Here is a 55,325-nt window from a genome sequence, read left to right as displayed (position 1 = left end):
CTAAAAGCCATTGTTATTGACTGCCCCAAAACCTTCGACGCGCCGGTTGCCGATCCCGAGCGGTTTAAAGCCGCAGCTAAAAAATTCGCCAAAATATTGCTGGACCACCCCGTTTGCGGACAGGGGCTGCCTGCTTACGGCACCAACGTACTGATGAACATCATCAACGAAGCCGGCACCATACCCACCCGCAACTTTAGATTCGGCCGTTTCGATAAAGCCGCCGAAGTCAGCGGCGAAAAGCTGGCCGAAGTGGCCACCGCCCGGGGCGGCAAAGCCACCCACGCCTGTCATCCCGGTTGCGTGATGCGCTGCTCCAACGTCTATCCCATGCCGAACGGCAAAGTTTGCGCTCCCATCGAGTACGAAACCGCCTGGTGCTTCGGTCCCAACCTGGAGATCGGCGACCTGGACACAGTGGCCATGCTGAACTATATCTGCAACGACGTTGGTCTCGACACCATTGATGTGGGCTGCACCCTGGGCGTTTTAATGGAAGCCGGGGTAATGCCCTTTGGCGACAGTCAGGCTGCCATTGCCGCGCTGGAAGAAGTGGCCCAAGGCACTCCGCTGGGCCGGGTTATCGGCGGCGGTCCCACCAACGCCGGCAAGCTGTACGGGGTTACCCGCGTGCCCGCCGTTAAGGGTCAGGGCATCCCGGCCTATGACCCCCGCTCCTGCAAGGGTAACGGCGTAACCTACGCCACCACCCCCATGGGCGCTGATCATACCGCCGGCTACGCTGTTACAGCCAATATTCTAAACGTGGGCGGCACTGTCGATCCCACTAAGAAAGAGGGCCAGGTGGAGCTTTCCCGCAACCTGCAGGTGGCTACCGCTGCCGTGGATTCAACCGGCTTGTGCCTGTTCGTCGCCTTCGCCGTGCTGGACAACCCGGAAGGACTGCCCACCGTCGTGGAAATGCTAAACGCCCAGTACGGTATTAATTTGACGGTGGACGACGTCATAGCCCTGGGCCAGAATATATTGAAGGTGGAAAGGGAATTCAACAAGGCCGCCGGCTTTACCAAAGCAGACGACCGGCTGCCCGAGTTCTTCCAAATCGAGGACCTGCCGCCTCACCATACTAAGTTCGATATTACCGATGATGAACTGGACGAGGTTTTCAATTTCTAAAAAAAAACACCCCCAACCGGGGGTGTTTTTTAATTCTTTAAATTCCGTTGGAGCAGCGAAAGACTTTTCCTTCCCAGGTCCTAATCATGGCGTAATCTTTTCCCATCGAGATTAAATACTGCGGAAGCAGCGGCGTCTTACCGGCACCCCCCGGTGCATTGATAATGTATTGCGGTATCGCCAATCCCGAGGTATACCCCCTGAGGTTCTCCATAATTTCCAGGCCTTCTTGAATAGTGGTAACAAAATGAGTTGTCCCCTTAACCGGCTTGGCATGAAATATATAGTACGGGCGGACATGTATTTTTAACAGCTCATGATTTAATTTTTTCATTACATGAGGGTTATTGTTGATTCCTTTTAATAAAACCGCCTGGTTACCTAGTGGTATACCCGCCTTGGCCAGCATCCTGGTTGCCTTCATCGCCTCAGCAGTTACTTCCTTGGGATGGTTGAAATGAGTATTCAGGTATAATGGATGGTGCCTTTCCAACATGTCACATAGTTCCTGCGTTATGCGCTGCGGCATAGTTACCGGTGTCCTGGTGCCAATCCGCTTAATTTCCACGTGCGGTATGGCATCCAATTCCGACAAAATCCAATCCAGCCAGCCATCAGAAAGGGTTAACGGATCACCGCCGGTTATAAGCACATCCCTGATTTCCGGGTTTTTACGAATATACTCAATGGCCGCTTTAATCTCCTCCAGCGGCGCCGGCCTGTCTACTTCGCCTATATTACGCCTGCGCTGGCAGTGCCGGCAAAACATGGCACACTGATTGGTCACATTAATAATTAGCCTGTCCGCATAACGGCGTGTAATCCTGGGTGCCGGAGATGTAAATTCCTCAGCCATCGGGTCGTCCTTACCCCAGATATCCTGCAGCTCCTGAATACTCGGGATACCCTGCATCCTGACTGGACACATTAAGTTGTCTGTTTCCATGAGGCTAAGGTAATATGGTGATACAGACCAGCGAAACTTTTTACTTACCATTTCTATTTGACCGGCATCTTCACCCGTAAGGTGTAATAATTTCTTTAATACCTCCACATCGCTAATTCTGTTGCGAAGCTGCCATTGCCAGCTATTCCAATCATCTTCCGCTGCGCCAAAATAATTTAATATCTGCCGTTTTCTTTCATGAAAAGTCTGTTCCAACATTAAACCCGTGGGAATGTTTTTGGACTCCTGCAAATAGTCTTTGATCTGACTTTTAAGCTCATCCGCCCTGTCCAGAGCCACTTGCCGCTTATCACTTTCGGGATATTTTCTTACAACATTTTGAATGCTATGCTCCAAACGAGTTCACCTCCTGTTTTAAAATACTAGCATCTTGTCGTTATTTGCAAAGTTGCCTGTTAATTAAAACTTATTCTACTAATTATTATATCAATTTCTAGAGTTACTGGAAAGAATAATTTTATGGAAAAAACTAAATTAGTTCTCCCCCAGGTGGTATTTACTGATTTTCCGGTAAATGGTCGCCCTGCTAATGCCTAAAGCCGCCGCGGCCTTGGTTTTTCCTTCTTCCGTCCAGCCGTATAGTTCCAGGGCATTACTGATTGCTTCCTTCTCCACCTGCTCAAGCGGCCTAATCTCCAACGGGCTCTTAGGCAGCTGCAGTTTCTTATCTTTATCGTTTTTTATGCGGGGAGGAAGGCTCTCAGGCATGATATATGCCCCTTCTTCCAGGTTAATGGCATATTCCACGGCATTAATCAATTCCCGGATGTTTCCCGGCCAGTTGTACTCCAGGCAAAGGCGCATTGCTTCTTCGCTGAAACCTTCTGTAATTTTGTCTAATAATTTGGAAAAACGGCGTCTGTAGTGGTCAAGCAGCAGGGTAATATCCTCTCTTCTCTCCCGCAGCGGGGGGATTACCAGAGGTATTACACTAAGGCGGTAATAAAGGTCTTCCCGAAACCGGCCCCTTTGCACCATTTCCTGCAAATCATTATTGGTGGCAGCTATAACCCTGATATCTACGGGAATGACTTGTGTTCCACCTACCCGTTCAACTTGCCTTTCTTGTAAAATACGCAGCAGCTTAGCCTGCAGGTAAAGGGACATATTACCAATTTCATCAAGAAAAAGGGTCCCACCGTTAGCCAATTCAAACTTGCCTGGTTTTCCACCCCGCCTGGCTCCGGTAAATGCACCTTCCTCGTAGCCAAATAATTCACTTTCCAGGAGATTTTCAGGTATGGCCCCGCAGTTTATTGGCACAAAAGGCTTATGGCTGTGCGTGCTTCCAGCGTGGATAGCTCTGGCAAACACTTCCTTGCCGGTGCCGCTTTCACCCAAGATAAGTACCGTTGAGTTGCTTCCGGCAATTTTAGCGGCCTTGGCCTTAACTTCCTTAATAACTTTACTGTTGCCAATGATGTCATCAAAGCCCAGTGTTTCCTGGGTGGTAATAATCTGATAAGCCAGTTTCTGGGCTTCCTTGAAATCTCTGAATGTAGCCACGACTCCTGCGGCCACTTTTTCATCGGATCGAATTGATTTTGCAGTTACAAGTAAATGCAGTTTTTTATCATTGGTAGAAATAAAATAGTCTTTTGAGGTAAACCCTCTTCCCTCTTTGAGCACATTCAGCAAGGGCATATTCTCAAAAATTTCATCAATATGCCGACCCACAACATTCTTTCTTTTCAGCCTAAATAATCTCTCTGCTGAACTGTTAAAGTGAGTAATCACTCCATTGTCGTCTATAGCCAGCACTCCTTCGTAAACTGAATCAACCACGGCTTCCAGCTTGCCGGCCATAACGAACTTTTCCTTAACCATTTCCCGTTCCACTACTTTACTGGCAATTAGCTCCGCCATCCGTCCGACAAAATCAAGCAGAGTTTCCGTATTAGCAGTTAACGTTTTCTTTTGCTCATCATCAAAGGCCACCAAACTGATGGTGCCGATAATTTTATTGTCAGCTTTAATGGGATAAACAAGATAAGCGCGATAGAAGCATGTTCCTGAAAGGGGGCAGGACAGGCATATGGAATGAAAGCCAGGTTCATTAATAAAAACCGGTTCGCCGGTTTTCAACACATGCTTATTAACCAGACCACGCAGCAGCCGGTTTCCCACACCGGAACTCACCTTGCCCGTACCGGCAACCCGCACCAGATCGGCGTCTATTATTTCCACCTCTACCTTTAAAACCGCTGCGATGGCCGCAGATATCCGCTGTTCGGTTTCTTTGGCTTGCATCAAGCTTAACATTGACTTATCCAATCCCCCATAAATTATCTATCCTGAAAAAAGTTTTCTATTTTTCATCCTCTGATGGTGCCACGTTAGCGCATTGTATAAAAAATGGAGGCAAACAGCCTCCATCACCCTTTATATGATAAACCAAATCTATTGATCAAGGCAATATTTTATTTTAACTGAATGGACTTTAATGCAAAACATTTTCTGCCAGCGTCCAGCCGGCTTCCAAAGCTTTCCGGTTTAATTCCTCGGTTCCTTTGGGAATGCGGGCCAACAGCGCATCCGTCAAGGCCTCCCGGGACACAACACCGGTTATTCTGGCTATGGCGCCAAGGGCCACCACATTGGCAACCATTTCCCTGCCGATTTCCTCCTTGGCTGTCATACTTATTGGTATTTGATATACAATAGCACCGTTAACTTCCGGAAGAGTATGTACGTAAGTAGAGTCTACGATCATCACGCCGCCTTGTTCAAGGTCGGTCGCAAACTTGTCACAAGCTTCCTGGCTCATTACCAAAAGCACGTCGGGTTTATTTACCTTCGGGTAATCAATGTCCTCATCCCCGATGATAACCTCGGACCGGCTGGCTCCGCCACGGGCTTCCGGCCCGTATGATTGAGACTGGATAGAGTTTTTGCCGTCTCTGATGGCGGCATCCGCCATGATGATTCCGGCCAGAATCAATCCCTGCCCGCCGGTACCGCTTAAACGAAGTTCATTTCTCTCACCCACTGGTCTTCCCCCCCTTACCTGTAATCGACGTAACAGTCGCGGAGCTTTGGCCCATGGCCTCACGAATCACCTCATCATAAACTTCGGTGTATTCCAGTGCTTCCTTGCAATAAAGCCGGCCGATCACGATTTTACCTGCCAATTCATCGGGGGACATCTGTTCAGCTTTATTTAAATGAACGGCGTTATCTTTTTGCCAGATTAACATATCGGTGGCACTTTTCATTTTATTCCGCCTGCCGTACGCGGTGGGACAGGCCGTAATTGCCTCAATCAGGCTGAAGCCCTTGTGCTGAATACCTTCCGCGATCAGACCGGTCAACATGTTACTGTGGTAGGTGGTGCTTCTGGCTACAAAGGTGGCCCCGGAGGCCCGGGCTAAATCCGCAACGTCAAAATTCGGTTCAATTGTGCCATAGGGTGCGGTGGTAGCCATTTTTTTCACAGGTGTCAGTGGTGAATACTGGCCGCCGGTCATTCCGTAAATGCTGTTGTTAAACAGCAGCACGGTCAGGTCGATGTTCCTGCGCGCCGCATGGATAAAGTGATTACCGCCAATCGACGTACAGTCGCCGTCGCCCGTAATAACAATAACCTTTAAATCCGGCCGCGCCAGTTTGATCCCTGTGGCAAAAGCCAACGCCCTGCCGTGAGTGGTATGCAGGGTATTAAAGTCCAGATAGCCGGCAGCCCGTGCGGAGCAGCCGATCCCCCCTACAATTACGGTTTGATTCTGGTCCAGTTCCAGCTTTTCCACCGCCCGCAGCAAGGAACCCAAGACAATGCCGTTGCCACAACCGGGACACCACATATGTGGAAACATGTTAACCCGCAGGTACTTTTCAAGATCTTGCATCATGCTTATGCACCTCCCGCAGGGCAGCCAGTATCTCTTCAGGTGTAATTTGCTTATGCACCTTCCGCAGGGCAGTCAGTATCTCTTCAGGTGTAATTAATTCACCGTGTACCCTGTTAACGCCAACGACTCTGGTTTGCCCGCCGGCAACCCGCTCAACTTCCAGCCTATACTGGCCCAGATTCATTTCCGGTACTATTATGGCTTTTGCACTTTCAGCCAGCGCGCCAACCTTTTGCTGAGGGAAGGGCCAGAGCACTGCAGGCCGGTACAAGCCCGCTTTAATCCCTTCCTTACGGGCATTTTTAACAGCCTGCGAAGCCGACCGAGCCGTAGCTCCATAAGCCAACACCACGATTTCCGCGTCTTCCAGGTTTCTGGCCGTATCAATCATAATATCATCTATGTTAAGGTTAATTTTATTTTGCAATCGATTAAGAAGCTTCTCAGCCACTGCAGGGTTATTTGTCGGCAAGCCGTTTTGATCATGAACCAGACCGGTGACATGGTAGCGGTAGCCGTTGCCAAAATTGGCCATTGGCGGCACCCCTTGATCACCGGCCCCGTAAGGCACATATTTTTCAGGCTCGACACCGGGTGTGGCACGGTTGGCCACCTCCAGTTCACCCGGAGACGGCAAAACAACCTTTTCCCTCAGGTGTCCGATAACTTCATCCATCAGCAAAACCACAGGTACCCTGTATTTCTCTGAAAGATTCACTGACTTGACGGCCAGGTCATAAGCTTCCCTGACCGAGGAAGGACTAAGTACAATAACCGGGTGATCCCCGTGGGTGCCCCAACGTGACTGCATCACATCCCCCTGGGCCGGCGCAGTGGGCATTCCCGTACTGGGGCCGCTCCGCTGCACATTAACAATTACGACAGGCACTTCTGCCATTGCTGCAAAGCCAAGGTTTTCCTGCATCAGGGAAAACCCCGGACCGCTGGTAGCGGTAATAGCTTTTACTCCAGCCAGCGAAGCTCCGATAATGGCAGCTATACTGGCTATTTCGTCTTCCATTTGAATGAACTTGCCGCCAAGACAGGGCAGGCGCTCAGCCATGATCTCCGCGATTTCAGTGGACGGAGTTATGGGATACCCCGCGAAAAAACGGACACCAGCCGCCAGCGCCCCTTCAGCAACGGCTTCATTACCCTGCATCAGACGGGCCATTTCAATTACCCGGTTCATTTTTACCAAAACCCCCTCACCGTGCGTACATTATCTATTATGCCCGCGCGCTTTCACCATGACCCGGGGATTGCTTTGCCGCCTGACAGGCATAAACAGGAATCTTATTATTCTTGTTCGGCTGGTCAACAGAGATGGCCAGATCGGGACAATGTGTCTCACAGCGGCCGCACCCGGTGCAGGCATTCGGATTGACTACAACCGCTTTGCCCCGGTTATCTATCAAAAGAACCCTGTTCTCGCAAAGGGTGGTACAAATACCGCAGCCCTTACACCATTGGCGTTTTACATGTATTCTATTATCATCAAAATTTGAAGCCGGCTTTGCCATTATGCATCACTCCATTCTGGAATTATATAAATTGAAATAAGTCCTTTTGCCGCTTTCATTTAATTTTTTATTTGCTTTTAATCATAAGCAACGATCATGCCACCGCATATAAATAATTTAATTTATATACCCTTATTACTAAAGCCTACAGCGACAGCTAACACAGGCACTTAGCCAAAGCCGGCGGCTTAGCGATAGAGCGATTAGTGGGCTGCCAGTCTCATCTCACAATGATACAAAAAACCTGCACACTAAGAATTAATGCGCAGGCTCTCAATTTGATACATGTATCAGAATGATATGCACAATTGGTCCAAAATCCACTTACATTACTATACTTTGAAAAAATCTTTATATGTTTGCCTTAAATCCCTTTTAAGGATTTTTCCACTGGGGGTTTTAGGCAATTGCTCAATAACTATTACCCCCTTGGGCACTTTGAAAGCAGCCAGGTGCTCCTTGCATAAGTTGATAATTTCGCCTTGACTAATCGATTGTCCTTCTTTAGGTACCACAACAGCAGTAACACCTTCAACCCACTTTTCGTGCGGTAAACCGATAACCGCTACCTCCGAAACCCTGGAGTCCTTATAAATAACCTCTTCCACTTCCCTGCTGGCCACATTTTCCCCGCCAGTTTTTACCATATCCTTTTTGCGGTCTGCCACTGTAACAAAATTATCTTCATCCAAAATGCCGATATCACCGCTGTGGAACCAGCCGTGGGCCAGAGTAGCTTCTGTTTTTTCCGGCTCTTTAAAGTACAAAAGCATGGCGTGCGGCCCGCGGCCGCATATTTCACCGGGTATACCCGGGGCTGTGACGGGTTGGTGATCATTATCTTCGATGGCTGTTTCCATATTAATACCGCCTTTGCCGGCCGAACCCGCTTTGGCAATCTGGTATTCCGGTTTTAGTATCGTATGATAGGGGCTCAGCTCTGTCTGGCCGTAATAATTATAAAATCTCCGGCAGTTTGGCATCCTGCTTTGAAGTTCTTTGAGTACTTCAACCGGCATAATTGACGCCCCGTAATACCCTTTGGAGATAGAACTCAGATCATATTTGGCAAAGTCCGGATGCCGGAGCAGCCCGATCCACACTGTGGGCGGGGCAAAAAACATGGTTGCGCTGTACTTTTCCACACACTTCATAATTTGCAAGGGGTCGGCCTGCAACAACAGCACGTTGGTGGCCCCGAGCATCAGACACGGATTCAGGAACACATCACGCTGAGCGCAATGAAAGATGGGCAGCGCGTTTATGTTAATATCCTCATTGGTATACTGGCCGTCGATGATAGCGCCCGTGTATTCAGCCAGCAGAGACTGGTTGGTGAGAATAACCCCTTTGGGCAAAGTTTCGGTGCCGCTGGTATAAGTCATCTGCACCGGATCTTCAATATGCAGTTCAACATCAGGCTCGGTATCGGGGTACTGTTTGTACCAGGCGTCAAATTCTTTAAAACCGTCCGGAGCCTGCTCACCTTTGCCCTGATTGGACCAGACCAGAGTTTTAACTGTGGGCATATCTTCCAGCACGTCTCCAACCAGATCGTGTAACGCATCCTCCACAATAAACACTCTGCTCTCCGAGTGATTGATGCAGAAGCCAACATCCTTGCCCCTTAGTAAGTAGTTAATGGCCAGGTAAATACCGCCGGCTTTTGCCGTACCCAGCCAGGCTACCACGTGATGGATGGTATTATGGGCCAGCACCGCCACCCGGTCATATTTTTTGATGCCCAGGTCAATCAATGCGTTGGCAAACCGGTTGCATTCCGCTTCAAGCTGGGCATAAGTCAAAGCTTGATCCCCAAATATCAAAGCCGGCTTGTCGGGATAGCGATAAGCGCTCCTGCGCACCATATCGGCAATAACCCAGCGGGTAACTTTGTTGTACCTGCTGCGCAGAAAATCAACATTCTCCCTGGTGACAGCATTATACCTTTCTCTATCCTTCTCAGTTAACGGGTTAATTAAGGACACGCCAAAACCTCCTCTTATGCGTATATTTTTTTGGGTTGAATTTTATCAATAAAGTTAACTTTCTGAATTTTTACCTTAAATGTAAAACCCCAGCGGGGCTTTACATTATCCTTCATTATTGGTGACTTTAGTCGGAAAGCAGGTTTTTGGCAATAACAACCCGCTGAATTTGATTGGTGCCTTCATAGATCTGGGTAATCTTAGCATCACGCATCATTCTTTCAAGCGGGTATTCCTTCATATACCCGTAGCCGCCCAAAACCTGTACGGCGTCTACCGTCACCTGCATGGCCACATCAGATGCAAACAGCTTGCACATTGAGGAAAAACGGCCAACCTCGCTGGCGGAAACATTGTTTTTGCCGGCGTTTTCGATCATATGAGCAGCTTTGTATACCAATTGCCTTGCCGCTTCCACTCTGGTGCACATGTCTGCCAGCATAAATTGAATACCCTGGAACATAGCGATGGGTTTGCCAAATTGAACCCTCTCCTTGGCATAGCTAACCGCATAATCCAAAGCCCCCTGGGCAATGCCGACGGCCTGGGCGCCGATTACCGGGCGGGTGCAGTCCAGGGTCATCATGGCAATCTTAAAGCCATGACCTTCCTTACCCATTAAATTTTCTGCAGGCACGGGGCAATTATCGAAGATCACTTCTGTGGTTTCCGAGCCCCTGATCCCCATTTTGTGTTCCTTTTTGCCAATGGTTATACCGGGGTAGCTTTTTTCTACGATGAAAGCGCTAAGACCCTTTAATCCTGCCTTGGGGTCGGTGGTTGCAAATACCGTAAACACATCGGCTATGCTGCCGTTGGTAATAAAACATTTCTGCCCCGACAGAATATACTTGTCACCTTCCCGAACAGCCCTGGTCTTAACACTGCCGGCATCTGAGCCTGCATTGGGTTCAGTGAGGGCAAAAGCGGCAATCTGGTCTCCGTCAGCTATACCCGGCAGGTATTTTTGTTTTTGTGCTTCCGATCCCCCAACCAGGATGGGCATCATGCCAAGCTCCTGGGCGGCCACGATTAATGAAGCGGCAGCCGATACTTTAGCAATTTCCTCTACGATTAGTACCACGGACGGCAGGCCGGCTCCTGTACCGCCGTACTCCTCGGGTATTCCTGCTCCAAGCAGTCCCTGATCGGCTATCAATTCCTTTAAATCCCAGGGATATTCGTCTTTTTCATCAATTTCCGCAGCCCTTGGCGCAACCTTATCCTCCGCTAACCGCCTGACCGATTGACGCAGCATTTCCTGTTCTTCCGATAGCTGATATGACATTTAAATAACCTCCTAACTTTTGTTTACTGATTCAGGACAATATTAATGCCTGAATCTGGTAATTATTTTTTGTTGGAATTATATTTAGTCATTTTTAACCCATTCCCTTTTAATCGGCCGGCCCCAAGATAATAATATTGACTTTTAATTAAGTAATTGAAATAATAACCAATAAAGAAGACTTGGTTCAGATGGGGTTTTGACCCCACCTGAACCTTAGTCGCACTTATTTCGAGTTTATCGCCGCTTAACTCCCGCCTGTAGAGGCGGGAGTCTTAGCGGCGGTTAACGAGATTAAGAGGTGATATTATTGGGCAAAGCCTATTTTAAGCAAAGTAACGGAATGTATGCCGTTAACATTGTAGCGGCATGTGGAGTTATGACCCCGGGCCAAATGGAAGGCCTTGGCAAAGCAGCACGTGAATGCGGGGTCTTCCGGCTAAAGCTCACCACACGGCAAACCATTGTGGCTATTATTGACGAGCAGAACCTTTCCTCCCTTGTTGACCGCCTTGCGGATTTGGAATTAATGGTTTCCCCGTACGGGAATGCCGTACGGGCCGTTAAAGCCTGCGCAGGCAGTGAAGCCCTTTGTCCAAGGGCGCTGGGTGACGCTCTGGATCTTGGTATTAAATTGCAGGAAAAATACCTGGGCCGGGAAACCCCCAAAGACGTTAAGATTGCTGTAGCCGGGTGCCCCCGCGGCTGCACCGACCCGCTCTGCGCTGATATCGGCATAATTGCCCGGAATGTTGACTCCTTTGATGTGTACCTCGGCGGCCGGGGCGGAAGCGCCAAACCTGTCCACGGTAGTCTAATTGCTGAAAAAGTCACTGAAGCCGGTGTGTTTAAGCTATTCGACCATACCTTGAAGGCTTACGCCTCACTGGCCCAGCCCGTGGAAAGAATCTCGGCAGTGGTGGCACGCATGGGAATTGATCCTTTTCTGCCACCTAAAGAATTAATTGCCATCAATAGCGCGGGTGAACCTGAAGATGAAGATTTCCTGTCATTTCTAGGTCTGAAAGGAAGTGACGCAAGTTGACTGTAACTATTAGATCCTCGGATATCGTTAGTTTGGAAGCCATGATTACACCGTTACAAAAAATATGCAACGAATGCGACCTGTATAATACCACAGAATGCAAGCCGGCGGCGTGCATTGTAGGTTTTGCCCTACGCTCACTGCAATTTGCCAGACAAAAAGGCATCCTGGATATTCCCGGCGCGGCCAAACACATACCGAGATCCGACATGAAACATTATTTCGTTGGAAATATCATCCCTGCTCTGGCAGAAACCTGCCGACAGTGTCGTGAGTGCCGGGACAATCATTCACCTAACTGTGTTATCGCCTTAACCCGTACCTGCCTGGAAAACGCTATCCTTCCGGAAAATATTGCGTACCCCGGCAGTATATTCATGTACCTGGCCGCCTTGAAAAAGCAGGACCAGGAGATTGCTAAAATGCTGGCGGATGAACTTAAACAAAAACAATAACTGAACAGGAGTCAGGAGTCAGGAGTCAGGAGTCAGGAGTCAGGAGTCAGGAGTCAGGAGTCAGAATAATTATCAGATATAATTCAAGTGAAATGCAATTAATTCCTACTGAGTTCTGACTTCTAATTTAGTATTAATATAACTGCAAATTAGCAAACTAATTAACAGGGAGGTAACGAAAATGTATATTGATCACGTCAAGAATATTAAGGGCATCAGATTAAGCGCTCCCGGCATTTTAAACGCTACCAAACAAACCCTGATCGGCCCGGCCCATGGCTGGGAAGGTTGGGTTATGCGCCTTTTTACCCTGACTGCGGAAGGCCACACACCCCGGCACTCTCACCCCTGGCCGCATATTAATTATATTGTCAGCGGCAAAGGCACCCTGTTTCTCAACGGCACCGAGCAAACAGTGGAGGCCGGCTCTGTGGCTTATGTCCCCGGTGACGCCGAGCACCAGTTCAAAAACGCGGGTTCAGAAGACTTTGCCTTTATTTGCATTGTGCCGGAAGAGGGAGATGTATAGTTTAACGCCATATGCTTGAATCTATTGCAGGCAACCGGCCAAGCCGGTTGCCTTTTAACTTATGGATAACGGTAATGCCCCATACTTTCCCATCGCTCAAGACAATCTTTAAATTATTCCTCTCTTAAGACGCGGCGCAATACTTTGCCCACGGCTGATTTGGGTAATTCCCGGCGGAATTCCACCTTACGCGGCACCTTGTACGCAGCAAGTTTGGTCCGGCAATACGAAATAATCTCTTCTGTGGTGGCAGTTTCGCTCTCTTTAAGCACGATAACCGCTTTAACCGTTTCTCCCCGGTATGCGTCGGGTATGCCAACCACTACCGATTCCTGAATTTTGGGATGAGTGAAAAGTACGTCTTCTACTTCAACCGGATAGATATTGTAGCCGCCAGCTATGATCACATCTTTTTTCCTGCTGACTATATATACATAGCCCTCTTCGTCGACTTCAATCACATCACCTGTTTTAAGCCAGTCGTCCTCCAAAACATTGGCGGTCTCTTCCGGCTTGTTCCAATAGCCCTTCATTACCTGCGGCCCCTTTACCCACAATTCCCCGGTTTGTTTAACCGAACATTCCGCGCCTGAATTAATATCAATAACTCTCATATCCGTATCCGAAACGGGCAGACCGATGCTGCCTATTTTTACTTTACCGTTGACCGGATTGCTATGGGTAACCGGAGAAGCTTCAGACAGCCCGTAAGCCTCCACCACTTCCACCCCGGTCAGCTTAAAGAACGCCGTTTTAACCTCATTGGGCAGAGGTGCGGAACCACTGATGCAGGTATGAAGGCAGCGCAAATCGTAGTTCCCTATTTCTTTATAACTGTTAATGGCAATAAGCATCGTGGGGCTGGCAAAGAAGACACCAACCTTATACCTATGGATGGCTTCAATGACCATTTTAGGTTCAAACCGCGGAAACAGAATCATTGCAACGCCCATATATACGGACATGTTCATGATGCAGGTAAGGCCATAAACATGGAAGAGCGGCAGCACGCCGATAACGTAGTCATCACCACGGCGGTAGTTCTTGCCAACCACCTCAACAGTCTGCAAAACATTGGCTACCAAATTGCGGTGCGTTAGCATGCAGCCCTTGGAGACTCCCGTGGTGCCGCCGGTATACTGCAGCAAGGCCAGATCTTCAGGGACGACGGATTCCTGCCGGTATTCGGAGCTGTAATCGTTAATTACAGCCTGTAGATCCACCGTATCATCGCCGGTGGAGACAGGGGAACCGTCAAGATTAAAAGTAACCATGTTTCTTAGCCGGGTGTTGGCCCTGATGTTTTTAATTTTAGGATAAAGGTCGGACAGGCAAACAATTGTCTCGCTGCCTGAGTCGTTTAACTGGTGCTCCAGTTCCCTTTCCACATACATAGGATTATTCTGCACCACTATGGCGCCAATTTTCAGTGCCCCAAAAAAACCAATCACGTTTTGGTGGCAATTGGGTGCCAGAATGGCCACCCGGTCGCCTTTACGCACTCCTTTGTCCTGCAGGAACCTGGCAAAACGGTTGGTAATCAAATCCAGTTGACTAAAAGTAATATGCCGGTCGGCAAAGATAATGGCATCATTTTCCGGGTATTGCCTGGCACTGTCAATTAAAAATTGGAAAACCGGCCCTTCCGGGTAAATTAAATGATGCCTGGTGTCAGGCAGGTAATTTTTAAACCAAAGCTTTTCCAATTTAGACTCCCCCTTTCATTTATTTTTTTATTTTTTTAATTAATTGCCTTCTTTGAATCTTACCCGTGGTTACTCTGGGTAATTTGTCTACAAGCCTGTATTCTCCCGGAATTTTAAAATCAGCCAGCTTTTCACTCTCCTTTAAAAATGAATTAACCTCAGCTGCAGCCAACAATTTATTCCTACTTACTATAAATGCAACAATCTCAGTTTCCCATTCTCGCTTTTCAACCCCCACCACGGCGGTTTCAACAACATCAGGATGATCAAGCAAGACTTCCTCGATTTCCTCAGGATAAACGTTTTCCACTCCGGAAAAGATGACATCGTCCCGCCGGCCGGAAAGCCACAAATAGCCCTCGGAATCAAAACAGCCTATGTCACCCGTATGGTACCAGCCACCGTACATAGCCTCAGCCGTCAGCTCGGGCCGGTTATAATAACCCTGCATCATCCCGACACCCTGAACCACAACTTCCCCCTTTTCCCCGGGCGCTAAAATGTCATCGGGATCCGACGGGTAAACAGCATTTAAACGGACAACTCTGATTTGGTGATTGATCAACGGTTTGCCCACCGATCCGGCCTTAGCCTCCAGTTCCTCAGGGTAGAGCACCGTAATGGCGGGGCCCATTTCAGTCATGCCGTATAAATGGAGTATGTCTGTTTTAAATATTTCCCGGCATTTAGCCGCCAGTGCGTGAGGCATTGGGGCCCCGCCGTTGGCCAATAGCCGGAGGCTGGGAAGACAACAGCCTTCAGGAGCGTTCTGGATGATTAGTCTGCAGATCGCCGGATCGGCAAACATAAAGGTAATTTTCTCTTCTTCCAAAAGCTGCAGTATTAACTTGGGGTCGGAGGAATCGGCAATAATACTGGCCGCCCCCACGTGCACCCGGGGCAGAAAAAAACAGTGTAATTCCGCAGCATGATAAAGGGGATCGACAGACAAGCCCCGGTCTTGATAACTTAATTTTTGTGACTGGATCATGCACATACTGTGGTCAACAATATCCCTGTGCTTGTGAATAACCCCTTTGGGCTTACCGGTAGTACCGCTGGTATAAATGATGGAAAACCAATCGTTTTCGGAAACTTCAACTACCGGTTTTATTGCGGACTGGCTAGCGCAAAGCTGGTAATAGGAACGGGCAAAGCCCGGCGGCGACCCGTCAACGTATAAATAATGCTGAACGGTTTTGATTCTGGCCAGTGAACCTGTGACCCGCTTGTTTCCGGTAGAACCAAACACCAGTAATTTAGCTTGTGCATCATTTAAAATAAAAGACAGTTCTCCTGAACTTAAATTGCAGTTGATGGGATTAAAAACCGCTCCAATTTTAGCCGCTGCAAAAAGCACCGAGACCAGTTCACTGCAATTACCCAAATAAGTGGATATGGTATCCCCTTTGTTGATGCCCAATTTTAGCAGGGCGTTAGCCAGACGGTTAACATGCCCGTCCCACTGGTCATAAGTCCAAAACTGGCTCTTGGGCCGGTAAACCAGCGCCTGGCGCCGGGGATATTTTGCCGCTGCCAGCTCAAGTATATTCCCGATATTATACATAGCCACCCCATATTTCTGTCATTGCATCAGTTTGCATCACCTAATGAATATTTGGATTTAGCGCACAACGCAGTACCTATTCATACAAGCCGCGCGATTTAAACAATTTTTAATAATGAGAAAATTTACAATTAACTTACTTTAAAATCTATTATGCAAATACCCTGCCAGCTGATGCATCTACTTAAATCCCCGCATATCAATACTTCATATAAGCGGGAAAAAATTAAAACCATACCAATGCATCACTCTTGCATCAAATTGCATCGCATCACAGTTGCATAAAAAACGGCCTGCCATTAATTTACGGCAGGCCGCGCAAGGCTCGGGTAAATATTTAATCGGGTTTAATGTTGTATTTCTTCATTTTTCTAACCACAGTCGATTGGTTAACTCCCATTACTTCAGCGACTTTGCGGGTACTGCGCATTCTTTGGTACAGCTCGGCAATCAATTCCTTTTCCGAGCTTAAGCTCTGATTCCCCGCAGCTTTGCCAACTGTTTGGCTGCTCTGCAAAAAAACTATAGGTAAATCTTTAGCTGTTATAACATCATGCGTATTGATGACCATCAGTCGTTCAATTAGATTTTCCAGTTCCCGCACATTCCCGGGCCAATGATACCCCGTCAGGTAATCCATGGCATCGGCCGCAATGCTTTTGTTCAGGTGGTATTTCTCATTGAATTTGCGCAAAAAGTGGATTACCAGAGCCGGGATGTCGCTGCTCCGTTCACGCAGAGGCGGAATAGTGATGGGAACTACATTTAAACGGTAATACAAATCACCTCTAAATTTTCCCTTCTTAACCATGTCTTCAAGGTTTTGATTCGTTGCCGCAATCAGGCGTATATCCACCTCCACAGCTTTGATACCGCCTAACCGGGTAACCTCTCGCTCCTGGATAACATTTAACAATTTAACCTGCAATGCCAAAGGCAGCTCAGCAATTTCGTCCAGGAACAAAGTCCCTTGGTGCGCTAATTCCAACAGGCCGGGCTTTCCCTCACGGCTTGCCCCGGTAAACGCCCCCGGTTCATAACCAAACAGCTCCGACTCCAGCAAGTTTTCCGGAATCGCCCCGCAATTGACCCTGATAAATGGCTCACCGGACCGTTTACTGGCTTTATGAATCAATCGGGTGACCACATCTTTGCCAACCCCAGACTCACCAAGAATGAGTATGGTGGAGTCCACCTTGGCCACTCTGACGGCCAGATCCAGAACATTGCGCATAACCGGGCTTTCACAAACCAATGTGTGGCCCAGGTACTTAGTGCGCAGCGTTTCCAACTCGGTATGGTAAACTTCGTATAATTCTTTGCCGGCTTCTACTTCACGGCGCAAATTGTTTAGCTCTGTAATATCCCGGCAATTGACAACTACTTTCGTAACTTTGCTTTTATTATCACGCTGAACAGGATTTGCTGTCAGCAGCAAATCCTTGCCTGATGGCAGACGATGCACTTTGGTAACCGCATCTTTCTTTGCTATGGCTTTTTGGGCCAAAGCATAAATGGTTTCGTTAATGGACAGTCCCATTTTAGTAAAAGCGTTATTTACCTGCACTACTTTTCCCTGTTTATCCAACACAACTATACCGTCGTAAGAAGAATTAATTACGGCATTTAATTCCTCGTAGAGTTCTGTTGTTTCACTGAGCCTGTTGATAGTATCAAGCATTTTTTGCTCAAACGCCTGCACCAGGTTGGTGCGGGTTACCATAGCCACCAGATTGCCTTGCCCGTCCTTAACCGGCAGCCTGCCTACCTGCTGCTCCTGGGCCAACTGCCAGGCACTTTCAGCAGAACTTTCCAGGCTAATGGTTTTTACGTCCCTTTTCATCAGCCGACCAACCGTCATATCATGAGAGTAATCATTTACAATAGCCCGGTACAGGTGTGTTTTGGTGAATATGCCGCAAATTTCTCCCTGTTCATCAAGCACCGGGGCACCGTCTATAGAATGACGGGTAAATAGCTCAGCGGCTTCCTTGATGGTGCAATTTTCTTTTAAAGTAACGGGATTGCCGGTCATAAACTGTGATAATTTCACCGTAACACGTCCTTTAATATTAGATTCATTATTGTTTATTTTAGCATCTATTCATTATATCCTTTTAACAAAAGCAGGGAAGCTGAGCTTCCCTCTTTTGACATTATATGGTGTTAAGTTATACATCCCATGCCCGATACCGGCAATTGAAAGAACCGGCTCCATTCTAAAAGAACAGCGACACAAGGTTAATTTAAGCAGCCAACCAGTTGCCTGATATAAATTATGGATAGCGATAATGGCCGATAATCTCCCAACGCTCCAGACAATCTTCTTCCCGTGCCAATCCCGCATTATGAATTGCCAGAGGCATTCCCTGATCATTTTTTCTATCACTGATAATACCACAATGCTCGAGCCCATTGGTGAACTTCCAATACACCACGTCACCCCATTGCCAGTCTGCAAGGTCAGCTTTTGCAGTCGACAAAGTTAATGCCTGACCATGCCTTTCAAAAAATTTCATTTGGTTTGGAACACGCCGGTGGTCAATATTGGGATCAGGGCCATCCAAGCCCCAGTTTTGTGGGTAGGATTTAAAAGCAGCTTGCATGTCTTCGTGAATTAGTTTTTGCAGATCTATACCCGCGTTGCGGTAGGCCCTGATCACTACATCGGTACAGGCGCCGCGGTCCGGCGGGACATCTCCGTCCGGGTAATCAAGCTTGCGATAAGCAGCGTCATAGCTAACGGCATTTATTACTTCTTGGCGGGCGCCCAAAACCGCCAGGTCGTATACGCATAGCTTTTCTTCCGGAATTAATTCCACAGGGGATGGTGACGGTTTATTTATTTCCTTTGTTTTTTCACCAGGCGGTTGATTTGCCGTCGTACTACAACCAGCTGCTAAAAACAATACTACAAATAAAAAGCAGACTACCCCAAGGTCCTTTGATAAAAAACAGCGGTTTTTTGGGCCTGATTTATTTACATTAACCGGCATTAATCAAGCCTCCCGGTTTACTCTCACCCGCCGAGCGGGATGGAATAAGTTTATCCCGAAGCGCCAACCTGCCACTTGCCAGCAGCTTAGCCACGTCGGACCTAACGAAACCTGTTACACGGGCAATTTCATCGTAATCAAACCCCGCTACGTCATGTAAAACAACGACCAGCCTTTCCAGCGGCGCAAGCTGCAGCAGCGCCTGCTGGTGCAGTGACAACCCAGGCAGGTACCAACCGGTCCCGGGGTCAGCCCTGCTCCAGCTGATAAAGCTTGCGCACAGCACCGTAATCAAAGCAATCGGATCTATGGGGTAACCTCCGTCAATAAAAGTCGCTTTAACCAGTTCACCAGCTTTAACATGGTTCCCGGTGAGCCTGAAACAGATATTATAGACGCAGTTAAAGACCTTTTTGGGCGTGTCATGGAAATTATCAATTTCGGTTAATCGAGCCACTTACTATCCCCTCATAAACAACACCCGGGAATATGGCCGGGCATGTTTTTATAGTATTCCTGCAAATAAAAACACACCCAAATGACAATTCGTGACTAGTACCCGTAAAATAATATTTGCAGCTTCCGCTTTAATCATATTATTGGCTTCCACTAATGCCGCCCCTTTTAGTGATAAGGTTTAAATTTAATTGCTGCCGCCCGGTATTTATTGTCTGGTTTTTACAAACATGGGGCATCTTTATGTGTTTTTTACCCGTTCACCAGTATTCATTCCGGAAACCGTCAGTCATTTTGGTTTAAATAATATTTATATGGCTTTCCAAAAGGCTATTAACAATATCTTTATTTTTCATATTAACTTTAATTTCTAATTGATTATGTACACCAAAAAAAGCTATGAGCTTTGATTTCTTTAGTGTTAACAACAAATCATAATATCTATCGTTTTTGCCCAATGGCTTCTTTTCGCTACTCCATTTAAAATTAATGATCTCGTCCCACCTAATAATTTGCCCGGATAGAAATATTCCGTTATCAATAAATTCAATATGCCGGCATCCCTTATAAAAATACAATATGGAAAGACAGGCGGAGCCAAAAACCCAAACTAGCTTACTCGGCAATTGATGCTGATAAGAGGCTATATTATTTAATTCTCTTAGCATTGAATTTTCATAAAAATAACTTCTTAAAGATTGTAAATAACCCAAGTCCAAAACCTGGTAGACACTATTAATATAAGTACTACCTAATGAATGGTACAACTCCTGGGCCTCGGTTATAAGTAAAAAAGACCATATTAAAAAAAATGCAAGCCAAATCAGCCCCAATAATAATTGAGAATAATTTCTATTTAATTTTAAAATTATTTTATCTCTAATTCGTTTCCTTTTAATCTGGTCCGTAATTATTTGAATTAATGTAAATGAAACAATGCCTGCTATAAATAAAAAAAATACCTTTTCAGTCAAAATTACCCTCCCCATCTAAACATCAATTATTTAACTGTTCCCGTTTTTTTTGCCAAACAAAGTTTAATCATATTTATATTTAAATACCTTTATTTGATTATCGTTAAATAGCTCGATACTAAAATTTTTTATAGTGCCACACCCGTTATAGATACCCTGTTTCTGTTTCATTTCAAACATAGCATTTACAACAGTTTCAGAATTCGGGCTTAAAACAAACTCCTTGGGTTTACCGTTACTATCTATGGCAACGGCGTATTCACCGCAGGCAAATTCCTTTTTGATATGTTCACTGGGAATATATTTTATATAAAACACCAGCTTTTCGTGCCCATGATTTTTAAGTTTTATAGAACAATAAAACCTTAAATGCGTGTTATCTTCATTACTCTTAAAAATACCCTTACTTTCATCCGAAATATATTCTATAGACTTTAAACCTTTGGCATATGTTTTTATCACATTGTTGGCTGATGAAATAATTGGCTGTGTAAAAAATATTAATAAGACACATGCAATTGTCAGTTTTTTTTAATATTTGGACATTCATCTTTTAAATAATGCCTGGCACCCATGATACCTGCTACCAACAAGGAAACAAAGAGGAAGAAAGTATAATGGAGACCCGTTCTTCCACGAGACCAAGCCTTTAACCCAATACTATTTAAAAATTTATCTCCAATTGAACGGCTAAAGTCATTTTCATACGCTATAATAAACGCCAGAATAATAATACCAAAAAATAAATAACCCAGGGCTTTATTTTTATTTATGGTGAACTTATTCAAAGACACTCACCTCTAATCAGTAAAATGATCATAAAGCTTGGTTCCACGCTTTAGCTTATCTATAGGTGGTTTTTTGACCAGATAAAACCTGCATGGCCATATCAGAAACTGCTCCTGATTATTTGTATCCGAATGCTATAAAACGTTACAACTGAGATAGCATTTTATCAGCAAAAAGCGGATTATCCACATAATATTATGATAATACTCCAGTGGTGGGGCAGGGGAACAGGTACCTTATCCCACCAAGCCTTATTTGGAACTAATCATAGAATTAGAACGTCATACTAAATAAAGATATACCAATACAGATATCTTTTTCCATTAGTAGGAAAAGTAATCAGGTTACTTTCCCCAGTATAAGCTTTGATGATATTTAGATGTTAAGGAGAAAATCATACATGGATACTGTGTATTACATTTTAAGATTCCTAATCGTTTTCTTAATAATGATATTTATCATAAAGATTTTTATGATCGCAGCAAATTGTATTGGCGGACAGATCGTAAAATTTTTTCAAGCGGTACTGCAAAAAATAAGAAAATAGAAATAAAGTTACGGCTTTTTAACTTGATAAAGAATTGACATAACTGGTCCACGTGTAGCTCTCTTTTAAAGCCGATTTCCATCAAAACAGTTCGAGAGGCTTCATAGAACCGGTTCTGATATTATACCGGAAAAAATCAGCGCAAGTAGTGTCCTGAATTCCCTGGCCTCTTTGAAGATTTTATTCGCCTCCCCCTTGTTGAACCGGGAAATTGGCACAAGGGATCTTTGCCGGATTGATCCTCCCTAATTTTACTGGGTAAACCTCAAAAAATATTGGGAATTAAGTAATTAAATACTAACCTCAATTTGAGCCCACATCTCTCCTACAGGAAGTATCTCGGTACTAAATTTTAAATCAACAGGCTTTTTAAAGATTGGCCCATCATATACCACTGTATGATACTCACCATTTTCCCCACATACGTCTGCACCGTACGCTTCAATTTCTTCCATTAAGGAGAAACTCAAGTCTTGTCCCAAAAATCTGCCATCCAGCATTGTTGTATTAACTACTACTATCTTGGCTTTAAAACCCGCGTTTAAAAACTCCTTCACCAATTCTTTTCTATCCTTATGCCATAAGGGTAACACCGCAGTAATAGAGGCTCTTTTACATACTCTATCCTCCCACTGCCTGTGCTCATCTAAATTGATATCGCCGAAAATCCCATAGTCTATACCCTGTTCTTTAAATAGCTTAATGTTGGAAACAAATACTTCTTCATAATCATTAAACAATGCTTCCCCTATTGAACATTCAATACCAATTGCACCAGCCTGAGCTTTAATGATTTCTTTCTTTAATCTGTGGGCTGAGCTTATTCCATTTTCCATGCTGAACATGGTAAGCAATTTCTTTGGGTTATATAACTGCTCTAAAGCTTTATAGAAAGCAAGACAGGAATCTTTTCCACCACTCCACGAAATAAAACAATTTTTATTTATATCCATCCGTCATTCAGAACCTCTCTTCAATTTAATATAGTTACACTTCATTCCTATCTCAAAAGTATCAACAGCAATCTTCCTTGGCCCTGCATATGGATAATCCAATAATAAGCATCAACGACCCAACTATATTAGTTATATGGCTTGCGTAGCTAGAACATCATTAACATTGGAAGATGCCATGCAAGCAATATATGCTAAAAACTGCAACTACAACCATAATATTACTATATTAATAAAGAACAAAATCAAGCAATTAAGCAGTAAATTATCAAAGGCTTGCCTCCTTTGCTTGGCAACTCTAATTCCGTAAACCCTTTTAGATTGAACGAGTGGGCTTCAGTAACGTTGTTTGGGCTGGCAAAAAGATTGTTTTGCAAAATAAACTTTTCCAATTCACTTTTTTCTGTCGGAGAAATTTTTCGGTCAACAATTTCAAATTGATCCAAAATGAATTGGCCGTTTAGAGGTCCTTCTGTTTTTTGAGAGGATTCATTTTTTTGCAGGTTAACCACCCCTTGCGGTGACAGGGGCTCATATAAACCCTCTCCTGATCGCAAAAAAAGTAAAACCGTATGGCCCCATTGATCCAGCCTATAGTCCGCAGATGTCATGATTGATTTGTTTTCCGCCCCTGGAGTTGCCACTATGAACTCATTTGATTTTTGGCTGCCCTTTAAGTAGTAATATACTTTTACTTTCCACTTTGTAACCCACCGTGATTCCGATAATCCCTGTAATTTTATTTTTTCTTCACCAATCGGGCCAACTATATCGCCAATCAGAAGAACGTCAGCTTGTTGAATTAGTTCTTGCGAAGAAAGATTAATCCAACAGGCCAGAGTTGCCCCGGGTGCAACCAAGGTAATTATAAGTACAGCTATAAAGATAAATGATAGCCTTAATTTCATTGAATTTCCCCCAATAATAAAAAACTTTCACCCGTCCGGCTGGTACATATAATTACCAGAAAACAATCAATTTAAGATTTTTGTCTTTTACCAAGCTTATAGGTCCCTATCATTAACAAGCCCCTACTGATTGCCCACTAAACAGCCGCGCTTTTAATTAGCAAAGAATTGTTTTGGGAAAGCATGGAGTTTCTTTCTGTTTATTTAATGGACGAAATTACATATTGACAAGTTCCCAATTTTTAACGTTATTTCATACTTCTTCCGTTCAACCAAACGCCTCCCGGCCTGATTATTAGGCATTGATCAAACAATCTCTACGGGTACCATCGGCTGAAGTACGACTTGATTTCTGGGCTGCCCCCTTTGGGGGAAATTGGGCAGAGCAATTAGTCTGGGAATCATTTATTTTGGACTGCACTATCCAGTCAATAATGAGTCCGTTAAAAAAATAGTCGTCAAAACAAATCAATTTAAGACGAGGATAGATAAATAATCTCACTTATTATAGGCTGTGTTAAGCCAGCAATTCCCCAGTTTCACTCAAAAACCCTCCGGTATAGGTGGTAAGCATAACGCTGCCGAAACATACATTATCGAACCACTCTCCGGCATATTCTTTTCCCTTTTTGATTACGCTTGTCTGATCAGGCGTGGAAATGGTGACAGCTACTTTTTTACCGTACTTTAAATTTTTACGTAGTCTTTTTTAATTGATTAGCTTTTGCACACAAAATCAAATTATCTACCATAATATGGTTAAGGATATCTTGCGAAGGGAGATGTTGACATGTTCTATCCACATCATAGTTTTGGAAACAATTGGTATTATGTTACAACGCCAGCGGCTAAAACGGCTCTGCAAATGCACGGTAGAGAAATCACTTACCTGGTTCCCTTTTGGTTTGGGGTAACCGAAACGGGAGGACTGGTGGACCAATCCGACCCGGAGACCGTGGCTCTCGCCAGGCAATTAAATTTACCCATATTGGCGATAGTGCACAATTTTGCAAGTCCCGAGTACGGGCCTGTCATCCACCGTTTGCTGACAACTGAGAACCTGCGCCAAATTCTAGTTAATAGTATTTTAAACATGTTGATCAAAAACAGATTTGTCGGTGTAAACATAGACTTTGAATTCGTTCCCCCAGAAGGCAGATCTTATATGAACACCTTTATGGCCGAACTTTACCACACCCTCAAATGTTACGGTTTCCTGGTCACTATCTCCGTACCGCCGGAACTTGAGGATGACCCCACTCATCCTTTTTCAGGTGCGTTCAGTTACCCCGCCTTGAGCAATTATAGTGACGCCATGTATGTGCTGGCCTATGACGAGCATGTGGCTGAGCCCGGCCCTATAGCCTCCATCGGCTTTGTCCGGCAAGTATTGTCATATGCCATGTCCGTTATTCCGCGCCACAAGATCCGCCTGGGCATGGCCGTATACGGTCGGGATTGGATCTTGGCTAACGGGCTACCCGAGGAACTATCCTATGCCGAAGCCATTAACCGGGCTGCTTTGCATAACGCCACCATCCAGTACGATAAAAATACAGAAGAATTAACTTATAACTATGTTGAAAACGGTGTTCCGCATATAGTTTGGTTTGAGGATGTACGGAGTTTCCAGGTCCGGCTGAATTTGGCCCGGCAATTGGGCATACCCGGGATAGCCGTCTGGCGCTTGGGCTTGGAAGACCCACGCATTTGGGACCTTTTCTCTGGTTATTAATTTGTTACATAGAAGAGTGATCCTAGGCTTTCTGTAAAAAAATGTGCAACATTTTTACTAACGATCCCGTTAGCCGCATATGCCACATTTCATGGCACAACAGAATACGTATGCCATAGGGGTAACACCGCAGTAATAGAGGTTCTTTAATTGTTCAGCTCCCCATCAGATAACAGCGGTGCATATATCATAACGGAATGATTTTCAGTTATATAATCATCTCCGATGACGTTATTGCTGATATCAAAAATTTTGCGCCTTAAAATATTATGACGCATATAGCCTCCCCACTGTTCATGAGTAAATATATGGTTGGTTTCGTATACCCGGTAATAATATTTTTCAGGTTGACTGCATCGCCATTGGCCATGCAAATGCACATCTCCAACCCATACGTTTAATTGATAGATTTCATTCGTATTATTCTTGATTTGGAGGTCAACATAGTTATATGCCACGGTTGCGCCACTACCAAATGGCTGGGTGCGTTCTGCGTCCGGAAAGACATCATAACTATGCCTCCATCGCTCGGTTACAGTAAGAGAAGTATGCAAGGTCATCCAATATATTAAATTAGATAACTGACACAGCCCCCCGCCCACTTCAGGCGTAATACTTCCGTTATATAAAACCATACCTTTCACATAACCTTTGTTTTTAGTCGGCTTACCAACTACCCGCCAAAATGAAAATGTTTCACCCGGTTTTATTACAATATCATTAAGGCATTGGGCAGCAATTTTTAAATTCCTTATTTTATTTTGTTGGAGCCACATATCAACGTTACGCAATTTCCGCAGCAATGGCGTTTGATGATTATAGATAATAAATTTTAATGGTTCCTTTTGCTTGGTTCCCGCATATTTTGACCAGTTAACCAACCATGAGACATAACGCGTCCAGGTAAAGTAAAACCTCCCTATGCTCATGCGCATCCTTGAACGTATTTGTGGAGGCGAATATCTGCCATGTTGTTTTAACATAAACTTAAAAACTCCATCAACATCAGATTTGCTTGTTTAATCAGCGATCCATTTTTTCTTAACTATCCTTATTAGGATCAACCCTATTGGAATAATAATAAGGGCAAAACTATAAATTGCATGGAATGCCGAAGCTTTTCCGCAAGCAAACGTATCTGCCGAACCACCCTGAAGTTTGGTTATAATATAGATAAAAGGAATAACAATCAATGAAAAGGCTGTTTTCAGAGGCTCTTGCCAAAATAATAACGAGATAATAATTAATAAAACCCAAGAGATAAACAGATATCTGAAAGTTTTGCATAACAATCCAAGGGTTTCACTTCCTTTAGCTTTGTTGGTCATCATATAACTATAAGCCCCTTATTAAACTTCAAATAACTGCTCGCAAAAGCAGGTGCATTAAAAATACTACGACAAAGACAAAAACAACATCAAAACACCGCAAAGGATAGCGCCGTTTTTCTTCATCTTTATTTGCCGGGAAAAGTGGATTAGGTTTTTGGTTTGATTGGTAAACCTCTAATAATACGGTAATAACTGGTAACACTATCGGATAGATAAAAACTCGAATATCCTGAGATAGGATAAAACATATGATGGCAACACCTAAATAGGCAAGAAAAGCAGGAATGCCAAACCTGATCCATTTATTTTTAAATTTGGTTTTATAGTAATCTGATAAATATACCTCCAAAACCCCATACAGTGCCAGTATACCTAAACCTGCCCCGCCATTTGCATAGCTAAAAAATGTTATGAAAGTGTCCAAATCAATACACCCCCAATACATCAGATAAGACCTGCATGGCCATATTGGAAACCGCTTCTGATTATTGGTATCCGAATGCTATAAAATGTTACAACTGAGATAGGTTTTTTCAGCAAAAGCGGATTATCCACATAATACTATGGGAATAATCCGCGGCAGAGCATTTGGGGGGACAAAGAAGGTTTGCCAAAATAAATCGTCACTAGCAATTTTCCAGATTGGATCCGTTTTTTATGGAGGTCACAATGACAGTGAGCACAGGATTAGTTGCTATAACCAGGGAACCATTTCCTGCAGTGGTATATTTGAGCCCGGTAAAGAAAAACGCATTATAAATAAAAATACCGGTTAACCCCAGAGAGGCCAGCAGCAGCCACTGGTTAAAACTTATCTTAACCGGTGGTTTTTCACTCGCCCGCATAACCACCCATAAGACAGCCGCGGCAATGGCAAAACGTAAGAAGGCGGCGGTAAAAGGCGGCACTTCCCTTACAATAAAGCGCGCGGCCACAAAAGTGCCGCCCCACATTAAGGTTACTAATATCAGCCGCAGGTAATGCTGGTGTATTTCTTTTTGTGTCATTGCTGGTTTCCCGCTTTCTTTGGAGCAAAGTTCTCTTGAAAATTATAGTTTAGAGGGGCACCGGCCCTCAGGTGTACTTTTTTCATTATTTACCGGGTGCCTTGATCCTCACCTCATATCAGGGACGGTATTCCGTCAATGTTAATTCTTGTCATGGTTGCCCTCCGGTAAATTCTAATTTATCAGCTTCGTGTTATGCTCATAGCACTAAACCGCTGGCTCGGTAGTTCCTGTAATATTTTCAAAGCTGTGTAATTGAATTGATGCTGCAAAGAGTCAGTTCCTTTTTTATGGGTCTCCTTTAAAATAGAGCTAATTCAATTTTAATGGAGATGTTTGAACTATAACAAAAGAAGAGGTTTTAGCCAAGCTAAAATTCGATGTAGAACTTAGAGGGTTAAGCAAGCATACCCAGGCCGAATACTATACCAAAGTTAAACTCTATGGTACGCCTGAAATACACTGCCGAAAGCGTGATCTGTCTGCAGTTCCTGGTGATGAACTTTGAGCACAGACTCCGTGTTTTTTTCTGCTACGGCTGTTCCGGCCTATTACGGGCATAATCTTTCTTTATAAAAACCTTCATTTGGTTGAAATGCGAATTGGCTCAGCAAACACTAATTAATAAGCCCCATAGATATCAAGATAAAAGATGGGCCGTTATACAAGGCATGTATTATTATTCCAACCGTAGTGTTTTGGGTTTTATGTACTGCATAAGGAAGGATTAGAACTATGGGAATTAAAATAAGCAATAAATCCACTCCAAAAGGGATATGGAAAATTAACCAAAATAACGCGACAAAGAACCACGCGTGGTTATTTTTTTGTTCAAGCCGTGTCTGAATATATCCGCGCCACAAAAATTCTTCACCCAAAATGTTAGCAGCAAACATTGGTAACCAAACTAATAGTAAGAGTTTTTCCATGCCAACAAAGGGCTTAAACTCCATGAACCAAGGAGTAGTGTCCAATGGTTTAACGCCAAAGGTATCGCTCAAAAAAGCAGAAACTCCCATTATTAGTCCCGTCATAATAAAAGCCAACAGGGTTGAAGTTACTGTATACTTCCAATCCCCATAGGTCATCGGTTTAATTGACAGCGCTTTTAGCAATTCTTTTTTACCGGAAAAACCTTCAGCCCGGGCTAATAAAATCGCACATATTAATAGCGGAATAAAGAGCAAATACCCAGTGATGAACCAATATAAAGCCGGATTGACCGAGAACTGTAACCTAATAAAAGGGATAAAAATTTTAACAAGCGCAAGAAAATATGCCGTGAAACCCAGAAAAATCATACCCGCTTTACTCCAGCTAATAGTTCGGATGACTGCGTCCACTTTTCTCCTCTTCTTTCCTATCGAACGTAGCTGTTTTTGTGGCTATTTAGTTATAAACCTCCCTATGTCGCATACCAATTTAATTTCAATCCTTTCTGATGCTTGACCCTTTTTTGAGAGAGGGTTGTCTCCTATATTATTTAACCAGATTACAAAATGCAATTGTTAAATATACCAGGTGGTCACTTCATCAATTCTAGGACGTATAGGTTGCGGCGGATTTTGTGCAGGATAACCAATAGCACATCCATCTAATCTGTACTCACCAAACGGGAGATTAAGCAAATTACAAAACTCATCATCTTGTTCCATCTGGGTTGTGATTGATACTAAATGAAAACCAAGGCCCAGTGCCGTTGCTTTTAACCACATATTTTCCATGCAATGGGCAATTGATTTATGTTGAACATCGGGAATTCCTCTTTTTTCTGCAACCACTATGTAGTACGGTGCACTCCCAATTCCCAAAGGTCCTTGCTGAGCAGTCAGTTCTAAACGCTTTAAGAATCCTTGTCCCTGAGCCTGCAGTATTGGATTTGAATTTATTTGGGCTTTAAATTGTTCGGCAAAGATACCAGCCCGATTTTTTACAACGCTTGATAATTTGTTAAGAAGTGGATTGTTTCTAGAAACAACGAAAAATTTGCGTGCGTCCTTACCTGTATTAGCTAAAGCTGCAAAGGGAGTTAAAGCTCCTGCTTGAACAATAGTTTCAATGTCCTTTTTAGTAGGCATCTCTGAAGTAAACATACGGATCGAGCGACGAGCTTTAATTATCTCATCTAGGTTTTGGTTAATAGACATTTAATCATTCCCCCTGAATTGTATCCTCTCTATACGGTTTCATAAAACAAACTGCACTTTTCCCCTTTGAGACGTCAATCCCGACACTGATCATACTATTCCTCCTAATTAAGTTGGCATCCATCCTCGCTTATTATCCATTCATATTGGTTAGTTACACGAAAGCCTCGTCGGTTTCAACCTGCTTAACCAAATGCTCATAACAAGGTGGCAGATTATCCAACGGATACGAAATTCAATGGGAAGTACGCCAGGCCATTTCTCTCCTCATTATAAGTTAATAAGCACAAGCATCCAACCCATGCATTCGGATCGTTTGTTTGTGCTTTTTATAGTACCAATGGGAAGCTGATTTTTATGGCGTTTAATATTTCCACCAACGCAAACACTATATGAGCAGCAACGCAATTTTCCTTTCCTTGGGAACCTAGAAGCGGCCCCTAATGCTCCTCTTGATGGCGGGTCAAAATTATGCACTCCCGAGACACATCGACAAACTGAGGCAGAAAAGCAAGGAAGAATAACGCGGTTTTCGGATTTAAAACTGCTACAAATGTTCCCTGGATGAATATATGCGATAGTTTTTTATGCTGAACTACCATTGGAATGTGGTCGTCTTTACTTAACAGGCGCCTAATACCAAGATATATTAGATAAAAAGCACCAAGGTATTTAGAATAGTAAATCTCCTCCTGTCAGTGCGATTATTTTGTCAATGAATATTCTTCAAAAATGTTTAACTGTATAATTGGAATAACTGGTTTTGGGTTTATGGTGTGCTTACCAATTACCTTCTCCATCCAAATTATGTCATACCACGTATCAAATTTATATCCGCATTTAGTAAAATGACCTACCGTTTTATATCCCATATGTTTATGAAATCCTATGCTTTCTGGATTTGGATAGGCAATACAGGCATTCATGTTGATAATATTCTGTTTCTTTAAAATCTCTTCTAATACCTGATATAATTTTTTTCCAATTCCATTTTTCCTGCCTTCTTGCTTAACATAAACAGAAGTCTCGACAGCCCAGCCATAGGCAGCACGTTTATTAAATGCAGACGCATAAGCGTATCCAACAATAGCATTATCTCTTAATGCCACCAAGTAAGGATATTTTTTCAGTATGTTTCTTACTCTTTCTGCAAATTCTTTTGTTGTCGGCACAACATATTCAAATGTAATCGCCGTATCTGTAACATATGGTGCATAAATCGCTAGTATTTCTTCTGTATCTGATTCAGTTGCCATACGAATTGTAATATTCTCATTCATATAAGTATCCTTTCATACTGTAATAATAGTGGATAGATGTCGGATTATTTTAACATTACAAATATGTATTATTCTAAATTTGGCATTGTATCTCATATCCATCTACCGATCGCATATGAAAACTTCCCACAGCTGAAGACGCGGGATTCCTAGTTCATACTGATTGGCTACCCGGTACAATCTCCAAACTGATACCGTTTATCCTCACGGGCATTCCGGGTGTATCCATCGTATGACATTTTGGCTCTTCGACCCCGGAAATACATTATTTTAGCTCACTCTTAACGCTAATAATATGTTACTTCCATTGTTATCAGAATGCCAGCCATTTCGCCAGTCTTCACTTCGGGGTTCAATCACTTTTGCAGTTCTGTAAAAAATAGCGGCATTTCGTGCGCAAGCTCTTGTCTTGGCAATGCTAAAAAAATTTGCTTTAATTAATTGCACCAGTTGATTTATAACAGCTTCGGTTTTGAGGACCTGGAAGCGAAAACACTCGACTAAGTCTTTTTTATAGCAAGGTGGGCGAAAGGTTTAGTTTGTTGTTTAATACCAAACGATAGAGCCTGGAGCTGGAGAAGCACCCCACGCTATCTTAACTGAGAAAACGTTAATGTTCTTGATATTAAGGCTGGTCATAGTAGAGCTTTAACAAGCCCCCGGCTTTGGCCGCGTGGTCTATGACATTATATATATACCAGTATTACAACCATCCGGCTATGTCTCCCTTTTTGGCAGTCATAATCATCGCTCTTACAAGGCACCCCTCTAAAAAAGCCAGACATTCAAACTCCATAAAGCGTGAAGCATTTTTATCAAACAAAATCTGAACTTCGCAAGGAAATTCATCATCTCCATCATAATAAACAATTTGGAGGAGGATTTTCGGCAATGCTTTCAGAAGCCATGAATAGCCGTCTGATTTCAGCTTGCCGTTAAAAACTCCACCTAATTTGCACATAGTTTCACTGAATTTTATATAATTTCCACTGAATGTTTTACCGAGCGGAGCGGTCATCCATTTTAAATCTTTACTGAATATCATCCCTGTGCCGGCAAAATAATAAATCGGCACATATGAGAATGCAGGCTCACCCACTCCTTTGGACAATGTATAGTAAGCCAGTACACTGCGATTGTTGACATTAACCGGCTTACCGTCCGTCGGATTAACACCGCGGGAACTAATTTCGTATTCTCGGCCAAGAAAATTGACAGATAGAGTACCGTCTGGCTGAAGTGACAGACCAAGCCGTTCGGCGATCTCTAAAAAATCGCATTTGCTCAATCTGGGTAAAAGGCTTTCATAATTTTTTTCATAACCACCACTCATAAGATACTCCCTTCATTGTGCGTCGCAAATAACCATTCTAGCTCTTACCTGCCGAGAGATAGGGTAATAACTATACTAGATCCCAAAGTTCCGTTTTCCGCCCTGGAGGTACAATCTGAAAATTTCCATCCCACTCGCCTTTAACAAGTTTCCGTATCACATCCAGGGTCCCCCGCATTCTGTGCTCTTCTAAGCCAAAAAACTTCGCCGGTTCTCTCATTTCCAGGAAAGTCGCATCCACATCATATGACTCATTTTCCACCAAGATAATTCTTTTATAGTCGGCCAGCATACGTTTGCCATACTTTAATGCTTTATCGTGCCCAAACCTGGGGAGCCAATCTTCATAAAATTTTTGTTTGGGATTAAAATATTTCAGCCAACCTCCGGTTAAAAAAAGGCCGCCAATTTCACTGCCTAGATTTGCGCGGTATCGTTCATTTGATCCCAAAAGCATAGCTATACAATCATGATACTGCGGTAGAACCAGGGTGGCATTTTTACTCGTTAAACCAATCAATCCATTACCACAAAGGGCATACCCCAATAGAATAAAATCCACATTACTTAACTGGTTAATCATTTTTTGTAAGGCATCTTTCAGTTTTTCCGGATTTTCATGAAGCCCAGGCTCCATGAAAATCACCGGGTAATCCATGTTACCTTCATTCAGGACGTAATTAATCTCATCCTCTATAGTGCGACACGTTAAAATTATAGCTTTAATCTTTTACACCCCCATTTTTTACAAAGAACATATGCTCTGCAACCGTGTATATGTTAAAACAGTATTGTCTCCCTATAATCACTGAGAGCCGGACACTCGATTTCCACAAACCCTACGTTATCCGCACCGGCACTTAAAAAGATTTCCCTCAGGTGATTTGAACGTAAAATAACCTGGTCATTTTTTTTATCAAATTATCTTCCTTCTTATATATGTATATGCACATATTAAAGTAAAAAAATTAAGCCAAATAATACCTCATTGCTTAATATCTTTAATATAAGTATATACACATAATAGCTTTTTGCAAACTAAATCCCGTTGCTCCCGAGTTCTTAGGTTTGGGTAGTACCAACGAAGCTGACAGCAGCAGGAGCAACGGCATGGTATGTGCCGGAATCCGCACCATACTTGATGTCTAAGTAGCAGAGATGGAGAAGGTCATCTGCTCAGTAATTCAACAATCGCAAGCCCGAAGAATTTTTGTCTCTACTACGTATCCAAGACGTTGCATTGCATCAACAAATATTATGTGTCTTACCAAAATAAAAAGCTATGGGTTCTTTACCCCAGCTCATTTATTCTTGTTAATATCTTATTTTTATTCCATAATAAATAAATAAAAGTATAATACTCAAAGAAAGTAAAAAACCTAAACCATACGAAAGAATGTTAAATAAATGAAAAAGATCATTTTTAAGAAGAAGTAATAATAATACGGGAATACTAAATAAAACCGCTGCAATCCATAAGAAAATACCGTCATTGAAAGGATGTTGATCTTGAATTTTTTCAAAGGTGGTTACTCTTTTTCAAACTCCTCTTTACCCGCGCCACAAACGGGGCAAACCCAGTCATCTGGCAGTTTTTCAAAGGGTGTGCCGGGAGTGATATCGTGTTCCTCATCACCCGCCTCCGGATCATAAACGTACCCACAAACTGAGCATACATATTTATCCATCTTGTTTTCTCCTCCTTTCTCCTTTGGCACTGCTACCGGGGCCGTTTTGGGAGTTCCCCCTTTTTTCACCTGGTGGTAATAGGCATAGGTCATGGGAACTCCATCTTTTAAGACTTCCGCTTCAGTTACCTTACCTATAAATATAGTGTGTGTACCGGCATCCTCCTCGTCTATTACCTCCGCTGCCAGATAGGCAAGGGTACCTTCAGTTAAGTAGGCTACGCCGGTCCCGTTAGTAGCATAGTTAACATTTGAAAATTTATCCACATCCCGTCCGGATTTGAAGCCAAAGTTTCCGATAAGGGATAGGGGCGCATCCTTGGATAATACTGATACGGTAAAAAGTTTGCTTTCCCTGATAAACTGGTTTGTCAGGTTGTTTTTGTTAATGCTTACTGCAATAGTAACCGGGTCCGAGGAAATTTGAAAAACGGTATTGGCCACCTGGCCGTTTTTGATCTCACCATTGCATGAGGTAATTACGTACAGCCCATAGCTGATTAGATACAAAGCTTTGCTGTTCATGCAACAGCCTCCTTTTCATTTGCCCACAAGCGTTATTCTATATAATTGTGTCCCGTTTATTCACACTTTAAAGTTTTTATTGCGAGTCTACTTGATCACTGTTACAGGTATTTTGACATTATGCAGTACTTTATAGGTTACGCTACCCAGTATAGCCGATTTTAGAAGACCTAAACCCCGGCTGCCTATTATGATCTTGTCAATGCCGTTCTTTTCTACGTAATTGATTAGTACGCTAGCAGGGTCACCTTGCATTAGGACTGCGTTTACGGAAACTCCCTGGTCCGAAAAAATTGTTTTTGCGTTTTCCAGTATTAAGGCAAATTGCTGTCGACATTCTTCATTTATTACATTTGTATCTAAAACAATTTGCTTCAACGGTTTTTCTGTCTGTTAAATTGTCCTTGCTTCCGCATAAGATTGCTGTCGGCGCACCCCAATGCCTGATTTCATTCTGCCTTGCAAAATTATAATATTCCCATGAAAGCGTTTCTCCAAATGATGTTGGTATCTCCTTTTGTACCTGAAGTTTGGCTGTGTCTACTCCCGTCCAGTTCATCATGTTTTCAATCAGATGAACCATATTCAATACAGGTGAAAGGAATAGACATTTTTGAAGCGGTTCTTTCTGATAAGCAAGGAGGCTAAAATAGGCTCCCAAACTTTCCGCATAGAGATTTAATTCCGGCCAATTATGCTTGGCGAAATTCATAATAAGCTGTAAATCATGAACGCCATTCCAAGGGTTGCACGCATATGCCTGTTTCTTACGTTCTCCATGTTCCGGCAAATCAAAACTCAGCACCTGATAACCTTTGCTTTCGGCGATGGAAGCAAAATGCGTAAAGTTCTCCTTACTGCTCATCTTGCCGTGTACGGCTATAAACACCTTGTCTGACTTCTCACCCCATATCAGGGACGGTATTCCGTCAATGTTAATTCTTGTCATGGTTGCCCTCCGGTAAATTCTAATTTACCAGCTTCGTGTTATGCTCATAGCACTAAACCGCTGGTGCGGTAGTTCCTGTAATGTTTTAAAGCTGTGTATCCCTCGCCACCGTAAACCACGCAAACTCCCTGACATACTTACCCAAGAGGAAATCCAAGCCCTTTTTAACGTCTGTGACAATTTGCGAGATAAATGCATTCTTATGACCCTCTATGGGGCTGGACTTCGCCTAAGTGAAGTGGCCTCCCTTAAAGTTTCAGATATTCATAGCGATAAAATGCAACTGTTCATTCGCAATGCCAAAGGCGGTAAAGATCGATATGCCCTGCTTTCTGAAGCTAATCTTGAGATTCTTAGAGTTTACTGGAAAGCTTACCGACCTAAAGAGTGGCTTTTTACAGCCGGATTATACCGGCACCCACATAAACCATCATAAGGTCGCCAAGAAGACAACTGGCCGAAGAATGCTTTGCCACCACGGCCTGCACATTCACCAACGGAAGTATTTCAGACTTGCTATGTTATTTCTGTACCGTTCACATATTCTGAAATATAAATCAGGATGTTCCGCTTTAATAGGAGCAAGAACCATCTCCTCAACCCAGTTCCAATATGCTGTCTGGTTTTTTTGTGATGCCTCGGTCAGTGGTAACTTTGAGGAGCGGAGCGCTTGGGTTACCGGTTGGTGCCGAAGACCGGGCGCTACCCCAAATCATAACTACCTTCTTCTAATCTCATTTAAGGTGCCACATAAACACAAGAAATGATTCTTTTGTTTACGGTTACCCTCGCTATGTACAGTCGAGGCGGACCGCCGCTTGTCGAAGTATACATAGCCTGTAAATTCCTTTTATATCCTTATATTACGCTGATCCACGGTCTTTAGTGTACTAACCTATTCTAATTTTGTATCCAACCATATTCGCAAGTCTCTAATGAAATATTGTTTCCCTTTAGTAACGGGTATACTGCTAACTGCACTAAGAATTTTCTCCTTTTTGAAAGGAAGACGTTCTAAAAATTCAGCGAGACTATATATTAAATCAACTTCCATTGCATCTGAGTAAACCTTCACTGAAGCAATATACCCGTTCTCCACCCTCAACCGGATTTCTATTTCCCCCCAAACAAACCTACGGCAATAACAGATATTAAATTCAGGGGTTTCCCCGTATCTCCATTCCCAGGAAGCATATTTACCATATAAACTTTCTATATCCAGCGGCGCATTAAACTCTTTTGCTTGCCGCCAGGTTCCCCCATAATGATTAAGAAAGCTTTCCTTCAGACATTCCATCATGCTCTTAATTGTAATATTAGCGTTTAAATTAGATAGGTTCACCACTCTGGCTTCCACAGAATCAATTCCCTTGGACACGATCTTTTCCCTGGAAACCTGTAGGTAGCGTGTAAGCTTTGTCAGGTTCGAGTTTACCAGCAGTGTTCCGTGGTGGTACATTTTATCTGTTCTGTAATAAAAGGCATTGCCTGAAAACTTCTTCCCATGAACCACAAGGTCATTGCGCCCAGAAAACTCAGCATCGACCCCTAATCTTTTTATCGCTTGCAGAATGACTACAAGCTGTCGTTCCAAATCATATAGTTTTTTGTCCATGATAAAGGTAAAGTTTAGGTTCCCCAAATCATGAAAAACCGCTCCGCCTCCGGAGAGCCTGCGGGCAAGTTTTCCCCCTTCATCCTCCAATTGCTTGCATCTACATTCTTTCCAGGCATTCTGATTTCTTCCAATCACCACTGTGTTTTCATTTTGCCATAAATACAGTATGATCTGCTTTTCCTGGACCTGATTTAAAAGTGTTTCTTCTAAAGCTAAGTTGTACCAGGGGTCATGCGAAGATGATCGAATTATTTTCGCGTCCACTTTACTATTCAGAAAAATGAATAGCACCGCCTTCAAGGGCTAAAGCCGCTTCATACACAACCTCTGCAGTTGTGGGGTGGGCATGAATGGTTTCACCAATTTGTTCTGCTGTCAACTGATTTTTCACTGCTAAAGCAAGTTCTGCAATGAGATCTGTGGCATGTGGCCCTATGATAGTACATCCTATAATCTTACCCGTCGATTTTTCCTTGATTATCTTAATAAACCCTCTGTTTTAGCCCAAGGTCAAAGCCTTACCATTGGCAGCAAAGGGGAATTTACCAACTTCAATTTCTAGTCCCTGTTTTACCGCATCCTTTTCTAACGTACCTACAGCTGCTATTTCCGGATATGTAAAAATAGCGCTGGGAACGGCGTTATATTCCATTTGACAAGGATCTTCCATAATATTTTTGACGGCTACCATAGCTTGATGGGAAGCAACATGAGCCAGCATTAATTTGCCAGTTACATCGCCAATAGCATAAATATTGGGGATATTGGTTTGCATGCGTTCATTGACTTTAATTCCTCTTCCGGAATTATTGAGTTCTATGCCTAACTTTTCAACTCCCAACCCTTCAAAGAAAGGTTTCCTTCCTGTTGCCATGAGGACCTTTTCGGCCAAAATGTACTTTACTCTTCCTTGTTGGTTAAAGGAAACAACACACATACCATCTTCACTTTTAATAATTTCTTCTACCTTCGCACCGAAATACATTCTAATTCCTATATCGCTTGCAATTTGCGTTATTTCTTCGCACACGTCTTGATCAAAACCAGATAGACATTCATTCAGAGATTCAACAACGGTTACTTCTACACCGAAATTGGCAAAAATGAAGGCAAACTCCATGCAATTACGCCGCCCCCGATAATAACCAGCTTGCGGGGCAGTTCTTCCAGCTGCATAGCCTGACCACAGGTTATTATATTTTCCAGTCCCGCCCCGGGTATATTTAACAAAGACGACGCTGAACCTGTGGCAATGATGATGTTCTTTGTCTTGATCGTCGTTTCTTCCATATTTTTTTTAACAAATACGGTTTCCTGATTCCTAATCTCGCCTTGACCGCTTATAAGTTTTACATTATGCCTATCCAAGAGATGATGAATTCCTTGCACTAACTGGTTTACTATCCGATTTTTTCTGCTCACTACTTTTTTGACTTCAATACCAATATTTTCGGCAAAGCATCCGAAATCTTCCGCATTTTTTAGATTATTATAAATTTCTGCTAAACGTGCCATAGCTTTTGTTGGGATGCATCCTCTATTAAGGCAGGTTCCGCCTACGGTATCCTTCTCTACTAATACAACTTGAGCTCCTAATTTTGCAGCTTGGATTGCTGCAACATACCCTCCGGGTCCCCCCCCAAGGATGACGATATCACATTCCAAAACCCACTCCTGCGGTTTTTACAGGCCAAAGTAACCGTAATAACCTGCGGCTTTTATTGAGCTTTCTGCTTCCGCCTTTTCTCCGTTTACGGCAGCTAAAATATCCCCTATTTTAACGACTTGCCCTACTTCAACAGAAATACTTTCTATAGTTCCATTAAATTCTGATTTTACCGGGATATTGGCTTTCCCACCCTCAAGATCAAACAAAATTTCCCCTACATTTAACTCGTCCCCCACTCCTTTATAGATTCTTGTTACCTTTTTCTCTGTGACATCGTATGATAATTTCTCTAATTTTATCTCAAACAGCATTTTTCTTTCCCCCTTAAAGGGCGAGGCAGCACCTTGGCTGCCTCAGTTTTTTAATTACGAGGTACTCTTTTTGGAAAAAGCTTCGACGGACTCTCGTACCAGGGTAACTGTATAAGCCATTGAGGGGCCGCCGCCAAAGGCCATTGCCACTCCTGCCATTTCCATAATTTCATCCGGGGTAGCACCGGCCTGCAGGGCCGCATAAACATGGTGAACTATACAGTACTCGCATCTGGCATAGACGCCAATAGCAAGGGCTGTCAGCTCTTTATGTTTTACAGAAAGAGCCCCCTCTTTAAACACTTCATTAGTAAATCCCCCGAAGCTCTTGAATAATTCGGGCTGCTGGCGGGCTACCGCACTGGTTCCATTCATTAAATCGTTTAAAATTTTTTTTACATCAGGCATTTGTTTTGACCTCCTTAAATTTTTCGGTATCAACCTCAAAGGGCCAGGCGGCAATTCCACCCTCGAAGAACTTAACATTTGTAAACCCTTCACCTTCCAGGATGCCCTGCGCCTCATAGCCTCTCATACTTAACTTACAAAAGGTAACAATTTCTTTATCTTTGGGCAGCTCCCCAAGCCGTTCGCGTAATTTACCCAGCGGAATCAATTTAACATTAGCATAAGGCAGTCTGGCTTCCTCATATTCTTTGGGGGAACGGACATCCAGAAGAATAAAATCCTCTCCTCTGTCCAGTTTTTCTTTAACCTGCAGGGAACTGATAGATTTGGCCCGCCCGTCCAGTTTATTGCGCAGGGAATTGGCGGCATGGGTCATAGCATCCATAGCAGTGGCAAACGGCGGGGCATAGGCAAGATCAAAATTAGCCAGTTGATCAACCGTGGTTCCCATGCTGATCGCAGCCACTGCCACATCCAACCGTTTATTAACATCTCCCGTTCCCACTATTTGAGCACCGACCAGCTTCCGGGTCTTGCTGTCAGCAATGAGCTTGATTACAATCAAATTGTGCCCCGGATAGAAATGGGCACGGTCCGGGTTTGGACAAATAAAGGTGGTAACCCCATAACCCAGCTTTTTAGCTTCAGTTTCACTAACTCCAGTGCGTCCTACATTAAAATCAAATACTTTTACAATTGTGGTACCCAGAACGCCGGGGAAGGTGTCTTTTCCCCCGGTCACATTGTCACCGATCACCCGCCCGTGACGGTTTGCAGTAGAGCCCATTGGGATATAGACCGGTTTTTTAGTTACAAAATGAACATTCTCTGCACAATCACCTCCGGCATAGATATCAGGGTCGCTGGTTTGCATATATTCATTAACAGCTATAGCTCCGGTGGGTCCCAGCTTTATTCCGGCTTTTACTGCCAGTTCAACTTCAGGGCGGGCACCGGCGGATACTACTACTAAATCAGCGTCAAGAGTATCTGTTACTGTATTTACCTTTTGTACCTGTCCCTGCCCCTCAAAGCCGGATACTTTTTGGGACGTTAACAGTTTTATTCCCTTTTGCTTCAGATGTTTGCCCACCAGAGCGGCAATTTCCGGATCCAATTGAGCAGGCATCAAATATTCCATCAGCTCAACGATAGTAATGTCCATACCCGGTTTTAGCTCTTGAATGGCATGTGCCAGTTCCAGGGAAATCAGACCGGCTCCGACTAAAACCATTTTATTAACTTCAGCTTTTAGCAAGGCTTGTTTAATAGCAATAGCATCGTTCATATTGCCCAGTGTATACACATTACTAAGGTTAATGCCGGGGATTGGCGGCCGGTTGGCATTGCTACCGGTAGCCAGTACTAACTTGTCATAGGGAATTTTCTTTTTTTCTCCACTTGACAGCTCAATTACTTCAACTGTTTTGGCGCTGCAGTCAATTGTCTCAGCTTTTGTTCTGGTAAGCACGTTAATATCCTTGACACTTTTAAAAAAAGAGGCGTCACGGACAACCCCGATGGGGCTGCTCATCAGATCATTGGGTTCCTTTACAATGCCGCCGATATAAAAAGGCATTCCACACCCGGCATAGGAAAGAAAATCACCTTTTTCGATAATGGTTATTTCCGCTTTAGGATCACAGCGCCTGGCTCTTGCTGCCGCTTTCGGCCCGGTTGCCACACCGCCGATAACAACTATTTTGTTAGCAGACATATTTTATCTCCTCCTATCATTCCTAAAAAAAACTTTTTTTGAACAGCTTTATCCTTTTGATTGTGCCGCATGCAACTAGGGGGAAAATATATTTTAACCTTATACCCATACCCCCATGGGTATATGTATAAGGTTAAAATATTACTCTTTGGTTAGTTTGTCAAGTGGTGAACCATAACTACTTATAAGTAGCACTAGGTAATTAAAGAATAAAAAAGTTTTATACCGTGGCAGGGTATGCTTTTGTGTTGTGGCAAACTGTGTTAAATATTTGGCCTGATTGTTGGGGTTATTTTAACCAGAGATAACAGGGATAATTAATATCCCTCTTGAGTAAAAACAGTATTGTACCCTTTAGGGTACAGCAGACTGAGAAATAACTGTGCAAGTATAACTGCGTAAATGGGAATAAGGTTATAAAATGCAGCTGCCTTGGTTGACCCAAGTCTGCCCTATCATTCATTATGGGTGCGAATCTGCATCCCTTCCTCATCACGTAATTCCCTTATGCGTCTGGCGTCTATTAATCTCGAAATAATTTAGCGGCATGGGGGGATTATTTTTTAAAACTCTGTCTGTTTCCGGAGTACTCTGTTGTGATTTCCTTCCGGTCAACCAGATATGAGAGGTAGGCCATTATGGTCAGCTGCATTAAGTAATACTGCCCCATGTTGTTAATATTTATATTAAAATTACTGCAGGCTACGGCAAGAATTTCCTCAACGGTTTTAGGACTTTCCAGTAAGCCTTTGATGCATTCCATGGTATCAATAACTCTCTGACGGTTGGCGCCGACCACCGGGACTATATCCTCCACCAGTGTTCCATGGGCAGGCAGGTAATAGTTTTCCCGCCTGCCCTCAAGACGGTTGAACGTTTCCAGCGCGCCTGCCAGGTCCGCGTTCAGGGGGATCCCGTGTTTATCAATAACCCCGGGGGCAATTACGGAATCAGCACAGAAAAGCACTCCTGCAACCGCCACACCCGCCTGGCCCAAAGTATGTCCGGCCAGATCAACTATTTCAACCTCGCACCCGCAGATTTTTTGTGCACCGGGCGCGATAACTTCATCAACACCCACTCCGCCGGCCAGGAAAAATTTATTATGGAAAGGTGCCGGAGGGTAAGCGCCGCCAAATAGGTAAACAGGTTCCAGAACCGGGCATTCCAGCACCGGTTTTTCTGTTGCAGTTGCATAAACAGCCGCCCCTGTTGTTTTTACCAGATGGGGAGCCCCGCCGCAGTGGTCCGCGTGGGCGTGGGTGAGTATAATTCCCCGCAGTTTATAGCCGCATTCCTCCACCAGCCTTTTGACCTTGCGCGCCACACTGTCGTCAATCCCGGTATCCACCAACAATGCTTCGTTGGCTTCATTTACAATCAAGCCCATATTGACGGCAGAATCTATGTAGTATACATTTTCCGTTATTTTATTTAATTTCAAAGTAAAACACCACCCCAAATCAGATTAAGCGCCGGACAATTCGGCCAATATAGCCGCTGCCGCCGCGCACCGGTCCGGCGCACCGGTAACAGGCCGGCCAATCACAATCTGGCTGGCACCGGCCTTGATCGCCTCACCCGGCGTCATTACCCTGCGCTGGTCATTTAAATCAGACCCGGCCGGCCTGATCCCAGGGGTAATAATTTTAAAATCCGGCCCACATGCTTTGCGAACCATTTTAATTTCCCGCGGCGAGCATACCACTCCATCCAGTCCGGACTCCCGGGCAAGCAGTGCCCAGGTGCGCACCCGGTCTTCAATTGCACCGGTATACCCCATTTCCCTGGTGAAAGCATTACTGTCTATGCTGGTTAAAACAGTAACCGCCACCACCGCAGGCGCCGGCAGCCCCAACTTCGCGGCTTCTTCACGGGCGGAATCGCCGGCGGCCCGCATCATGGCTCCGCCCCCGGCAGCGTGCACATTGATAATCGAAGCCCCGGACCGCACCAGCACCCGGGCCGCCCGCCCAACAGTATTGGGGATGTCGTGCAGCTTTAAATCCAGAAAAACTTTAGCCCCTGCTGCAGCAATTTCCCGGACGATACCGACGCCCTCGGAGTAGAACAACTCCATCCCCACTTTAAAAAAGTCTGTTACACCGGCCAGTTCCTTAACCAGGGACATGGCTTCCGCTCTGTTATTAACGTCAAGGGCTACGATCAACTTTTCTTTGGACAATTTTCCACCTCACCTATAGCATTTTAGTTTACTTATACCCCCGCGTGCGCGAGGCCGGTAAGCTGGTTGATATCGTTAAAGCCATGCTCGCGCAGGTAGCTATCTATGCCCTCGATTATTTCAATGGTGGCCCGGGGGTTAACGAAGTTGGCCGTTCCCACCGCCACTGCCGTAGCCCCGGCCAGAATAAATTCCAGCGCGTCCTCGGCCGTCATAATACCACCCATCCCCAGGATGGGCAGTTTTACCGCCCGGTAAACCTGCCACACCGCACGAACCGCGACGGGGCGCACAGCCGGACCGCTCAGGCCCCCCGTGATATTGCCCAGCCCCGGTTTACGCCGGTTGACATCGATGACCATGCCCAGCAGGGTATTAATCATTGACAGGGCATCCGCCCCTGCTTCGGCCACAGCTGCAGCCATAGCAACAATATCCGTTACATTGGGCGAAAGCTTGACAATGACCGGCAGCTTGGTGGCCGCTTTGACAGCCCTGGTTACCTCTGCTGCCGACAGGGGATCACTGCCAAACTGAATTCCACCCTTTTTAACGTTAGGGCAGGATATATTAATCTCCAGACCCGCCACACCGGGCGCTCCGTCCAGCTTACGGGCCACCAGCGCGTAATCCTCCACCGTATCACCGGCAATATTAACTATAACCGGGGTCCTTAAGTGTACCAGCTGCGGCATGATTTCCCCCGCCACTTTATCCACCCCTGGGTTCTGCAGGCCAATGGCGTTAAGCATGCCGGCGGGGGTTTCAGCTATGCGCGGGGGCGGGTTCCCCTGCCTGGGCGCCGGGGTTGTCCCTTTAACAACAATGGCGCCAAGTTGTTCCAATTGAAGAAACGGCTGATATTCCAGCCCGAAGCCAAAAGTCCCGGAGGCCGTGGCTACGGGATTTTTCATCTTGATACCGCCCAAGTTTACCGTGGTATTGATCACCAGACCACCTCCCCTGCCGGGAAAACCGGCCCGTCCACACAAGCACGGCGGTAATGGGTCCCGCCGCCTTCAGCTTTAACCTGAAAGGCGCAGGACAGACAGGCTCCCACGCCGCAAGCCATTCTTTCCTCCAGGGAAACCTCCCCCGGTATTCCGGCCTCGCCCAGTAAAGCGCATACCGCTTTCAGCATCGGCGCCGGCCCGCAAGCGTATATATAACTGACTCCTTCCGGAAGACGTCTCAACAGCAGCTCCGTCACCGGTCCCCGGTAACCGGCAGAGCCGTCGTCCGTAGCCAGCTCTGTGAAAAAACCCATATTTTCAATTTCTTCCTTCACAAGGATCTGGTCCGCGCTCCTGGCTCCCAGCAGCACTTTAACCCTTGCAGGATCACTGCAGCGCGCAAGCTCCTGCAGTAAAAAGAACAATGGGGCCGCTCCAATACCGCCGCCAACCACGGCAATGCCGCCCGTCCCATTAAAGTCGTGGTTGCCGGTGGTAAAACCGCGGCCCAGAGGGCCCATGACGTCAAGCAAACCTGTCTTTTGACGGGCCAGTAAAGCAGTACCCCGGCCAACCACTTGAAAGAGTATGCTAACCCTCCCCCGGTCACGGTCCACCGCGTGAATGCTGATGGGGCGGCGCAGCAACGGATCATTCCCCTCGCTGCAGCGAATATGTAGAAACTGTCCTGGTTGAGCCAGCGCGGCCAGGCTTGGAGCAATAAATTCCAGCTTAAAAATACCTGGCGCCCTTTCCATATGACCGGTTATTTCACCCTGGACAAGCTGGGCCAATTCAATCCCCCCAAGAAAATTTAATATTAAATTCATTAACACTTTACATTGCACTGGTATATTAATATTGATATATTTATACTAAGGAGGTGATGTTAAGATGACCGACAGGGAACATGCGGTCAGTGCACTGACTGAAATGATCCGGTCCAATAACCAAAAGGCTCTGAAAAACAGCGAATTGATGGACTGGTTCAAAAAACTCAATCTGGACCTGATGAAAGCAGTTGAAACCCTAAAACAGGGAGCTTAATCGGGTCCTCTTTATTTACATATTTTATAACAAAAATTCTCCCGGGCTTGCCGCCCGGTTAAGATAAACCCCGGACTGCCTCAGTTAAGGCAGTCCGGGGTATTTAGTTTTATTTCATTCTGACTCCTGACTTCCGACTCCTAAATACTTTTTTGTTCTAATTCAGATATTCCTGTAACGGAATGAGGTTAACCCTGGCCCCTTCCTGGAAGTCGCTGAGCACCTCCAAAATGGCCCGGGCGGTGTCCAGGGAAGTTAAGCAGGGAACGGCCAGTTCCACCGTTGCCCGCCTGATCACAAAGCCGTCCCGCTCGGGAGCCTTACCCTTGGTCAGCGTGTTGATGACCAGGTGAATTTCCCCCTGGCGCAGCAGATCATCGATATGCGGTGAGCCTTCACGCACCTTGTTTACCCGCCTGGCCGCCACCCCGTGCTCTTCCAGGTAGCTTGCCGTGCCCGCGGTAGCCAGTATGTTGTAGCCCAGGCCGGAGAAACCGCGCACAATGGGTAAAGCCTCTTCTTTATCCTTATCGGCCACGGTCACCAGGATATTGCCCCGTTCCGGGAAAACCACCCCGGAAGCCAGCAGCGCTTTGTATAAGGCAACCGGATAGCTGGCGTCAACTCCCAGCACCTCGCCGGTGGATTTCATTTCCGGCCCCAGTGAAATATCCACTTGCAGCAGCTTGGCAAAGCTGAACACCGGTGCTTTAACCCCAACCAGTCTGGTTTCAGGGTAAAGCCCGCCCTGGTAGCCCATGTCTTTTAATTTCCGGCCCATGATTATCTTGGTAGCCAGGTTAACCATGGGAATACCGGTTATTTTACTCATATACGGAACCGTCCGGCTGGCCCGCGGGTTTACTTCCAGCACATATATCTGCTCATTGTACAACACGTACTGAATATTGATCATGCCTCTGACCTTAAGGTCCAGTGCCAGCCTGGTCGTATAATCAACAATCTGGTGGCGAACCTTCTGATCCAGGTGGTTGGCAGGATAAACGGCGATGCTGTCCCCGGAATGCACTCCGGCCCTTTCAACATGCTTCATAATTCCCGGTATCAGAACAGTTTCGCCGTCGGCAATGGCGTCCACCTCAATTTCCTCGCCCAGGAAATATTTATCCACCAGCACAGGATGCTCCGGAGTTACCTTAACGGCATTTTGCATATAGTTTCTCAAATCTTCCAGATTATAAACAATTTCCATAGCACGGCCGCCCAGCACATAGGAAGGACGCACCAGCACCGGGAAATCTATTTGCCCGGCAATCTCTTCGGCCTCGGCCACCGATGTGGCGGTGCCCCCCGGCGGGCGGGGCACATCAAGGTCGCTTAGCAGCGCGTCAAACCGCTGGCGATCCTCGGCCCGGTCGATATCATTCATCGAAGTGCCGAGTATTTTTATCCCGGCCCGGTCCAGGTGCACAGCCAGGTTAATCGGCGTTTGACCGCCAAATTGCACGATTACGCCTTCCGGTTTTTCTTTTTCCACAATGTTTAACACGTCTTGCGGCAGCAGCGGCTCAAAATAAAGCCGGTCGGCGGTGTCAAAATCGGTGCTGACGGTTTCTGGGTTGTTGTTGATAATAATTGATTCAAAACCCATTTCTTTCAACGCCCAAACCGAGTGCACCGAGCAGTAGTCAAATTCAATGCCCTGCCCGATGCGAATAGGACCGCCGCCCAGCACCACCACTTTGCGTTTGTCCGTAGGCTCCGCCTCGTCTTCGCTATCGTAGCAGGAATAATAATAAGGTGTTACGGCCTCAAATTCAGCCGCACAGGTATCCACCATTTTATAAACCGGCTCAATGCCGTGCCGCACGCGCAGCTCCTTGATGCTTTCAGCCGGTACGCCTGATGCCTGGGCCAGGTATGTGTCAGCCATACCCTTTTGCTTGGCTTCCAAAAGGAATTCGGGTGTCAGGGCAGCTTCACCCTGGCGCCGCAATTTTTCCTCCAGCTTAATCACATTATCAAGCTTCTGAATGAAAAACCGGTCCATTTTGGTCAGGCTGATAATTCGGTCGAACAGCATGCCCCGGCGCAAAGCTTCGGCCAGTACGAACAGCCGCTCGTCATTGGGCTGTGAGAGTTTCTTTTCGATATCCTCATCAGTGTATGCATCCATACCCGGGTAGATCAATCCCGGCACGCCAATTTCCAGAGAGCGGATGGCCTTGAGCAGCGCGCCCTCCAGCGTCCGGTCGATGGCCATAACCTCGCCGGTGGCCTTCATCTGGGTGCCCAGCGAACGGTCGGCCGCAGCAAACTTGTCAAACGGCCAGCGAGGGAATTTTATGACGGTGTAATCTATGGACGGCTCAAAACAGGCGTAGGTCTTGCCCGTCACCGCGTTCTTGATTTCGTCCAGGTTCAGCCCAATGGCTATTTTACTGGTTACTTTGGCAATAGGATAACCGGTGGCCTTGGAGGCCAGGGCAGACGATCTGGATACCCGCGGGTTGACTTCAATTACATAATACTGATAACTGTTGGGGTCCAGAGCATACTGGATGTTACAGCCGCCCTCCACCCCCAATGCCCGGATGATTTTCAGCGCGGCAGTGCGGAGCATCTGGTAGTCCTTATCGCTTAAAGTTTGGGTGGGCGCCACCACAATACTGTCACCGGTGTGGATACCCATAGGGTCGAGGTTCTCCATACTGCAGATAGTTATACAGTTATCCGCCCCATCCCGCATTACTTCTATCTCGATTTCCTTCCACCCCACGACACTGCGCTCTATCAGCGCCTGGTGGATAATGCTGGCTTTAAGGCCCCGGGTACAAGTATTGATCAGCTCGTTCATATTATAAACCATGCCGCCGCCGGTGCCGCCCAGCGTGTAAGCCGGACGCACCACCAGGGGAAAGCCGATTTGCTTGGCAAACTCCACGGCCTCGTCCACAGAACTTACAATTACACTCTCTGGGACAGGTTCATTGATCCGCTCCATGGTGGCCTTGAACTCCTCACGGTCCTCGGCTCTTTTAATAGCGTCCAGCGGGGTGCCCAACAGCCTGACCCCGTATTCCTCAAGCACACCCAGATCTGAAAGCTGCAGGGCCATGTTTAAACCCACCTGGCCGCCCAGCGAAGGCAGAAAACCATCCGGCCTTTCCTTTTTAATCACCCGGGTTACAAATTCAGGAGTTATGGGCTCGATATAAATTCTGTCGGCCATGTTGGCGTCAGTCATAATGGTAGCCGGGTTACTGTTGATTAATACTACTTCCAGCCCTTCCTCACGCAGCGCACGGCAGGCCTGGGTGCCGGCATAATCGAATTCAGCCGCCTGGCCAATGATAATTGGGCCTGATCCCACCACCAGAACCTTATTAATTCCTTCTTTTATTGGCATTTTACCTGCCCTCCCCGCGCATCATATCCATAAACTGGTCAAATATATAGTCGGAATCATGTGGTCCCGGGGACGCCTCGGGGTGGTATTGCACTGCGAACAGCGGCAGATGCCTGTGCCGAATACCCTCCACCGTATTGTCGTTCAGGTTAATGTGGGAAACGTCCACATCCAGCCCCTTTAGCGATTCCTCGTCAACGGAAAATCCATGGTTATGCGATGTAATATACACCCTGCCTGATGCCAGGTCTTTTACCGGGTGGTTGGCTCCACGGTGGCCGAACTTCATTTTATAAGTTTTCGCCCCCAGGGCCAGGGCCATGATTTGGTTGCCCAGGCAGATACCAAACACCGGGTATTTACCTATAAGAGCCCGGGTTGTAGCAATGGTCGCAGGTACATCAGTGGGGTCTCCGGGGCCGTTGGACAGCAGCACGCCGTCGGGAGCCAGCTCAGCTATTTTTTCCGGCGTTATGCCCGGCGGCACTACAATAACTGAGCACCCCCTATCCCTAATTCGTCTGATAATATTGTGTTTGGAACCCAGGTCAATCAGCACAACCCTGGGGCCATCCCCCGGAAGGGTGTATATCTGGCTGGTTGCCACTTCTTCCACCAGTTTTTGGCCGGTAAGTTGGGGGCAGGCTCTGGCTTTTTCTACCAGCAAAGCCGGATCTGTATTTCCGGTCCCAATTACCCCCCGCATAGTTCCGTGGCTGCGCAGGTGCCTGGTCAACGCCCTGGTGTCAACTCCGCTGATGCCCAATACTCCTTCCCGGGCCAGGAAATTATCGATCTTGTACGTGGCACGCCAGTTGCTTGGGTAATCGCAAGCTTCCCTGACCACGAACCCCCGGATAAAAGAACGTATTGATTCATAGTCTTCCCGGTTAACTCCGTAGTTGCCGATCAGGGGATAGGTCATTACCACTATTTGGCCGCAGTAAGACGGGTCGGTAAGCACTTCCTGGTAGCCGGTCATGCCGGTGTTGAATACTACCTCACCCCACTGCTCACCCGCAGCGCCAAATGACTGCCCTGTAAAAATTGTGCCGTCCTCCAGTGCTAAAACAGCTTTCAAAAATATACACCTCCGCAGATGGACAATGACTATACAAGTATTCAGGAGTCAGAATTCAGAATAATTAAAGATAAACTAAACATTCTCTTATGCTGGCTCCTAACTTCTTACTCCTTGCTCCATAACAGTTAAATCACTTTTATATTCATGATACAACAATCAGAATTCAACAATACTTCAAGATGAACCAACCGTTTTTCATTCTGACTCCTGGCTCCTGACTTCTGACTCCTTAACATATTTTATCTCCCCCGACACGATGGTCATTACCGGCAGCCCTTTTAGCTTTCGACCGGTAAAGGGAGTATTTCTTCCCTTGCCGGCAAATTTGCCGGGATCCACTGTTTCCTCCAGGTTCGGGTCAATAATGGTTATATCCGCTGCCGCGCCTTCAGAGAGAGTTCCCCTGTTTATACCCAGTATCGAGGCCGGGTTTAATGACAGCTTGGCTACAGCCTGCAGCGGCGTAAGTACCCCCTTATGCACCAGTTCGCTCCAAACAAGACCAACCGCCGTCTCCAGCCCAACCAGGCCGAAGGGGGCCAGATCGAACTCAACGTTTTTCTCATCATGGGTGTGCGGGGCGTGGTCCGTGGCAATGACATCGATAGTTCCGTCGGCCAGACCTGCCAGTACAGCCCGCAGGTCGGCCTCACCGCGCAGGGGAGGGTTCACCTTGGCGTTAGTGCTGTAATCCACCACTGCCCCGTCCGTGAGGGAAAAATGATGCGGCGTCGCTTCCGCCGTAACACTGATGCCTCTCTTTTTAGCTTCCCGCACCAGCGCCACCGAGCCGGCAGTGCTGATGTGAGCGATATGCACCGGACACCCGGTCTCGGCAGCCAGGATGATATCCCGGCTTACCATTACTTCTTCGGCTGCGGCGGGAATCCCTTTTAGGCCCAGAATGGTGGAATAATATCCCTCGTGCATTACCCCTCCGGCCACCAGGTTTTTTTCCTCGCAGTGCGAAATGATTACTGCGCCCAGCATTTTACAGTATTGCATGGCCAGGCGCATCATCCCGGCATCCTTTACGGGCTGCCCGTCGTCGGAGAAGGCTGCGGCGCCCGCTTCACGCATTCCGGCCAGTTCCGCCATTTCCCCGCCCCGGCTGCCCCGGGTGATAGCACCTACGGGGTAGACACCCGCCAGGCCGGCCTCTAAAGCTTTGCTTTTAATATACTCAATTATCGTTGCGTTGTCGGTCACCGGATTGGTGTTGGGCATGCAGGCAACCCCGGTGAAACCGCCCCGAACAGCGGCAGCCACTCCGGTGGCGATTGTTTCCTTGGCTTCAAAACCGGGTTCACGCAGGTGCACGTGCATATCAATGAAGCCCGGGGCTACCAGTCTGCCGGCGGCGTCAATAATCCGGGTGCCGGAATCAACCTCAAACGGCGGGGTGATTATATCATTTTGGATATATAAATCAGCAGTTTCATCCCTTTTCGAGACGGGGTCCAGAACCCGGCCGCCCCTAATAATCATTTTCATGCCGCTCACCTCCCCCTGCAAGCAAGTACAGCAACGCCATGCGCACCGCCACTCCGTTGGTAACCTGCTCTTCAATCACCGCTGAAGTTCCGTCTGCAATATCTGCCGAAATCTCCACACCCCGGTTCATCGGGCCGGGGTGCAGCACCAGGGCGCCGCTTTTCGCCAGCGCCAGACGCCGGCGGTTTAACCCGTACAGGATGGCGTACTCCCGCAAGCTGGGAAATAAGCCCTGCTGCTGCCTTTCTTTTTGTATCCTGAGCATAATAATAACATTAGCATCCGGCAGGGCCTCCTCCAGCCGGTGAAACACCCGGACGCCCATCCGGTCAAGCCCCGGCGGAATCAGCGTGGGAGGGCCGCACACACTGACCTCGGCCCCCATCCTGGTAAAGCCCCAGATATCAGAGCGGGCCACCCGGCTGTGCAGCACATCGCCGACAATTGCCACCCTGAGCCCGGCCAGCCGGCCCATCCGCTCCCGGACCGTAAAAAGATCCAGCAAGGCCTGGGAGGGATGCTCATGGGCTCCGTCCCCGGCATTAATCACCGCTGCGTTAACCGACCGGGCTAGCAGCCGCGGCGAGCCGGCCATGGGATGCCGCAGAATAATTGCGTCGGCTCCCAGCGACTGAATCGTGCGGGCAGTGTCATAAAGGCTCTCCCCCTTGGCCACACTGCTTGACGAGCTGGAGATGTTGATGCTGTCCGCACTTAGATATTTAGCAGCCAGCTCAAAGGAGCTGCGGGTACGGGTACTGTTTTCGTAAAACAGGTTGACCACTGTCTTGCCCCGTAAAGTGGGCACCTTTTTAATTGGCCTGCTGATAATGTCTTTCATGGGCACCGCGGTATCCAGCAGAAATGTGATTTCTTCCCTGGAAAGGTTCTGTAACCCCAACAAATTTTTGCGTTTAAACAATACGGGAACCCCCTCCCAATAAGAAATAAATAAAGCCTCACCGGGATTGTTATTATATATTACAACCCGGTTGAGGCCGGCAGGGCTAACATTCAGGCCCTCCCTTGCCGGCCTCGCGGGACCGCTTAAAAGGATGGCACCAACGTTTATGGTTTTTCCTGTATAATCACTTCGTCCTCTCCATCCGTCTCGTCAAGCCGTACTTCTACCAGCTCACGCCGGGAGGTTGGGACGTTTTTTCCAATATAGTCCGCCCTGATGGGCAATTCCCTGTGCCCCCTGTCAATCAGAGCCGCCAGTTGAATGCTCCTGGGCCTGCCAAGGTCAATTATGGCATCCAGGGCGGCCCGGATAGTTCTGCCGGTGAACAGCACGTCATCAATAAGAATAACTTTTTTACCTTTGACGGGAAAGCTAACCTCGGTTTGCCTGACCACCGGATGAGAATGCAGCGAGGACAGGTCATCCCGGTACAAAGTAATATCCAGTATTCCCACCGGGACAATGCTTCCTTCAATTTCCCTGATTTTTTCCGCCAGCCGCTTGGCCAGGGGAACTCCACGCCGCCTGATCCCAATTAACACCAGGTCCTCGGTCCCTTTATTGCGCTCGATAATTTCGTGCGCTATCCGGGTGAGGGCGCGCCTGATGCCGTCCCGGTCCAAAATCCTGGCTTTTTGTTTTAAATTAGTCAAGGAAAACACCCCCGCCGCACAAAATATAAAAACCTGCTTTTACCGGTAAGCAGGCATAGAAAAGACGTAGTTTTTTAACCGTCTTTGGGTTACTCTATGTATCCTTACCGGCCTCACGGGACCGATTTCAAGGCAAATTTCACTTAAACCATGATAACATTCAGGCGGTCATACGTCAATTTATATTTTTCTAACACCCAGAAATATCAAAGCCACGCCAGCTAAAATTGACACCATGCCCCAGGGAGAAACTTTTCCGGCCAGTCCGACCAAACCCAGGGTAGTCACGGTTATCATTACAGTTGGGCCTACTAGGGCAAGTACAGAATTAATTTTAAATGCATGTTCCACCCGGTTGAAATATAACATCAACATGGCAGCACTAAATTCAATTGTGGCGGATAAAAATCGCACTGCCGCCATTGATAAAACAATTTTATCAAAAACATAAAACATTTGTTTCGCCCCCTTTCATTAACTATTTTTTCATATGCGCGGACAGGCGCATAAATGCATACCATCAACCGGGCTGAGATAAAATATTCAATGTTGATGAAAGGATGTGAAAATCCCATGAGGGGTAAAGCCGGGGCTGCAACAATAGCGGCTATTTCAGGTGTGCCTTTCATTATGGTCCTGGGCAATTCCATGTTGATCCCGGTTTTGCCGGAAATCAAAGAGACGCTTAATTTGAGTCAACTTAAAGTCAGCATGATTATTACCGCTTTTTCCGTACCCGGCTTGCTTATACCGCTCGCCGGCTTTTTATCCGACAGGCTTGGTCGTAAAAAAATTATTGTGCCGGGGCTGATATTATACGGTTTAGGTGGCATTATTGCAGGGCTGTCAGCTATTTTTCTACAGGAAAAAGCCTATACCTGGATCGTAGGCGGCAGAATTGTTCAGGGCATCGGCGCAGCCGGCACCACCCCCATAGCCATGGCACTAACCGGCGACCTTTTTGCGGGTAAACAGCGCAGTAAAGCACTGGGAGTTGTGGAAGCAGCCAACGGCATGGGCAAGGTACTGAGTCCGGTTCTTGGCGCAGCCCTGGGATTGATAGCCTGGTATGCCACTTTTTTGTTTTTCCCTGCTATCATCATCCCCATTATTCTGGGCATCTGGTTTTTGGTTAAGGAACCCACGGACAACCGGGCCACTCAGAGTGTAGCCCAGTACATGCAAGCCATTCAAAAAGTGTTCAAAAAAAAATCAGCCATGCTTTTAGCCTCATTCCTGGCAGGCACAACCGCTCTTTTAATATTATTTGGCATACTGTTTTTCTTAAGCGACTATTTGGAAAAATCCGTGGGGCTTTACGGTATCAAAAAAGGGGCCACCCTGGCCATACCAGTCCTTTTCATGTGCATTAGCTCGTATGTAACCGGACTCTTCCTGAAAAAAAGAGTTAAGCTAATGAAATGGCTGGTGGTAATTGGACTGGCCCTGGTCGCTCTTGCTCTGGCTTCATTAAACCTATTTCAGAACATCTATTACTTTTTTGTTGCAATTTCCTTTGCCGGAATAGGCACGGGGCTGCTCCTGCCCTGCCTCAACACTATTATTACCAGCACGGCCGCTTCCGAAGAACGGGGCCTGGTGACTTCTATTTACGGCAGTGTACGTTTCCTTGGCGTAGCAGTGGGGCCACCTTTGTTCGGCTATCTTATGGATATCAGTAAAGCCCACATGTACTGGGGCGGTGCGATCCTGGCCGGAGTAACAGCCATAACCGCGCTGCTGTTCATCCGGGTAAAGGATATGACCCAACCTGATGAACAAAGTAACGGTAAAACAGAGCCGCCCGGACAGGCCGTTAGCTTGGAATTTGTTTTCACCCCCGTACGGAAACCAGCACCAAACGACCGGCAGCCCGACGATGCCAAAAAGCAAGACCAGTAAAATAGCCTTGCTTTTTTAACTTTCCTAAAATGAAAATAAGGCACCCGATAAAGGTGCCTTATTTTATGCATGAGCATTTTTAAAAGTTTGGCAACAGGTTTCATCATTATTGGTTGCCGGTGTTGCACTTAACTGTTCCAATTTGGCGCTAGGTGCAAAACCACCCTGTTTATCATTCTGAATTACAATTTGTTGGGCATTACATAAGTTTTGCTGCTGCCAATACTTGCAGGTATTCACTGTGCAGTGTACATCAGGCATGCTTTCACCTCCCTGTTT

Annotated in this window: 54 protein-coding genes and 3 pseudogenes; 9 read left to right on the top strand and 48 right to left on the bottom strand. The window is 45.9% G+C overall.

The annotated features are described in order from the left end of the window. Positions 1 to 1,137, top strand: a 1,137-nt coding sequence (locus tag BM056_RS20855) for an aldehyde ferredoxin oxidoreductase C-terminal domain-containing protein (protein ID WP_092474088.1), incomplete at its 5' end; no start/stop codon positions are given. Positions 1,138 to 1,174: 37 nt separating this feature from the next. On the opposite strand, the gene eam is transcribed toward BM056_RS20855, so the two are convergent. The 8 genes from eam to BM056_RS20815 all read right to left on the bottom strand — a co-directional run bounded on the left by eam (position 1,175) and on the right by BM056_RS20815 (position 10,751). Further along, on the bottom strand, positions 1,175 to 2,440 hold the full coding sequence (gene eam / locus BM056_RS20850) for a glutamate 2,3-aminomutase (RefSeq protein WP_238456581.1): 1,266 nt from the start codon (positions 2,438 to 2,440) through the stop codon (positions 1,175 to 1,177). A gap of 138 nt (positions 2,441 to 2,578) precedes the next feature. Next, positions 2,579 to 4,354 carry a sigma 54-interacting transcriptional regulator gene (locus BM056_RS20845; protein WP_238456584.1) on the bottom strand — a complete coding sequence of 592 codons (1,776 nt, stop codon included), beginning with the start codon at positions 4,352 to 4,354 and terminating at the stop codon, positions 2,579 to 2,581. A 190-nt stretch (positions 4,355 to 4,544) separates the two neighbouring features. After that, a complete protein-coding gene (locus BM056_RS20840; RefSeq protein ID WP_092474084.1) occupies positions 4,545 to 5,093 on the bottom strand; it encodes a 2-oxoacid:acceptor oxidoreductase family protein in 549 nt (182 codons plus the stop codon). Then, a complete protein-coding gene (locus BM056_RS20835; RefSeq protein ID WP_092474082.1) occupies positions 5,086 to 5,952 on the bottom strand; it encodes a 2-oxoacid:ferredoxin oxidoreductase subunit beta in 867 nt (288 codons plus the stop codon). The genes BM056_RS20840 and BM056_RS20835 overlap by 8 nt, the downstream gene beginning before the upstream one ends. Next, the gene (locus BM056_RS20830; RefSeq protein ID WP_092474080.1) at positions 5,936 to 7,144 is read right to left on the bottom strand and encodes a 2-oxoacid:acceptor oxidoreductase subunit alpha; all 1,209 of its coding nucleotides are present in this window, start codon (positions 7,142 to 7,144) and stop codon (positions 5,936 to 5,938) included. The genes BM056_RS20835 and BM056_RS20830 overlap by 17 nt, the downstream gene beginning before the upstream one ends. A 37-nt stretch (positions 7,145 to 7,181) precedes the next feature. Beyond that, positions 7,182 to 7,475 carry a 4Fe-4S dicluster domain-containing protein gene (locus tag BM056_RS20825; RefSeq protein WP_092474078.1) on the bottom strand — a complete coding sequence of 98 codons (294 nt, stop codon included), beginning with the start codon at positions 7,473 to 7,475 and terminating at the stop codon, positions 7,182 to 7,184. Between the two features lie 332 nt (positions 7,476 to 7,807). Next, positions 7,808 to 9,463: an acyl-CoA synthetase gene (locus tag BM056_RS20820; RefSeq protein ID WP_092474076.1), complete on the bottom strand. Its 1,656-nt coding sequence runs from the start codon at positions 9,461 to 9,463 to the stop codon at positions 7,808 to 7,810. 127 nt (positions 9,464 to 9,590) lie between these two features. Next, on the bottom strand, positions 9,591 to 10,751 hold the full coding sequence (locus tag BM056_RS20815) for an acyl-CoA dehydrogenase (RefSeq protein ID WP_092474074.1): 1,161 nt from the start codon (positions 10,749 to 10,751) through the stop codon (positions 9,591 to 9,593). 310 nt (positions 10,752 to 11,061) lie between these two features. Here BM056_RS20815 and BM056_RS20810 point away from each other — a divergent pair, with 310 nt between their 5' ends. From BM056_RS20810 to BM056_RS20800, 3 genes are all read left to right on the top strand, one after another. Next, positions 11,062 to 11,796: a ferredoxin-like domain-containing protein gene (locus BM056_RS20810; protein ID WP_092474073.1), complete on the top strand. Its 735-nt coding sequence runs from the start codon at positions 11,062 to 11,064 to the stop codon at positions 11,794 to 11,796. Then, positions 11,793 to 12,251 carry a hypothetical protein gene (locus BM056_RS20805; RefSeq protein WP_238456580.1) on the top strand — a complete coding sequence of 153 codons (459 nt, stop codon included), beginning with the start codon at positions 11,793 to 11,795 and terminating at the stop codon, positions 12,249 to 12,251. Before BM056_RS20810 ends, BM056_RS20805 begins: the two co-directional genes overlap by 4 nt. A gap of 181 nt (positions 12,252 to 12,432) precedes the next feature. Continuing rightward, positions 12,433 to 12,780 (top strand): cupin domain-containing protein, encoded by a 348-nt coding sequence (locus tag BM056_RS20800; RefSeq protein WP_092474071.1) that lies wholly within the window; start codon positions 12,433 to 12,435, stop codon positions 12,778 to 12,780. A 113-nt stretch (positions 12,781 to 12,893) separates the two neighbouring features. Here the strand turns inward: BM056_RS20800 and BM056_RS20795 are convergent, their stop codons facing one another. The 10 genes from BM056_RS20795 to BM056_RS20750 all read right to left on the bottom strand — a co-directional run bounded on the left by BM056_RS20795 (position 12,894) and on the right by BM056_RS20750 (position 23,676). Beyond that, a complete protein-coding gene (locus tag BM056_RS20795) occupies positions 12,894 to 14,486 on the bottom strand; it encodes a long-chain-fatty-acid--CoA ligase (protein ID WP_092474069.1) in 1,593 nt (530 codons plus the stop codon). 19 nt (positions 14,487 to 14,505) lie between these two features. Next, positions 14,506 to 16,053 (bottom strand): long-chain-fatty-acid--CoA ligase, encoded by a 1,548-nt coding sequence (locus BM056_RS20790; RefSeq protein WP_092474067.1) that lies wholly within the window; start codon positions 16,051 to 16,053, stop codon positions 14,506 to 14,508. 337 nt (positions 16,054 to 16,390) lie between these two features. Beyond that, positions 16,391 to 18,106, bottom strand: coding sequence for a sigma-54-dependent Fis family transcriptional regulator (locus tag BM056_RS20785; protein ID WP_092474065.1), 1,716 nt, complete (start codon positions 18,104 to 18,106; stop codon positions 16,391 to 16,393). A gap of 223 nt (positions 18,107 to 18,329) precedes the next feature. After that, a complete protein-coding gene (locus tag BM056_RS20780; RefSeq protein WP_092474063.1) occupies positions 18,330 to 19,049 on the bottom strand; it encodes a DUF1287 domain-containing protein in 720 nt (239 codons plus the stop codon). Further along, on the bottom strand, positions 19,039 to 19,506 hold the full coding sequence (locus BM056_RS20775) for a sigma factor-like helix-turn-helix DNA-binding protein (protein ID WP_092474061.1): 468 nt from the start codon (positions 19,504 to 19,506) through the stop codon (positions 19,039 to 19,041). Before BM056_RS20775 ends, BM056_RS20780 begins: the two co-directional genes overlap by 11 nt. A gap of 298 nt (positions 19,507 to 19,804) precedes the next feature. Continuing rightward, entirely contained in the window at positions 19,805 to 20,479 is a 675-nt protein-coding gene (locus tag BM056_RS20770; RefSeq protein ID WP_092474059.1) for a DUF5673 domain-containing protein, read from the bottom strand. Positions 20,480 to 20,542: 63 nt separating this feature from the next. After that, positions 20,543 to 20,941, bottom strand: a complete 399-nt coding sequence (locus BM056_RS20765; protein WP_092474057.1) for a hypothetical protein — start codon at positions 20,939 to 20,941, stop codon at positions 20,543 to 20,545. 59 nt (positions 20,942 to 21,000) lie between these two features. Further along, positions 21,001 to 21,267, bottom strand: coding sequence for a hypothetical protein (locus tag BM056_RS20760; protein WP_092474055.1), 267 nt, complete (start codon positions 21,265 to 21,267; stop codon positions 21,001 to 21,003). A gap of 838 nt (positions 21,268 to 22,105) precedes the next feature. Continuing rightward, positions 22,106 to 22,768: a Dph6-related ATP pyrophosphatase gene (locus BM056_RS20755; RefSeq protein ID WP_092474053.1), complete on the bottom strand. Its 663-nt coding sequence runs from the start codon at positions 22,766 to 22,768 to the stop codon at positions 22,106 to 22,108. A 245-nt stretch (positions 22,769 to 23,013) separates the two neighbouring features. Beyond that, positions 23,014 to 23,676 (bottom strand): hypothetical protein, encoded by a 663-nt coding sequence (locus BM056_RS20750; protein WP_092474050.1) that lies wholly within the window; start codon positions 23,674 to 23,676, stop codon positions 23,014 to 23,016. An 865-nt stretch (positions 23,677 to 24,541) separates the two neighbouring features. Here BM056_RS20750 and BM056_RS20745 point away from each other — a divergent pair. Further along, positions 24,542 to 25,411 carry a glycosyl hydrolase family 18 protein gene (locus BM056_RS20745; protein ID WP_238456579.1) on the top strand — a complete coding sequence of 290 codons (870 nt, stop codon included), beginning with the start codon at positions 24,542 to 24,544 and terminating at the stop codon, positions 25,409 to 25,411. Between the two features lie 146 nt (positions 25,412 to 25,557). Here the strand turns inward: BM056_RS20745 and BM056_RS20740 are convergent, their stop codons facing one another. The 4 genes from BM056_RS20740 to BM056_RS20725 form a co-directional block, all read right to left on the bottom strand. Further along, entirely contained in the window at positions 25,558 to 26,394 is an 837-nt protein-coding gene (locus BM056_RS20740) for a VanW family protein (RefSeq protein WP_092474045.1), read from the bottom strand. A gap of 36 nt (positions 26,395 to 26,430) precedes the next feature. Next, positions 26,431 to 26,742 (bottom strand): hypothetical protein, encoded by a 312-nt coding sequence (locus tag BM056_RS20735; RefSeq protein ID WP_092474043.1) that lies wholly within the window; start codon positions 26,740 to 26,742, stop codon positions 26,431 to 26,433. 25 nt (positions 26,743 to 26,767) lie between these two features. Beyond that, positions 26,768 to 27,166 carry a hypothetical protein gene (locus BM056_RS20730; RefSeq protein ID WP_092474041.1) on the bottom strand — a complete coding sequence of 133 codons (399 nt, stop codon included), beginning with the start codon at positions 27,164 to 27,166 and terminating at the stop codon, positions 26,768 to 26,770. Positions 27,167 to 27,368: 202 nt separating this feature from the next. After that, positions 27,369 to 27,749 (bottom strand): DMT family transporter, encoded by a 381-nt coding sequence (locus BM056_RS20725; RefSeq protein WP_092474039.1) that lies wholly within the window; start codon positions 27,747 to 27,749, stop codon positions 27,369 to 27,371. Between the two features lie 343 nt (positions 27,750 to 28,092). Between BM056_RS20725 and BM056_RS26975 the strand changes: the two are divergent. Further along, positions 28,093 to 28,194, top strand: a pseudogene (locus tag BM056_RS26975) (tyrosine-type recombinase/integrase); the annotation flags it as partial. Positions 28,195 to 28,366: 172 nt separating this feature from the next. On the opposite strand, the gene BM056_RS20720 reads toward BM056_RS26975, so the two are convergent. The 9 genes from BM056_RS20720 to BM056_RS20680 form a co-directional block, all read right to left on the bottom strand. Next, entirely contained in the window at positions 28,367 to 29,092 is a 726-nt protein-coding gene (locus BM056_RS20720; protein WP_238456578.1) for a CPBP family intramembrane glutamic endopeptidase, read from the bottom strand. A gap of 165 nt (positions 29,093 to 29,257) precedes the next feature. Continuing rightward, positions 29,258 to 29,896, bottom strand: a complete 639-nt coding sequence (locus tag BM056_RS20715; RefSeq protein WP_092474035.1) for a nitroreductase family protein — start codon at positions 29,894 to 29,896, stop codon at positions 29,258 to 29,260. A 440-nt stretch (positions 29,897 to 30,336) separates the two neighbouring features. Next, entirely contained in the window at positions 30,337 to 30,582 is a 246-nt protein-coding gene (locus BM056_RS20710) for a LysE family translocator (RefSeq protein ID WP_092474033.1), read from the bottom strand. A gap of 18 nt (positions 30,583 to 30,600) precedes the next feature. Beyond that, positions 30,601 to 31,176, bottom strand: coding sequence for a GNAT family N-acetyltransferase (locus tag BM056_RS20705; protein ID WP_092474031.1), 576 nt, complete (start codon positions 31,174 to 31,176; stop codon positions 30,601 to 30,603). A gap of 703 nt (positions 31,177 to 31,879) precedes the next feature. Further along, positions 31,880 to 32,509, bottom strand: coding sequence for a DUF3786 domain-containing protein (locus BM056_RS20700; protein WP_092474029.1), 630 nt, complete (start codon positions 32,507 to 32,509; stop codon positions 31,880 to 31,882). A gap of 70 nt (positions 32,510 to 32,579) precedes the next feature. Continuing rightward, the gene (locus tag BM056_RS20695; protein WP_092474027.1) at positions 32,580 to 33,167 is read right to left on the bottom strand and encodes a DUF1638 domain-containing protein; all 588 of its coding nucleotides are present in this window, start codon (positions 33,165 to 33,167) and stop codon (positions 32,580 to 32,582) included. Between the two features lie 871 nt (positions 33,168 to 34,038). Next, entirely contained in the window at positions 34,039 to 34,722 is a 684-nt protein-coding gene (rd, locus tag BM056_RS20690; RefSeq protein ID WP_092474025.1) for a rubredoxin, read from the bottom strand. Positions 34,723 to 34,809: 87 nt separating this feature from the next. Further along, positions 34,810 to 35,100 carry a universal stress protein gene (locus tag BM056_RS20685; RefSeq protein ID WP_092474023.1) on the bottom strand — a complete coding sequence of 97 codons (291 nt, stop codon included), beginning with the start codon at positions 35,098 to 35,100 and terminating at the stop codon, positions 34,810 to 34,812. After that, positions 35,063 to 35,671, bottom strand: coding sequence for an alpha/beta hydrolase (locus BM056_RS20680; RefSeq protein WP_092474021.1), 609 nt, complete (start codon positions 35,669 to 35,671; stop codon positions 35,063 to 35,065). The genes BM056_RS20685 and BM056_RS20680 overlap by 38 nt, the downstream gene beginning before the upstream one ends. Before the next feature lie 97 nt (positions 35,672 to 35,768). On the opposite strand from BM056_RS20680, the pseudogene BM056_RS20675 reads away from it, so the two are divergent. Then, a pseudogene (locus tag BM056_RS20675) lies at positions 35,769 to 36,096 on the top strand (phage lytic cycle repressor MrpR family protein); the annotation flags it as partial. Between the two features lie 470 nt (positions 36,097 to 36,566). Here the strand turns inward: BM056_RS20675 and lplA are convergent. From lplA to BM056_RS20635, 10 genes and pseudogenes are all read right to left on the bottom strand, one after another. Further along, positions 36,567 to 37,553, bottom strand: a complete 987-nt coding sequence (gene lplA / locus BM056_RS20670) for a lipoate--protein ligase (protein WP_174549987.1) — start codon at positions 37,551 to 37,553, stop codon at positions 36,567 to 36,569. 4 nt (positions 37,554 to 37,557) lie between these two features. Next, positions 37,558 to 38,900, bottom strand: a pseudogene (locus BM056_RS20665) (dihydrolipoyl dehydrogenase family protein); the annotation flags it as partial. Between the two features lie 72 nt (positions 38,901 to 38,972). Continuing rightward, positions 38,973 to 39,269, bottom strand: a complete 297-nt coding sequence (locus BM056_RS26970; RefSeq protein ID WP_238456577.1) for a biotin/lipoyl-containing protein — start codon at positions 39,267 to 39,269, stop codon at positions 38,973 to 38,975. 54 nt (positions 39,270 to 39,323) lie between these two features. Continuing rightward, the gene (locus tag BM056_RS20660; protein WP_092474019.1) at positions 39,324 to 39,677 is read right to left on the bottom strand and encodes a carboxymuconolactone decarboxylase family protein; all 354 of its coding nucleotides are present in this window, start codon (positions 39,675 to 39,677) and stop codon (positions 39,324 to 39,326) included. Beyond that, positions 39,670 to 41,394 (bottom strand): FAD-dependent oxidoreductase, encoded by a 1,725-nt coding sequence (locus BM056_RS20655; protein WP_092474017.1) that lies wholly within the window; start codon positions 41,392 to 41,394, stop codon positions 39,670 to 39,672. The genes BM056_RS20660 and BM056_RS20655 overlap by 8 nt, the downstream gene beginning before the upstream one ends. Before the next feature lie 455 nt (positions 41,395 to 41,849). Continuing rightward, the gene (locus BM056_RS27870; protein WP_492207424.1) at positions 41,850 to 41,918 is read right to left on the bottom strand and encodes a KpnI family restriction enzyme N-terminal domain-containing protein; all 69 of its coding nucleotides are present in this window, start codon (positions 41,916 to 41,918) and stop codon (positions 41,850 to 41,852) included. Positions 41,919 to 41,950: 32 nt separating this feature from the next. Beyond that, entirely contained in the window at positions 41,951 to 42,838 is an 888-nt protein-coding gene (locus tag BM056_RS20650; protein ID WP_092474015.1) for an MBL fold metallo-hydrolase, read from the bottom strand. Between the two features lie 24 nt (positions 42,839 to 42,862). Then, complete coding sequence (gene pyrF, locus BM056_RS20645) at positions 42,863 to 43,579, bottom strand: orotidine-5'-phosphate decarboxylase (protein ID WP_092474013.1); 717 nt, start codon at positions 43,577 to 43,579, stop codon at positions 42,863 to 42,865. Positions 43,580 to 43,611: 32 nt separating this feature from the next. Next, on the bottom strand, positions 43,612 to 44,526 hold the full coding sequence (locus BM056_RS20640) for a dihydroorotate dehydrogenase (protein ID WP_092474103.1): 915 nt from the start codon (positions 44,524 to 44,526) through the stop codon (positions 43,612 to 43,614). Further along, positions 44,526 to 45,326, bottom strand: coding sequence for a dihydroorotate dehydrogenase electron transfer subunit (locus BM056_RS20635; protein ID WP_238456576.1), 801 nt, complete (start codon positions 45,324 to 45,326; stop codon positions 44,526 to 44,528). Before BM056_RS20635 ends, BM056_RS20640 begins: the two co-directional genes overlap by 1 nt. Before the next feature lie 100 nt (positions 45,327 to 45,426). Between BM056_RS20635 and BM056_RS20630 the strand changes: the two genes are divergently transcribed. After that, entirely contained in the window at positions 45,427 to 45,579 is a 153-nt protein-coding gene (locus BM056_RS20630; RefSeq protein WP_092474010.1) for a peptidase, read from the top strand. A 157-nt stretch (positions 45,580 to 45,736) separates the two neighbouring features. Here BM056_RS20630 and carB read toward each other — a convergent pair whose 3' ends face one another. The 6 genes from carB to BM056_RS20600 form a co-directional block, all read right to left on the bottom strand. Continuing rightward, on the bottom strand, positions 45,737 to 48,949 hold the full coding sequence (carB, locus tag BM056_RS20625; RefSeq protein WP_092474008.1) for a carbamoyl-phosphate synthase large subunit: 3,213 nt from the start codon (positions 48,947 to 48,949) through the stop codon (positions 45,737 to 45,739). 1 nt (position 48,950) lies between these two features. After that, positions 48,951 to 50,030 carry a glutamine-hydrolyzing carbamoyl-phosphate synthase small subunit gene (gene carA, locus BM056_RS20620; RefSeq protein ID WP_092474006.1) on the bottom strand — a complete coding sequence of 360 codons (1,080 nt, stop codon included), beginning with the start codon at positions 50,028 to 50,030 and terminating at the stop codon, positions 48,951 to 48,953. Between the two features lie 198 nt (positions 50,031 to 50,228). Next, entirely contained in the window at positions 50,229 to 51,527 is a 1,299-nt protein-coding gene (locus BM056_RS20615; RefSeq protein WP_092474004.1) for a dihydroorotase, read from the bottom strand. Beyond that, a complete protein-coding gene (locus BM056_RS20610; protein WP_092474002.1) occupies positions 51,511 to 52,449 on the bottom strand; it encodes an aspartate carbamoyltransferase catalytic subunit in 939 nt (312 codons plus the stop codon). Before BM056_RS20610 ends, BM056_RS20615 begins: the two co-directional genes overlap by 17 nt. Positions 52,450 to 52,595: 146 nt before the next feature. Then, entirely contained in the window at positions 52,596 to 53,144 is a 549-nt protein-coding gene (gene pyrR, locus BM056_RS20605; protein ID WP_092474000.1) for a bifunctional pyr operon transcriptional regulator/uracil phosphoribosyltransferase PyrR, read from the bottom strand. Positions 53,145 to 53,324: 180 nt separating this feature from the next. Continuing rightward, complete coding sequence (locus BM056_RS20600; RefSeq protein ID WP_092473999.1) at positions 53,325 to 53,600, bottom strand: YqhV family protein; 276 nt, start codon at positions 53,598 to 53,600, stop codon at positions 53,325 to 53,327. 96 nt (positions 53,601 to 53,696) lie between these two features. Here BM056_RS20600 and BM056_RS20595 point away from each other — a divergent pair, with 96 nt between their 5' ends. Continuing rightward, entirely contained in the window at positions 53,697 to 55,046 is a 1,350-nt protein-coding gene (locus BM056_RS20595; RefSeq protein WP_238456575.1) for an MFS transporter, read from the top strand. 63 nt (positions 55,047 to 55,109) lie between these two features. Here BM056_RS20595 and BM056_RS20590 read toward each other — a convergent pair whose 3' ends face one another. Beyond that, positions 55,110 to 55,307 (bottom strand): DUF1540 domain-containing protein, encoded by a 198-nt coding sequence (locus BM056_RS20590; protein ID WP_092473997.1) that lies wholly within the window; start codon positions 55,305 to 55,307, stop codon positions 55,110 to 55,112. Positions 55,308 to 55,325: the final 18 nt, after the last annotated feature.

This window comes from Desulfotruncus arcticus DSM 17038, assembly GCF_900113335.1.
Classification (GTDB): Bacteria; Bacillota; Desulfotomaculia; order Desulfotomaculales; family Desulfallaceae; genus Desulfotruncus; species Desulfotruncus arcticus.
Note: the sequence above shows the minus strand (reverse complement) of the source record. Positions and strands in the feature narration are given on the sequence as shown.

Bases quoted from the DNA above. Each gene is read 5' to 3' on its own strand.
- BM056_RS20700 (WP_092474029.1), bottom strand. From the start codon at position 32,509: ATGAGTGGTGGTTATGAAAAAAATTATGAAAGCCTTTTACCCAGATTG.
- BM056_RS20815 (WP_092474074.1), bottom strand. From the start codon at position 10,751: ATGTCATATCAGCTATCGGAAGAACAGGAAATGCTGCGTCAATCGGTC.
- BM056_RS20740 (WP_092474045.1), bottom strand. From the start codon at position 26,394: ATGTTAAAACAACATGGCAGATATTCGCCTCCACAAATACGTTCAAGG.
- BM056_RS20600 (WP_092473999.1), bottom strand. From the start codon at position 53,600: ATGTTTTATGTTTTTGATAAAATTGTTTTATCAATGGCGGCAGTGCGA.
- BM056_RS26970 (WP_238456577.1), bottom strand. From the start codon at position 39,269: ATGCTGTTTGAGATAAAATTAGAGAAATTATCATACGATGTCACAGAG.
- BM056_RS20725 (WP_092474039.1), bottom strand. From the start codon at position 27,749: ATGACACAAAAAGAAATACACCAGCATTACCTGCGGCTGATATTAGTA.
- BM056_RS20705 (WP_092474031.1), bottom strand. From the start codon at position 31,176: ATGAATGAGAATATTACAATTCGTATGGCAACTGAATCAGATACAGAA.
- BM056_RS20695 (WP_092474027.1), bottom strand. From the start codon at position 33,167: ATGGATTACCCGGTGATTTTCATGGAGCCTGGGCTTCATGAAAATCCG.
- BM056_RS20615 (WP_092474004.1), bottom strand. From the start codon at position 51,527: ATGAAAATGATTATTAGGGGCGGCCGGGTTCTGGACCCCGTCTCGAAA.
- BM056_RS20790 (WP_092474067.1), bottom strand. From the start codon at position 16,053: ATGTATAATATCGGGAATATACTTGAGCTGGCAGCGGCAAAATATCCC.
- BM056_RS20680 (WP_092474021.1), bottom strand. From the start codon at position 35,671: ATGACAAGAATTAACATTGACGGAATACCGTCCCTGATATGGGGTGAG.
- BM056_RS20735 (WP_092474043.1), bottom strand. From the start codon at position 26,742: ATGATGACCAACAAAGCTAAAGGAAGTGAAACCCTTGGATTGTTATGC.
- BM056_RS20845 (WP_238456584.1), bottom strand. From the start codon at position 4,354: ATGCAAGCCAAAGAAACCGAACAGCGGATATCTGCGGCCATCGCAGCG.
- BM056_RS20835 (WP_092474082.1), bottom strand. From the start codon at position 5,952: ATGATGCAAGATCTTGAAAAGTACCTGCGGGTTAACATGTTTCCACAT.
- BM056_RS20660 (WP_092474019.1), bottom strand. From the start codon at position 39,677: ATGCCTGATGTAAAAAAAATTTTAAACGATTTAATGAATGGAACCAGT.
- BM056_RS20595 (WP_238456575.1), top strand. From the start codon at position 53,697: ATGAAAGGATGTGAAAATCCCATGAGGGGTAAAGCCGGGGCTGCAACA.
- BM056_RS20590 (WP_092473997.1), bottom strand. From the start codon at position 55,307: ATGCCTGATGTACACTGCACAGTGAATACCTGCAAGTATTGGCAGCAG.
- BM056_RS20780 (WP_092474063.1), bottom strand. From the start codon at position 19,049: ATGCCGGTTAATGTAAATAAATCAGGCCCAAAAAACCGCTGTTTTTTA.
- rd (WP_092474025.1), bottom strand. From the start codon at position 34,722: ATGAACAGCAAAGCTTTGTATCTAATCAGCTATGGGCTGTACGTAATT.
- BM056_RS20745 (WP_238456579.1), top strand. From the start codon at position 24,542: ATGCACGGTAGAGAAATCACTTACCTGGTTCCCTTTTGGTTTGGGGTA.
- carB (WP_092474008.1), bottom strand. From the start codon at position 48,949: ATGCCAATAAAAGAAGGAATTAATAAGGTTCTGGTGGTGGGATCAGGC.
- BM056_RS20755 (WP_092474053.1), bottom strand. From the start codon at position 22,768: ATGGATATAAATAAAAATTGTTTTATTTCGTGGAGTGGTGGAAAAGAT.
- BM056_RS20630 (WP_092474010.1), top strand. From the start codon at position 45,427: ATGACCGACAGGGAACATGCGGTCAGTGCACTGACTGAAATGATCCGG.
- BM056_RS20655 (WP_092474017.1), bottom strand. From the start codon at position 41,394: ATGTCTGCTAACAAAATAGTTGTTATCGGCGGTGTGGCAACCGGGCCG.
- BM056_RS20715 (WP_092474035.1), bottom strand. From the start codon at position 29,896: ATGTCTATTAACCAAAACCTAGATGAGATAATTAAAGCTCGTCGCTCG.
- BM056_RS20825 (WP_092474078.1), bottom strand. From the start codon at position 7,475: ATGGCAAAGCCGGCTTCAAATTTTGATGATAATAGAATACATGTAAAA.
- BM056_RS20750 (WP_092474050.1), bottom strand. From the start codon at position 23,676: ATGAAATTAAGGCTATCATTTATCTTTATAGCTGTACTTATAATTACC.
- BM056_RS20800 (WP_092474071.1), top strand. From the start codon at position 12,433: ATGTATATTGATCACGTCAAGAATATTAAGGGCATCAGATTAAGCGCT.
- BM056_RS20830 (WP_092474080.1), bottom strand. From the start codon at position 7,144: ATGAACCGGGTAATTGAAATGGCCCGTCTGATGCAGGGTAATGAAGCC.